The sequence below is a fragment of the Nostoc sp. FACHB-888 genome (genome assembly GCF_014696655.1).
Classification (GTDB): Bacteria; Cyanobacteriota; Cyanobacteriia; order Cyanobacteriales; family Nostocaceae; genus Nostoc.
Window position 1 is genome coordinate 115,343 of record NZ_JACJQM010000005.1, and the last position, 57,671, is coordinate 173,013.

Here is a 57,671-nt window from a genome sequence, read left to right on the forward strand (position 1 = left end):
GCTACAGCGTTTCACTGTTATGATGATCGATTTTTTCAAGTATTCCATCCTGCCTCCGAGAGAAACTGCATTCATCCGAAGGAAATATCTTATTGATTTTTTGATTAATCAATTTAGCCCAAACGCTGAAATATTCAGCAATTTCTCGGTTATTTTTTCGGGGTAAATAATTTAGAAAGATACAGTTACTATGATGATCTTTGCCAAAAATTATATTCAATATGACATCAAAAAATACAGCCCAAACTAGAACTCGTCTCCTTTTGGCTTTGTGGGATTTGGGAGGAACGCAGCAGGAAGTTAAAAAGGGTCAACTCACTAAGCGAATTGTATCCAAAAGCCAGAAGGTAGCAGATTATCAGGGTTCATTTGAAGAATTGCAGAATCAGGGTGCGATCGCAATTTCCAAAAAAGGATACTCTCTGACATCTGGCAAGGGTTTAGAGGTGTTGGGTGAGGGTTTGAGAAATTCTGATTTTAAATTTGAAGGGACGATTGTCGGTACTTGGGCGGCGAATGCGTTGGTGAAGTGGATTAGTCAGATTGATGTTGCAGTAGCTGGTGCAGATGTACCAGCTAATGGGAAGAGTGCGATCGCGGAGCTTTCCAAAGGAATCGCCTCTTACGACGAGTTTAAATCTGTGGCGTTGGAAGTCTACGACAAATTAAACCAAAACTACAACCTAGATGATTTAGTGCCAATTTATCGTATCAGGAGAGAAATAGGCGATCGGGTTAGTCGTAGAGAGTTCAGTGAGTGGTTGCTGGAAATGCAGGAGAAAGATATTTTACAACTTCAAGGTAGAAGTTTACCAGATAACGACCCAGCCAAACTTGAAGACTCAGTAACTACAGAAGTCAGTAGACTCCGTTGCTATGCCAAACTTTTAAACTAATCCACCAATTTTTGTAATTTTTGATAATTTTCTTCTAGCCCTCATACACAACGACTTCAAATTTATGTCTAATGATTTAATTAATGCTATCAGCAAAAACAACCCATTTCAGGGACGTTTAGTAGTTAGAGATCAGAATGTTTGGGGACAAGGTTTTCCTGATGTATCCTCTTTAAATTCTCATGTTTCTGATGCTGTTTATGACGCAGTTGAAAAAGTTCGTAGCGGACAAAGGAAAGTAGTTGGTATTACAATTACAGCAGAAAGAGGTTTAGGAAAAAGCCATATTATCAGCCGAATTCGCCATCGCTTACAAGTTGATGGTAGCGCTTTATTTGTTTACATGAGTCAGTGCAATAACCTAAACCGTATTAAAACAGAGTTCTTAACTACTCTAGCCACTAGCCTTAAACAAATAGGTAGTCAAGGTGTTAGTCAATGGCAGTACTTAGCAACAGTTTTAATTAATGAAGCTTTCAACAAAAACTATACGGCCCAACAGCTAATAAATCAATTTCCCGGAGCATTAGTCAAAAATCCCAAGGTAGTTGAAGTTTTACGAGATAAAGTGCTTGGTATCAAGCCTGATCTAGAAAATCCTGATATTATCACAGCGATTTTATGGACACTATCTCCTGATCCAGCCTATGAAATTTTTGCTGTTAGATGGCTTGCTGGTAAAAGCCTACCACAGACCAAAGCTGATGCAATGGGTTTAGCTAATGTTAATGCAGATGATAAAGAGGCTGAATCCTTCACTACGGCACGGCAAATCCTCAACTTAATTGGTGATTACAAACCAATAGTAGTTTGTTTTGATGAAATGGAAACTGACCACTGTAATGAAATAGGATATAGCGGTTCCCGACCTAGTGAGGTACGTTTTTAAAGCTACTAAGCTTGGTGAGCAAGATTTAGGTGTACCTCAGTTGCTTAGGAAACGCTATATACTGGACGACAAGTAACTGCTATTTTTGCTAAAGACTTATGCGACAAAATTAAACGTGGCGTTTTACTAACTTCTATCTTTCCAGATCACTGGATTAATGAAGTTAAAAAATTAGGAAATGCTGATTCAGTTGTAGATAGAATTGGAGAGCAAGTTATTGAACTAAAGTATCTCAATTCTGATGATGTTATTAATTTAGTTTCTCGATGGCTTGAAGAGTTTTATCAAGAAAATGGTTTAATACCTCCTTATGTACTTTACCCATTTGATGAACAGAAGCTAAGAGCATTAGGTAAAGAAAGACCAGTAGTTAGAAAAGTTTTGAAATGGTGTGCAGACAATTTCAAGTTTCCTGGAACAGCCGTAGATATACACCCTGTCGAATCTGCCTATAATCAACAAATATCTGCTTTAGAAACTACCATAGAAAATTACATGGAGGATAAAGCAACTCTTGCTCAAGCACTCCGATTAGGATTTAGTGCAGTCATTGGTGAAACTATAGAGAATGTACAAATTGAAAAAGTTGTCGATATTCAAGTAAGAGCTGTTGATAGAGGCTATCTTGATTTTAAAATTGTTGGCACAGAAAACGGTAAAGATGTCAAAATTGCCGTGGCTGTTCTGCAAGAGTCTGGGGGCTTATTCGTCCAAGCTACATTAAAACGGTTAGTTCGCTACAAAGACTTTGATGTAACTCGTGGTTGCTTAGTTCGCTCTAAACAAATTAATAAAGGTGCTACTAAAGCACAAGATTGTTTAAAGACGCTTTTATCAAAGGAATTAGGTGGTGAATGGGTATTATTAAAATCTGAAGACATCAAACCACTTTTAGCATTGCATTTTGTGATGAAGGGTCGTGAAGATGATGAGTTAACAGAAGATCAAATCATAGATTTTATTCGCACAAAACGGATAGCAATTGATAATTATCTTATCCGTGAAATTCTCAGCGATCCATCAGGACAAGTTCCTAAAGATGCAATTGATGAAGAAAATGAGAGTAGTAATATGACCTTAATAGAGGTTAAAGATGCAGTAAGTGTTGCTTCAGATGATTTATTCCAAGAATAATGATGAATACAGGATTACGTTTACCAGCACCAGAAATTGAGGCATTGTTGCAAGGGAGAATAATTGCAGTAATGCCTAATAAATTTATTACTCCGGGGCGAGAATTTGCTCTTTGTCCAGCAGATGCGTCAATTAATTTACTACCAGTTGAGCAGTATTATTGCTCAAGTTTCTTACCTATTGCCCAAAGTACATTTGCACAACCCAATAGTCAGGGCGTTTTAATACAACCTCAGCAAATGAGTTTACTTCCAAACGAGGAACAGTTAAAACTACCCCTTTTAGCTTATGAAACAGTCTTAATTAAAGCTTGGGGTAGGTGTGAACTGTGCCAAATTCTGAATAATACTGAATCTTTGGCTGCTTTATCACACCTAACTATTTGGACAACAGAAGCTTTAAAGGAAATACTAAGGCAAAAGCAAAATATTTTTTTAGCATATTTGCGAGTATATCAGTTGCCTAAATCAATTGAAGTCCCGATAAAATCAAATAGCCAGTTTGTTGCATTACCGCAACCTGTGAATCTTTCTGAAGCCAAACCAGTAATAAACGATCGCACCTTCACCCAACGCAAACACCAGTTAGAAAAGCTAGAACCCTCACTGCATCCTGAATTGGAAGAATTGCAGAGTGCGATCGCATCCCTAACTATTAGCCAACCAGCAGCTAAACAATTAGACGACGATATCAAAGTATTTTTAGGTTGGAGTAGTGACAAGCTAATTAAGCAACCCGATCCAGATTTAACTTGGATAAATGATATTGCAAAATTGGGCGATCGCACCATCGAACAAGATGAGGATAAAAGCAACTATCAAGCTGGTACAGATTTTGAAATCATCGCACACCGTAGCCTTGATTTTTTAGGATTCAAGGTTGAAGAAAACTACAAAGGCGGTGCAGGTGGCTTAGACTTATTTTGCTCACAACCTTATCCTCTTGTTTGCGAATGTAAAGCAGGTAAAAGCATTCCTGATCGTGCAGTAGAAGAATTAGACAGGATTGGCAAAAGGCATCTCAAAGAAAGTTATCTTCAAGCTGTAAGGTTAATTAGATAATTTGCTCTAGTTCAGCTTTAATTTGGATATTCATGATTTATACTCTACTTTATTGACAGCTTTAAGCTTATTTTAACAACATTTAAAGTTAGATTAATTAAATAGCGTAGGCGCAGCCAGCCGTAGGCATCGCTTTTAATTTATCCGCGATTTACTTGTTAACTAAAGATAGTGAAATAAGTTTATTTTTTACCTATGCTTTATCTGTTTATCTGCTGTCCATTTAAAAATAACTGCGAGCGCAGCTATCCTAAACTTAATATACCAACCTGATAATTAACGACCAACGGCAGATTTTTTAGCCACTCTGAACCTAACAAAACTTCAGTAATTTCATCCCCGGCATAAACAGGAATCTCATACTCCTGTTCATCCAATAAAACCTTACCTGAATATCTGTCAAATATAATTTCTCCCTGTGCAGTTCTTAGAGGTTCATTCCCCATATAAACCCAGTCAAGACTATCTAAATCTTGTTTATTAATTGCCATAAAGCCTGTGAAGCCAGTATCAAGCATGGCATCCACAGGCAGATTTAACCCATCAGATGTAATCAAATCAATTTGAAAAAATAGCTGTCCTTTACTACCAAATGCACCCTGAATCATATTCTGCCAGTTGCTCCAGTTTCATTTAGGCAAAAAACGCAGTGTACAGCATTTGGGTACTTCTCAAGGGCTTTTCTATGAGCTATTTCTATATCTTCATCAATGAAATAATCTCCACTATCTGGCTCTACTGCAATATACCAACCATAGTTTTTCTCGATATATTCTGGACGTACACGCTCAAATATTGCCCGACAAAGCTTATGAAATGCCTCTCGTTCAGCTTTACGTCTAGCAAGTTCTTCTGGTGATAAAGTCCGTTCTGGAAAAATTCTGCCTCGACGTGCAGGTTGTTTTGCAGTTGATTCAGTCATAGTAATTAACCCTATTTGTTAATGCTGCCTTAACTTTATTTTACAGGAAGACAAAGGCGATTGCTTTTACTTTCTTGGCGATTTACCTATTAGCTAAAAATAATACAATATATCTTTTTTCTTACCTAATCAATTAGTTCCCTCTGTCCTTCAATTACGAATTACGAATTATACAGTGAAGCATCCTAGACTGAAGATATATCTTCTATCTAGGATGCTTCACAATAAAAAATTGTTGCTGATACAACAATTAATGAAAAAAATGTGATGTTTAGACTAGAGCTATCAGCTAGCAGAAACGGTTAAACTGCCGGGTTTCTGAAGATCACCTTGCAAAACCACACCTCGCTGATTGGCATGGATATGACGCAAAATCTTGTAAATTGCCTCAACTTGCTCTGATGCGCCTGCTTTCTCTGCAAGTTCATCAAGAGAAATGGGAGCTTTTTCTTTTTGCAGCACTGCTACCACTCGTGTTTGCAAATCGAGAATGGAGGCGGCTGCTTTTTTGCCAGCTTCTACGCCTGGTTGATGGTAGGCGTTGACGTTGACTAAGCTAGCGTATAAACCAACAGCACGCTCATACAAAGCAATTAATGCCCCTATAGTTCGGGGGTTAACTTGGGGAATCGTGACTGTAATCGAATCGCGGTGATTTTCATAAAGCGCTTGTCGGGTTCCTTGAAGAAAACCAGAAAGATAATCGCCTGATGTAACTCCCGGATCTATTTCAGTGGATGGACCGTGACGATCTTCCAACACTTCGATGAAGGTAGCAAAGAAATTCGCTACACCCTCGCGCAACTGCTGGACGTAAGCGTGTTGATCTGTTGAGCCTTTGTTGCCATAAACGGCAATTCCTTGATGGACAACGTTACCGTCTAAGTCTTTTTCCTTGCCCAAGGATTCCATCACCAGCTGTTGCAAATAGCGACTGAATAAAAATAAGCTGTCCTTGTAAGGTAGGACAACCATATCTTTTTCGCCCTTTCCGTTACCAGCAAAGTACCAAGACAAAGCAAGTAAGGCTGCTGGGTTATTTTTCACATCTGAGACGCGGGTAGCGTCATCCATTTCTTTTGCGCCATCTAGCATGGCACGAACATCAATGCCCTGTAATGCGGCTGGTACTAGCCCCACAGCAGACATTTCTGAAGTGCGTCCTCCTACCCAATCATACATAGGAAATCTGGCCAGCCAACCTTCGTCTTTGGCTAGTTTATCGAGGTTGCTGTCAACGCTGGTAATTGCTACCGCATATTGAGCAAATTCCAAATTGTGTCCGGCGTAGGCTTTTTTAACTTCAATCATGCCGTTCCGAGGTTCCGGTGTTCCTCCAGATTTGGAGATTACCAATACCAAGGTGCTGGCAAGGCTATTTCGTAAATGATTGATAACGCGATCAATACCTGCTGGATCGTTGTTATCGATAAAGTGAAGTTTCAGGGGCGGGAAATCAGGAGCAAGGGCTTCAGCGACGAATTGGGGGCCGAGGGCGGAACCACCAATGCCAATGGAGATAATATCCGTGAAGCGGCTTGCTCTGGGAGGATGAATAGCACCTGTTTGGACTTTTTCCGCAAAAGCTTCGATTTGTTCTAGGGTTTGGACAATTTCTTGTGTAAGTTCTGGAGTTGGCGCTAAATCAGGATTTCGCAGCCAGTAGTGTCCAACCATGCGATTCTCGTCAGGATTTGCGATCGCACCCTTCTCCAGTTGAGCCATATCCGCAAACGCCTTGTCAAACTTCGGCTGCAACGATTCCACAAAGGCATCATCGAATCGGATTCGACTCACATCTAAGTACAGTCCCAATCCCTCGTGGAAATATAACCAGTTTTGGTATCTTTGCCAAAGTGCCCTAGCATCCATAGGGAAATCTCAAATAAAGTGTTTTCTCAAAAACCAGTTTAATGGAAGGTTATAGCGATCCCTGCCTAGCGTTATACAGTTTACAGTTTTAAGTGTTCCCTTAGCTCCTCAATTCACACATCTGGCATAGGGATGACACGCAAAAATTTCACAATTTCACCCCTGATTTCTATACCAATCAGGTAATTATCTAAGGTGAAGCGGTGAAAAATGCCCTCACCATCAAGCTGTCGCAGTTCTTTTAGATCACTCAGTTGCCACTTTTGGGCTAACTCAATAAAGACAAAATCATGCACCCGCTCGTAGGCAGCAGGTTCTAAATTTTTCAGGTCTAGCAAAAAAGACCTTGCATAGCGCATTTCCAGACTCACTAGGCGTTACCTTAACCAAAACTTGAGGGGCCACTGGCACTAGAAAAGAAAGCGCTGCTGAATTAGAAAAACATCAACAGTCGTACCGCTTCTTCATGGGTTAAAATATCCCACGGTTGCTGCGATCGCTTAACTTGTTGTATCGCTTTGAGCATATAAAAGTCACAATGTAAAGCTTCCAAAACGTCCCAAATGTCTTGCAAATCGTCATCGGCTAACTGCTCGATTAAGTGATGCATTCTCAGTCGCAGCAAATTCATAGGTCAACTATTCCCTACCAGCAAACACCAACAATAAGTAGTATTCCCATAAAATTAGTTACGCTCAAGCTACGCTAAAATTTATTCGCCCAGTGAAGAGGAAGAGGGGCAGGGAGCAGGGGGCAGGGGGAGATGAGGTGAGAACTTGAAACAAGTCTTTCCCCTTGTCCCCATGCCCAATGCCCAATGCCCAATGCCCAATGCCCCATGCCCAAATAACTATTTAATATGGTTGACTATCTCATTTTCTTAGCAATTTCTACAGCACTTTTTGCTCTATTCGCTCTAGGACTCAATTTACAGTGGGGCTTTACGGGGTTAATTAACTTTGGTCATATTGCTTTCATGACTCTGGGAGCATACACAACCGTATTATTAAGCTTAAAGGGCGTACCTCTACCGATATCGGCAATAGCTGGAGCAATTGTCGCCGCCTTATTGGGTTTGGTAATTGGTTTTGCAACTCTACGCTTACGGGAAGATTATCTAGGAATTGTCACCATTGGTACGGGCGAATTAATTCGTTTGGTAGTAAATAATCAGGAATTACCTGTGGGTGACACCTGGGTTTCTGGGGCGTTTGGTGTGCAAAGTTATCCCATCCCCCTATCCGCAGAGCCGAATTTGTTAGTCAGATTTGTGATGATTGGGCTTTTGACACTGTTAGCTGCTGTAACTTTCTTTTCGTTGTGGCGATGGATTCGTACCACCCAAATATCTCGAACTACTGATTTAGGCAAAAGGACAACTAGCAAACAAGAATTTATATCCCGCTTGGGAGTGGGAATTGTCCTAGCAGCTTTGGCAGTAGCGATTTATATTTCTGGGGTGATCGGATTGTATAATTACAACCCAAAAGCCGGTTTAATGCTGGTGTTGCTGTTGGTTTTAGCATTTGTATACTGGCGGTTAGAAATTTTGGTGCGATCGCCTTGGGGTAGAATTCTCAAAGCCATCCGTGAAGATGAAGAAATTCCCAAGGCGCTGGGAAAAAATGTCTTTTGGTATAAATTACAATCTCTCATGTTAGGGGGTGCGATCGCGGGTATTGCTGGTGCTTTCTTCGCTTGGCAACTCAGTGCAATTTATCCTGATAATTTTCAACCGCAGATTACCTTTGACACTTGGATTATGGTGATTTTAGGCGGTTCTGGTAGTAATGTTGGCACGATCTTAGGTGCAGTAATTTTCTTTGCTTACGATGCGCTGACGCGGGAAGTCTTACCCAGAATTGTCCCCCTTGATGAAGCCCGTTTGGGTGCATTTCGGATCATGGTAATCGGACTAATTTTGATGGTACTGATGATTTGGCGACCTCAAGGTATTCTAGGGAAAAAGGAGGAACTTACTCTTGGTAAATAACCAGCCATCGCCACTTCCCCTTTTGGTAGCCACTGGACTTTCTAAAAGTTTTGGTGGTATCAAAGCAGTTAATGAGGCTAAAATCGAAGTTGCTAAAGGCAGCATTACGGGCTTGATTGGCCCCAATGGCGCTGGTAAAACTACTTTATTTAACTTACTCTCAAACTTCATCCGCCCAGATAAGGGACGAGTGATTTTTGACGGTGAACCGATTCACAATTTGCAACCATATCAAATCGCTCAGCAAGGAGTAATCCGCACCTTTCAAGTTGCACGAACTCTCTCGCGGTTATCGGTGTTAGAAAATATGCTGCTGGCGGCGCAAAAACAAACGGGTGAGAACTTTTGGCAAGTGCAGTTGCAACCGCACATCGTAGCTAAGGAAGAAAAGCAACTGCAAGAGCGAGCAATGTTTCTATTAGAATCAGTGGGCTTGGCAAAAAAAGCGCACGATTACGCTGGTTGCTTGTCTGGTGGACAACGTAAGCTGCTGGAAATGGGACGGGCGTTAATGACTAATCCCAAGTTAATTTTGTTGGATGAACCAGCTGCTGGGGTGAATCCAAAATTGATTGATGATATTTGCGATCGCATTATCACTTGGAACCGTGAAGATGGGATGACCTTTTTGATTATTGAACACAATATGGATGTGGTTATGTCCTTGTGCGATCGTGTTTGGGTACTTGCCGAAGGACAGAATTTGGCTGATGGTACACCCGCAGAAATTCAAACTAATCCCAAAGTTCTAGAAGCTTATTTGGGAAAATAGAATGCGATTGGCTTTGCGTTCCATAGCTCTCCCAGACAGGGAGAGAGGCTTTTATTCTTACTCTGATTCGCTGCTAGGAAACGGTTTAAGGCTTAGGTTTGAGAGAAAGCCGCACAGCACACGGTGTCAAATTTTCGGAAATTTGGCTCTTGTTAAAATCGAGTTGTATATCTCAGTGGAAAAAGCTTTTTATGTCAATTATGACAGTTAGAGATTTAGAGCAAGTTCAAACCGCTTTTACTGAAGCAGGTTTAGATTACCAGCTGGAACTCGAAAATGGAAAAATTTCAATTATGGGCCCGTCAGATATCGTATCTAGCGAAATCAGTAGTCGTCTCATAGCCTTTCTTTTTGCTTGGATAAATCCTCGTCGCTGGGGAAGAGTATTTGATTCTGCTGGCGGTTTCATCATGCCAGATACAAACCTCAAAGCACCCGATGTTTCCTTTGTTCGTGCTTCCCGACTTCTCCAAAGTCCTCGTTACTTCGGAGAACTTGTCCCTGACTTGGTGGTAGAAATTAAATCTCAGAGTGATAAAATTAAACTTATAGCAGCCAAAATTCTGAAATTTATAGAACTAGGAGCAGTTGTCGGGATTTTGATTGATCCTGATGAAGAGACAGTTACAATTTATCGCTCTACAGCCGAACCTACAGTTTTAGAAAATGGCGAGATTTTAACTATACCAGAACTTTTTCCAGGTTGGGAATTGCCCGTTACTGAATTGTGGCCTCCTATCTTTACTGAGGAAGAAACACAAATTTAGTGAAGAATTTTGGTAGCTACTCGCTAAACAATTTCAAGCTAATTTTGTTGGATAAAGCAGTATCCGGCGTGAACCGAGGTTTATTTTTTAATCTTCGTTATTTTCTGCAAAATTTACTTGCTCATAAAGGTCGCGCAATTCAATTTGAAAATCAACCGTTTGCAGTGATAAAGTTGCAGATTCGTGTTCAAGTTCAGTAAATAACCATTGACTTTCGGCAGTTTTTACATATTGCATCACATGATACTGATATTGGTCAATTAAAATATATTCTTTAAATTCTGGAATAGAGCGATAATAAAGAAACTTATCGCCTTGGTCATAATTTTTAGTCGATTTAGATAAAACTTCAGCAATTAACATCGGGTTCATAACCGTTGTTGTGCTGGTTCCTGTATAAATAGGTTGTCCGTCAATCACCATCACATCGGGATACGTATGCTGCCGATAACGGGGTATCCACAAACGCACATCACCAATATAAACATCATAATTTTTACGCCTTAAAGCAATTTTATTATGATTTGTAGTGCCACCCGTCATCGGTACAATTTCTCCATCACGGTATTCGCTTTTGTATTCTGCCTTTTCTTCAATTTCTAAATACTCTTCAGGCGTGTAATATAATTTTTGTGTTTCTAATTGCATAAATATACGGCCTATGATTGTGCGGTTATTGCGCGGCTAAAATTTTTGATGATACAGCGCCTTTCAAGCTGGTGAGGTACATAAGCTAAGTCTCAAAGCCAGGCATAGGACTGTTTTACTTCTGTTAGCGTAGCAGGGTGTAGCCCATTCTGACCGGAGGCGCAGCGTCTCCGGCTCCGCTCCTGAATTCTGCTATATTAATTTGCCATAGATCATATTCATCTATGTTTAAATCTGTAAAAGTATTTGTTTAAGTTCTTGGCTAATTTCTGCTCCCTCGGCATCACTTACCCACTTGCCTAAACCTAGTTGATTGAGTAAATTTTTTATTCGTAGATAAATTAATAGTTTAAAATTTCCTATAGGCATAGTTGATGAACGAGGAATAATGTGAAAGTGGATGTGCTTGACTTGTTCCCCCCACGAACAAACATGAATCTTAGCGGGTTTAATTATTTGTAAAAGTGCTGAACAGGTGTTTTGGATAATTCCCCCTAATGCACTCGCTTCTTCTGGTGTAAGTTGCGCTAAATGTTCACAATGACGTTTGAGTTTGATAATTAAATATCCTGGTAACAAGACAGGATTCAAAGAATGTTCTACAACCCAGTAATCATCTTCATAAATAATCCCACCAGGTGCTTGTACTTTTCCAGCTAGTACTCTGCAAGCAAGGCATTCATCCACTAACATCCCTCATCTCCTTGTCACTGAAATTTAATAACTTTCATAATTTATGTTGTACGCCAATAAACACCATTTTCTCGCTGCATTAACTGGCAAGCAATGAACTCCCGTCGCAGGGTGGCGTAGTCGGGATGGTAGCGTTTAAGAATGTCATTTACCAAACGTTCAGGGTAGTCGACTCCTATATCAAACTGCTTTGCTAACCACTTGAGAATTACTAGACGCTTTTTATGACTAGCGGGGATTTCCTTAAGGTATCCGCCCTCGAAATAGTTTTTCAACACTTTGCTTTCCCAAGCCTCAGTATCCACATCCTCAATCAAGGATGCTATCTTCTCAGGTGTAAAAATTTCCTTACTGATGCTTTGCAAAGCCTCGCTATCCAACTGGTACAGATGGCTATTACCTTCAGGACGCATTGTCAGCAAATTTAGCTCTTTAAGTTTTGCTAAATGATGAGATACCGTCGGTTCCTTGAGTTGCAGTAGCGTCGCCAATTCTTCGACACTGCACTCCTGATTCGCCAGAATACCTACAATTTTCAATCGGCTATCATCCGCTAATGCCTTGAAAAAGCGGAGTAAGATGTTAAATTGCTCTGGTTGCATAACTAACTTCTAATTAGATAGATGTCTAATTAGAAGTATATCTAATCGAAAAGCTCAAATCCCCAACTTCTCACAGAAGCCGGGGATTTTGTTGTTAAATTTAACTAAATTGTTCCTCTGCATCCAGGTTGAACAGCATTTGCAGAGTTTGCATACAGCGCCGTCTGGCTTCAACATCTTGCTGCGATCGCAACTGTACCATCGGGTCATGTAAAATTTTATTGACAATTCCCCGTGTTAATGCTTCAATCACTTCTTGATGTTTTTCAGCGAATTCCGAACCCAATCTCGACAAAGCTTTTTCTAATTCTTGTTCACGGATGGTTTCGACTTTATTTCGCAGACAGCTAATAGTGGTAACAGTTTCAAGAGAGCGCCACCAAATATCAAAAGCTTCCACTTCCTCCTCTAAAAGTCGCTCGGCTTCCTGTGCAATCTTCCGACGGCTTTCGTAGTTTTGCGCCACTACAGCCTTCAAATCATCCACATTAAACGCCTGCACATTTTCTAGTTCATTGACATCCGCATGAACATTACGCGGCACAGAAATATCAAATAACATCAAAGAGCGCTGAACTTCTAAAACCATTTCCAACTTGGCACGGTCAAGTATTGGCTCCGTTGCCGAAGTACTTGTAAATACCAAATCACTCTCGGCAATTAAAGTCATCATTTCTGATAACGGATGAATTTGGATAGGTTGCCCAGGGAACTGTTTCGCCAATTCTTGGGCGCGTTCACAAGAGCGATTTACAATACTAATTTCCACAGCACCTTTAGAAAGTAGGTGTTGCACTAATAGCCGCGACATTTTACCAGCGCCCAGAATTACCACTCGGCAAGCAGCTAAATTTGCGACTTTTATCTGCGCCAACTCTACAGCTGCCGAACTGATAGAGACAGCGCCAGTACCAATACTAGTTTCAGTGCGAACCCGCTTACCAGCTGTTAGCGCTTGTTTAAATAATCGATTCAAAATGGTTTTTATACCGTTATATTGCTGCCCCAGTTTGTGAGTATTTTTCACCTGAGCCAGAATTTGACCTTCTCCGAGTACTAGACTATCTAAACCACCTGCTACCCGCATAATATGCATCACTGCATCATCATGTAGCAGCATAAATAAGTGTTGTCTCAGAGAAAGCACGGGCAATTTACTATATTCCGCAAGAAACTGAGTTATTTCTCGAATACCTTGGTCTGCTTCACTGGTAACAATATAAATTTCTAGGCGGTTACAAGTGCTAAGAATTGCAACTTCATCAATATGAGGATAGCTGACCAGTTGAGCGATCGCACTTTCAATTTGTGGTTCTGGAATGCTCAGTTTTTCCCGGACTTCTACTGGGGCTGTTTTATGGCTTAACCCCACCACTGCTATATTCATTTGCTAAATCGTAGTTACTAGTTGGTAGTTGATAATAGGGCATTGAGTGAGAATAGGGAATGGGGAATTTTTGTTTATTGGTTGGTAGTTATTCCCAACAACAAACAACTATTAATCACTAACTACTAACTATTAACTACATGTAAGGGTAAAGCATTTTCGTAATTATTTCCCATTTTATAGAAAGATTTATTTCCAAATGCTTCGCCCCTACTTTTAGCATTCCCCATTCCCTAAAAATTAGTTCAGTTGGAGAGTCTTGGGTTCACCAAACATGTGAATTGTATCAACAAATCGAGCCGTTTTCGACTGGTTGGAAATTACCAAGCTTTGAGTTCTTGCTCCGCCGTTAAAGAAACGTACACCATTCATCAGATTACCACTGGTAATGCCGCAAGCAGCGAACAGAACAGTTTTACCAGATGCCAATTCATGAGCATCATAGACCTTATCGGGGTCATTGATATTCATAGACTTTAAGCGATCAATGTTGGCTTCTCTGCTTTCTCCAATCAGACCTGTTTTGACTACTGCTGGATCGTAAATCAGTTGACCTTGGAAGTGTCCACCCAAAGCACGCATTGCTGCTGCTGAGATTACACCTTCAGGAGCCGCACCGATACCCATCAGCGCGTGGATATTAGTTCCAGCAAAACCGCAGCTTATAGCTGCACCCACATCACCGTCTGAAATTAGGGCGACTCTCGCTCCAGCCTCACGGATTTCTTTAATTAAATCGTTATGGCGTTCGCGCTTCATGACCACGATCACAAGTTCTTCAATAGAGCGCTCTAGACACTCAGAGAGAATCTTCAGGTTTTCTGTTGCTGACTTGTTGATGTCTACCTTGCCCTTAGCTGCGGGAGGTGCTGCTAACTTCTTCATGTAAAAGTCAGGAGCAGCAAATAATCCACCCTTTTCAGAAATTGCCAAGACAGCCATCGAACCAGGTTGTCCATAAGCTACCAAGTTTGTACCTTCACAGGGGTCAACGGCGATATCAATTTCAACTAGTTCATCAGGATTACAGAGAGCTTCGGCATTTGGTTGAGTACAAATACCAACTTCTTCCCCGATGTATAACATAGGCGCGTCATCGCGTTCGCCTTCTCCAATCACAATGCGACCACGCATATAGATTTTATTCATCCGCTCCCGCATAGCTTCCACAGCTACTTGGTCAGCGATGTTTTTTTCGCCTTTACCCATCCACTTTGCGGATGCGATCGCGGCTTGCTCTACTACTTCAATAATCTCTAACCCAAGTGTATTTTCCACAGAGTCTGCCCTCTCAACTGCTTGAATTTCCGCCGCTTTATCTGGCTATTTCAGTCTTCAAGTCTACCAAAGGGCGGATACACGTGGGAGAAAGTTAAGTTTTACTGCTAACTGGTTACAAAAGTGCCAGTTAACACATCCTCATTTTTTACTCCTAACTACTCCAGTATAAAGCGTATTTAAAAGTAACTAAGTTAAGAAGTGGCATAAATACGTAGCAGTGTATATCGAGAACCTTGCTTTTCTTCAGTGTTAATCTTTAGGTATAAAATAATAAAGAAAAAAAACTAGTGAATTCACTAAAAGCTGAAAAACAAAGCGCAGAGTAAATAGCTTGTCAAATTAAGAGGTTAATCATGTTTATCGACTACATCACACTCATGTTGATCAATATGGTAGCTGGGCTATTTCTACTGGCTGACTATGTATATCGTGGTATAGATAGTTTTAATCAAAAACAGTGGATTCCCGGTTTTGGAATTACGGGTGCGATCGCATTCACGACTGGGTTACACATGAGTTTCACCTGGCCCGTTACTGGTAGCTTCAACATTGCCTTCGGTGAGACAAGTATTCTATTTGGCATCTTGTTTATTGCGGCTGCGATCGCACTTGCTCAAGGTTGGGATTTATTGACAATAGCAATTTACGGTTTCTTTGCTGGTGCAGTTGCGATCGTAGTGGGTATCCGCATCATCAACTTGAATTTGACACGCCAACCGCTTTTGTCTGGAATCGGCTTTATTTTAACTGGCTTAGGAGGTGTTTTTGCAGCGCCAACTCTCTATTGGAAAACTAACCGCACCTGGCGGCTAATTGGTGTAGCTGTGCTGATAGTCGCCGCTCTAATTTGGGCATTCACTGGATATTTAGCTTACTGGAATCATTTAGAGGGTTTTCAAAAGTGGGTTCCAGCCCCAATGCGGTAAGCAATGCCAGCAATGATCTAGGCTAGAGACATAGTTAAAACCTTGCTTAAGAAAATATGCTGGACTTTCTTAATCCCCTATTAAATCGCCATCCAGAGCGAGTCAAAGCCAATGTTGAGCTTTACACATGGCAAACTTGTCCTTACTGCATTCGTGCCAAAATGCTGCTGTGGTGGAAAGGTGTAAATTTTACCGAATATAAAATTGACGGCGATGAAGCAGCCAGAGCTAAAATGGCAGAACGCGCTCAGGGACGTCGTACTGTACCGCAAATTTTTATCAATAACCACCACGTTGGCGGCTGTGATGATCTCTATCAACTAGACACACAAAATCAACTCGATCCTCTTTTAGCCCAAGCCGCTATTTAGAAATAAAATTAATCTCCAACGGTTGGCTTGCTAAATAAATTTAAGAATTTTGAATTGTTTAGCCCCAGGCTGAGAAGCCTGTGGGCTATATACTTTTTATTTTTTGTAGGATGCAGATCGCCCGTCCAAAGACGAGCAGAACTTTAAAATTTTTGTATTTATAAGAATATGCTAACTAAATACACAGAATATCTTATACATCAACAATGGATGAATTCTGCCTTAGAATTAGCAAAAGTAGCAGGCGATGCAGGTGAAGTCCCTGTAGGTGCTGTTATCATTGATTCAACAGGCAAATTGCTAGCACAAGGAGAAAATAGAAAAGAGCGTGACAAAGACCCTACAGCTCATGCGGAAATTCTCGCTCTCAAAAGAGCTGCAACAAATTTACAAAACTGGCATCTTAATGAATGCACCCTCTACGTAACTCTTGAACCTTGTCCGATGTGTGCAGGTGCGATCGTCCAAGCGCGATTAGGACTACTTGTGTATGGAGTAGACGATACAAAAACTGGCGCCATTCGTACAGTTATTAACATCCCCGATAGCGCTGCTTCTAATCACCACTTACAGGTAATCGGAGGCGTTCTAGAGTCAGCTTGTCGTGAACAATTACAGACTTGGTTTGCCAATAAACGGCGTAGTGTAAACTAACGGACAGAGGTAAAACTGTCCATCTAATACGCCATAAGTCACACAAGAGAATCTACGGTGTAACTAATCAGACTTTTCTTTAAATTTTACCCGTCAATCAGCTGCATCCGTCATGATGGAATTTTACTCTTCATCCGATACCTGCCAGCACACCCCAGCAAATAATCAGGTGACTGGTAATATCTCAAGGGTTTCTCCTTGGTTAAGTCCTCTGGCATATTTATTAGGGCGTCACTGCCTATTACCATTATTCTTTGGGCAAATTAGAATAACCGGACAAAAAAATATCCCTACAACTGGGCCTGTGATCCTTGCGCCTACTCATCGGGCGCGTTGGGATGCATTGCTCGTACCCTACGCTACTGCTGATTATCGAGGAGAACAAGACCTGCGGTTTATGGTAACTGTTGACGAATGCCAAGGTTTGCAAGGCTGGTTTGTCAAACGTTTGGGGGGGTTTCCTGTAAATTCTAAGCATCCGTCAATCCGCACCCTGCGGCATGGAGTTGAGCTACTTCAGCAGAAAAAAACCTTGGTGATATTTCCAGAAGGTAATATTTTTCGTGATGGCCAAGTTCACCAGTTGAAGCCGGGAATTGCTCGTCTTGCCTTGAGTGCTGAATCTAGTTATTCCGCGCTAGGGGTGAAAATTATACCCATAGGTATTAACTATAGCCAACCTTATCCAAATTGGGGTACAGATGTGAGTATTGACATTGGCTCCCCAATCAGAGTAGCGGATTACATGAGTGGCTGTATAAAACAAGATGCCAAAAGTATCACAACTGATTTAGCAAAGGCACTGCAACATTTAAGCCATCAAGAAACAAAAATTACTAATCGCGCATTTGCAGAAATTACTAATTCTTGATTTCGTAAAGCGTCAAGAGTTCTAAGACTGGCTCTTAAGCATTGACCATTAACCATGCATGATTAAGAAACTGCACCTTTTCAAGGTTTGACACTAATTGCTAACTGTTATATTCATCCTGAGTAAGTCACAAAAGATTAGTGCTGTTTTGCAACCTTTGAGGATGTATATATAGATTACCCTCTATTAACAGGATATTCAGCCAAATTGGCATTTTTTTGAGCGAATAGCTAATAATTGTCTGTAAAGTACTGAATTAGTCGATGAGAAATATTCTTACTATTTAGTCAGACAGTTAAATGAAAGTCTTTGGATTTTCCTTGATTTTGTAAACGTGACTGAATAAAAACAAAATTTTGGGAAGCGCGGACTAGGAATAGGAAGCTCGCCATGTTTAACTGATTTGATGCAATGGCGTTTCACACTGAAAGCGATCGCAAATAGTTCAAGCAGTGCTTTGGGAAGATTCTCGTGCCAAATATCCCACTTAAGCTGAGATAATTATTGGGGAAGTCGGTAGCGGGACAGATGGTGAAGCAGCCTAAAACTTTTTCTCAAATCAACTTTTCGCCAGCGCCTTGTCAAACTACTCCCAAAGTGCTTGCTGGTAAACCGATGATTAAAAAATCAGAGGAACTAACGCGATCGCTCATAGCGGCGATTTTAGTTAATTAGTATACACGGGCAATGGGAACTCTATTAAACCGATTTTCAGTCTAAATCAAAGAAACTTAGAATGCAGCTTTGCTTTGTCCAAGACCAAAACAGAGTTAAGATACCCGAAGTTTCCATAAATTTTCTGTATAGTTGTTGAACTAATTGACCCCATGAACACTGCTGTCGCTGTTACCTTGATGCGTCGTACCTTTTTATCAGTCATAGCAGTCCTCAGCCTGCTATCACCTGTGAATGCTCAGGTATCACAGTCACCAGGCACTAATAGCCCACAACCCATTGATCCTAACGCTCCCAATAACCTTCGCCCCATAACCCAAAGTAACAGCCTTTTGAGCATTGAAGGGGGCGATCGCCTCATGAAAGAGGCAGAACAATCCGTTTCTGCTCAAAACTACCCCTTAGCTGCAAAGAAACTACAAGAAGCACGTCAGGTTTATAATCAGCTATCTAATTTTTATCAAGAGTTAAATTCTAGCTTTTCGGGAATTGACAATAGAGTTTCTGATTCTCAGCGTCAAAAAGCTCTATTAACAGCCCAAAAGCGAGATGAAGCCACCTTTCAGCTAGCATTAGTACATCGGGCACAAAATCAGCCAGAATTAGCTGTGCCATTATTGATCCAAATCATTAAGAGTCAAAACCCGACACGGGATTTAGGCAAAAAAGCTTATCAACAGTTGTTGGAGTTGGGTTTTGTTGATTCTCCCTTTCCTACAGCAGGTGGTAGTTCATCTTCCTCATCCCCAAAAAAATAAATTAAATCTTTCTTGTCTGTTTTTCCCATCTCCCTCATCTCCCCCTCCCTCTGAGCAACAGCTTGAGAACGTCTCCAGTGCTAGGATAGGATTATCTGCCGTAGCTTTGAGCCAGCGTCCTCAAAAATCCACCTCAGAGGTGCGTTTATTTCTAGCCTTGCCAAAACCTGAACTTGGCACAGGCATTGCTCCATATCTGTTAATAATAGAAAAGTAAGTTTTTTCAGGAATAGCGATGATTAGTCCGCAGCAGGTTGAGGCAATGATCAAGGCGGAACTGCCAGACGCCCAGGTTCAGGTGCAAGACTTGACTGGTGGCGGTGACCACTATCAGGTAACAGTAGTTTCATCGCACTTTGCAGGTAAGGGACTAGTGCAACAGCACCAGTTAGTTTATGGTGCTTTGGGGCAAGCTATGTCAACTGAAGCAATTCATGCCTTGGCAGTGAAAACATATACTCCTGAATCTTGGCAAGCAACACCAGCTTCGTAAACATAGAGTTACGAATTAGGAGTTAGGAGTTAGGAGTTCTAAATTTTTAACTTCTCACTCGTCATCGTTGAATGTAACATAGGAAACACAAATACCATGACGCCAGAACTCAAAGAGAAAATTGATAACTTGCTGCAACAGAACAAGATTATGGTTTTCATGAAGGGAAACAAGTTAATGCCCCAATGTGGTTTCTCCAACAACGTTGTGCAGATTCTTAATACCTTGGGAGTTCCTTTCGAGACAATTGATGTTCTCTCAGACTCTGAAATTCGCCAGGGGATTAAAGAATACTCTAACTGGCCGACAATTCCCCAAGTGTATATCAATGGTGAATTCCTTGGCGGTTCTGACATCCTAATTGAAATGTATCAAAAGGGTGAATTGCAAGAAAAGGTAGAAGTAGCACTAGCTTCGTAATCTCTTTTTACGCAAACCAGAGGGTATACTGCTAAATTTGCGCTCCGCAATCAAGGCAATTTACCATTTTTAATGTCCTTGAAAAAGAGGCAAGGGAGCAGGGAGCAGGGAGCAAGAGGGATAATTCAGATGGGGATTCAGCCCCACCCACCTGTTGCTTTAGCTTCCCGCTTTCTTAGAAGAACAGAATCGCTGCGACCAGAGGTAGCAGGGGTTTAATTCCGCTACCAAAATCTCCGATTTGGTGGCTTGAAATTAGATGGGGTTGAATCCTGTTCTAAATTCCTGCCTCTTGCCTCCTTCTCTGGGTTTGTGAATAAAAATACTTGAGCTATATTGGAACTCATTTCATAGCTAGTCAACAATCCCCTCTGTCGCATTGGCAAGACCAATATAGGACTGAGGGGATAGGTTTTATCAATACAATATCTCCAAAATCTCACACCACGGCACTAGTTGACCCATACAGATAATATGCTATGATCATCTGCGGCAATTAACGATTACTATCAATTACCAGATAAATGGTACTTAGTAATAATCGCGTAGTGGCTGTGGTTGCGGCACTTCAAAATTTGATCCATCGTACAAGTAGCGGCTGGCTTCCTCTTCTAAGCGATGAATCAGAATAGGTTCAAGAATATTGCCATGTCGTAGTGCGGCTAGATATCCATCCAAATACATCCGCATATCATCAGTGCGATAGCCGCGATTCCATAACTCGACGAAGGCGTCGGTGAGTCTTTGGTAATAGCGGATGGTTTGTGTGTCTTGGAGCATAACTGCTGTATTAATCTCTTTGGAATGAGAATTGTAAATGATTCACGCTCAAATGTGAACTGTAATTTCACTTTGGCATTAACTAAAAGTCAATACATCTACTTTGGGCAGTACCCTCCTAGGAACTACAATCTACTTTAATCCTATTCCAGAAAACATCGATTCTAGTTATCTGCTAAGTTATTTTTATGATTTTCATAGTCAACACCCCGATTGTATTGGTGATAGATTCGTGGGTGGAGAAACTAATTTCTGCAAGATATAATCCACTAGCATCATATTAAAAAACTGTTGTGGTAATAGCTAGCTGCTTAGGCTATAGTTTTTTGGTAGATGATATCCATCTAAAAGCAGAATGTAAAGGTAAAAGAACTTTTCATAAGTCTAACAACACTTTCGATAAATTTAATAAAAATTTAATAATATTTCTAATCGCCCTCGGCAAGGCACAAATTAAAGATATTGCCGCTATTTCTATGAGGAAATGTAAAGCTAATAGCAATTGAGGTAACAAAGGCTACAAAACCTTAGAGATGGGCTTGTTACTTTGAGAGTCATCGACGCTAAGGGGTCTTGCCGCCGTGGGTTCGGTTTGTATAGAAATCATTGAGGGGAATCCCCATTTGAGGTCGTTGCTGGGTTGGCACTTGCAACAACTGGAATACCGTGTGCATCAAGCTGCCAGTATTTATCAAGCAAGGGAAGTATTTTTAAGTCATCAACCAACACTGGTAGTTTTGGATGCAGACCTGCCTGATGGTGATGGCATTGAGTTTTGTCGTTGGTTGCATCGTCAGCAGCAGCCTCTAATCTTAATGCTATCTGCCCGTAATACTGAAGGTGATATCGTCGCAGGTTTAAAGGCGGGTGCAGATGATTATTTAAGCAAACCTTTTGGGATGCAAGAATTTTTGGCACGGGTAGAGGCACTGATTCGTCGGAAGCGCACACCTACAGCACCAGCTTATTTGGATTATGGCACTTTGCAAATTGATTTAGTTCAGCGCCGTGTCCGCTTCCAGGGGGAGTTCATTGACTTAACGCCGCAAGAATTCAGCTTGCTGTACGTTTTGGCACAAGCTGGGGGAGTGCCTTTGAGTAGGTCAGAATTGCTGCGCCGTGCTTGGCCTGACGCTATCGATAACCCTCGTACCATTGATACTCACGTTTTATCGCTGCGGAAAAAGGTTGAACTTGATCCTCGTCAACCCAACTTGATTCAAACTATCCGCAATGTAGGATACCGTTTTAATATGGAAATTTTGAATACCAATATTTCACAATCACAAACAACAAAGTTACCTAGAGAAAGATTTAATAATCAACGTTCAACACTTAGTACTAGTCAAGTTTGATGCGGCATTGGGCATAGGGCATTGGAGTGAGGGGGAGTAAGAAGATTACTCCTGATTGCTGTCTCATCCAAAATCTAAAATCCAAAATCGTCTTGATTTTCTGCTTGAATTAAACTTTCTCGTAGTTCAACCCAGTTTATTTCAGAGACTTTTTGGTTTGCCAATAAATGACCTTGCTGTAGATGTAACAATCGAGTGCAAAACATTTGGGCTAGTTCCAGTTGGTGATTTACCATTAAAATCGTGGTTTGATGAGTTTGACTCAACTGGGTTAAGACTTGCATTAGATGAGAAGCAGTACCAGCATCAAGGGCAGAGGTTGGCTCATCTAATAATAATATTTTAGGCTGGATAACCAAGGCACGAGCGATCGCTACTAGTTGTCGTTGTCCGGCAGAAAGTTGCACCTCTGTTCGCCCCAACCATTCACTAGGAATGTGCAGTTGTTCTGTCCAGTGAGTGACTCGTTGCTGAATTGTCTGTTTGGACAAACCACGCAAGACTAAAGGATAAGCCAAGGCTTGCCCAACTGTCATCCCCAAAAGTTTTGATTCTTGCAATACAAGCGTCACTATCTGGCGTAGCTGGATGACGGGAATTTGGCGATATTCTTGGTTTTCTAAATAGATTTTGCCACTTGTGGGTTCAATTAGGCGGTTGAGGAGGCATAGTAACGAAGTTTTACCAGCGCCAACTGGCCCTACAATTGCAATGCGATCGCCCTGTAATGCCTCCAAGAAAATATCTTGCAATATGGGGTATCCTTGCTGATTGCCTGGAAGTTGGGTTTTCAGCCTTGTAAACAGATTAACTTGCTCTAGCCTGAGTGTGGCTTTTGCTGTATTCAATGGAGTAGGGAATAGGGAGTGGAGAGATGGGGAGGCAGAGGAGGTAGGGGATGCCCCATGCCCATTTTAAGTTAATTGTCTGGTAGTTAAAGCTGTAGCGATCGCCCAGCCATCGACCAATAGTAACAGCAGGGTGAATACTAGTAAAATCAGGTACATCCACGGCTGTGCTAAAGGGCGAACATCTGTGGTATCAATGCCCGTCTTTGCTTGGACAATTTGCACGAAACGGGCAAATCCAGCTACACGCATCGGTAATAAATAAGCTTTCCCATCCTGGCTAAGGAAGTAATAAACTAGCCCTCCTTGACCAGTAGTGCGGGGTTTTAACTCTTTCACCTCTGACCAAGGTAAAAACCAGCCTTTACGAAAAAAGCGAGGCACCCAGGCGGGGTAGGTAACCTGAATTCCCTGCTCATCTACTATTACTTGTTCAGTCAATACAGCATATAAGGCAACTAAGCCGATGCTAATGCCTATCCACAATAATTCTGGGGGTACGGGTGCAGCTGTTACCTGCGATAAGAAGGGTAATGGAACTGTGAGTGCTATGTATAGACTCAACAGGGTTATCCGAATCAAAGGAGACAGACGAAAAACAGAAGCGGAAATATTGGCTGAGGTTGCTGTCACGGCTCAATTACAATGCTTTTCTTCATTGTAGGGTAGGTCTATGTCTTACTTAGCTTGTCGCGCAAAAGCTATGCCACTTTAATAATTCGTAATTCGTAATTCTTTAGGGTAAATATTTTTGCACTACAATCCAACCAGTAAGGGATACCCAGGCAAATCCTACAAATAAAATAATATTTACGCCGATGTGTAAGGGTCTAGCCCAAGGTTGTCCGGTACTAATTTGCGTCGCACTGAAAGCAGATAGTAAAACTAATCCTACTACTATCAATCCAGCAACTAAATGTGATGAGTGACCCAAGGAGCCAAAATGACCGAGAGTGCCAACAATGCCGATCGCTAGCAATAGTAGCACTAAACTTACCATGCTGATGCCCATTAGATAGTGGAGCGATCGCACTCCTTGACGTCCGCCCATAAATTGGGTACTAAAAGGAAATTGCTGCGAAGTTCTCGCCCGAAACATCCAAACGCCGGTGACTGCTAACATCAGGTATGCTAGCAGGGATAACCCCATCGACCAGGCGGCTATTTTCCACAACCAAAGAAATGAAGGCAGATTCATAAGAATGATTGTAGATGAAATGGGGGAGATAAGAGAGCAGGGGAGGCAGGGGGAGCAGGGGGAGCAGGGGGACAAAGGGACAAGAGGTGAGAACTTGAAACAAGTCTTTCCCCTTGTCCCCATGCCCAATCCCCAATCCCTAATCCCCAATTTCCAATTCCCAACAAATAATAAACAAAAAGGGCTGCTGAATTAGCAGCCCTTAAATTTAGTAAAAATTTTTTTTTAATCAACCGATGCTAAACCAACGATTTGTAAGGGTTTTGTACTATCTCCGATTTTTGTATTAATTTGCTGCACTATAGACCTAGTATTAATAAGGTCTTTTTCGTCTGATGAGTCTGTATCAAACTCATAAGTGCTGGGTTCGTCAAGCATTAGGCGATCGCATGGAATTTTATCGGATAAAATTGCACTTGCCATCATCCCTGTATGAATCTCCACTTGAGCTTTTCGTGGAGCTTCAAACACTAAACGTTGTCCAGGGAAAACAACCCTTTCAAAGTACCAGTTCGGAATATCGGAGATGCGAGCTATCTGGATTTTGCTGGTGGCATTAATGTAGCAGCAGAGAATTTTTCCTGATTGCTCAGGTGGTAGAGGATCTAATATTTGAGCCATAACTGCTGAGGAGCTTTACGCCACAATTTTACATTACACCAGCCAACCCTAGCATTGCCTGATCCCCAGTTGCTGTAGCTCCGACTACCAACTGAAATCTTTGTAGATTATTTATACCTAAAGATATAGGCAGGTTGTGAAAACTTTGTAAATATTTTTGCTTTATCTGCAATTTTACACTATGTGAACATTTTTAAGTTCTTAATTTACCGCAAAAAATCTTTAACTTTCTGAAGGCGGATAATTACAGGGTAGCTATGGCGAAGATCCCCTTAGCTGGAGATAGTTCAGGAGTGTATTTTTGTGTTTTAGCGATCGCAGGATTAAAAGCCTGGGATCATCGCTTAATGAATGAACTCGATGTTATCGTAAAGCTATATGAAAAATATCTTCATAAAGCCTCTCTTGATCCCCTACATTTAGTATGCAAAGCAATTTTATTAATTCGTGCATCTATAAAAAATTTGCATATATCAATAATTGGCTTCAATGTCAAGCAAAATTGTCAGAGATTAAGAGCAGCCAAAACAAAAACACACTTTAAAACAGGAATTTATCTCGCTTTCCCCAAAGATTGGCAAGATGGAAGTCAAAATACCTATGATGGAAAATCGAATTCTTTACGTTCGCCTTCCTTGTAACCCTATCTTTCCCATTGGGGTTGTCTATCTGAGCGATCATGTTCACAAACAGTTTCCTAATATCGAACAGCGCATTTTTGATTTAGGAACAGTGCCACCTTTAGATTACAGTTCCGCCTTGGATCGTTGTATCGATGAATTTAAACCGACACTGCTAGTATTTTCTTGGCGAGATATACAAATTTATGCTCCAGTTGGTGGACGTGGCGGTAATCCATTACAAAACGCCTTTGAATTTTACTACGCTAAGAATCTTCTATTGAAACTACGCGGGGGATTAGGCGGTTTACGGATCTTCATCGCTTACTATGTAGAGTTATGGCGCAATCAGGGCTTAATAAAACGTGGTTTAAAGCGTGCCCAAAAATATAATTCTAATGCCCGTGTAGTTGTAGGTGGTGGTGCAGTCAGTGTATTTTATGAACAGTTGGGTAAAAGCTTACCTCAAGGGACAATTATTTCTGTGGGTGAAGGGGAAACCCTGTTAGAAAAACTTTTAAGTGGCAGAGATTTTCGAGATGAGCGCTGTTACGTAGCGGGAGAAACTCAACCACGGAAACGGCTAATTCACGAACAACCCACTCCACTAGAAAAAACAGCTTGTAATTACGACTATATCGAAAGCATCTGGCCGGAATTTAACTTTTACCTGCAAGAGCAAGATTTTTATATAGGTGTACAAACTAAGCGTGGTTGCCCTCACAACTGTTGTTATTGCGTCTACACTGTTGTCGAAGGTAAACAAGTACGCATCAACCCAGCAGATGAAGTAGTTGCTGAGATGCGTCAATTATATGATCGCGGCATTCGCAACTTCTGGTTTACCGATGCCCAATTCATTCCAGCGCGAAAATTTATCGACGATGCCATAGAACTCTTGCAAAAAATCGTCGATTCTGGTATGACAGATATCCACTGGGCAGCATATATCAGAGCCGACAATTTGACACCAGAGTTGTGCGACTTGATGGCAAAAACCGGGATGAACTACTTTGAAATCGGGATTACCAGTGGTTCTCAAGAACTCGTGCGGAAAATGCGGATGGGGTACAACCTGCGAACCGTCTTGCAAAACTGCCGTGACTTAAAAGCAGCTGGTTTTAACGATTTAGTTTCCGTCAACTACTCCTTTAACGTCATTGACGAACGTCCCGAAACCATCCGCCAAACCATCGCCTACCACCGCGAACTAGAACGGATTTTTGGTGCCGATAAAGTCGAACCTGCCATTTTCTTTATTGGGCTGCAACCCCATACCCATTTAGAAGAATACGCATTCAAAGAAGGCATCCTCAAACCAGGATATGATCCAATGAGCTTGATGCCGTGGACAGCTAAAAAACTTCTTTGGAATCCCGAACCCCTTGGTTCATTCTTCGGTGAAGTCTGCTTGCAAGCTTGGCAACAAAACCCCAACGATTTCGGACGCGAAGTCATGAAAATCTTGGAGGAAAAATTGGGTTGTGCCGACTTAGAAGCAGCACTTTCCGCACCAATAGAAACGAAAGAAAAACAGTTAGCGGGTATATCCTAGAAAACGCAATAATATGGGGATATTCAAAATTATGAATTTTTCCCCCTCTCTTCCTTTGTATCCTCTGCGCCTTTGCGGTTATTTTTACCAAATCCCATGTTAGAAGGTTCAATCCTACAACAGCTAGAAACAGCCCATCGCCATACCACCAGACCGATTCGATTCGGTGTTTACTACAAAAATACCCTAGTTGCCTTGTGCCATGCTCTAGAAGACCATATCTTAACCGACGACGGTACACCCTTAGTCATCACAGCCTTCCAACGGGGTAAATGGTATCTGCAAGAAGCCAGGCGATATGCAGACATCGCCCAGCGCAGCCGCGAAATTGCCATCATGGCTGCCTCTGAATCCGGCTTTGCTGAACATCCTACCAGCCAGCTACCCAATGTAGACTTAGTGGCATTAGATCCAGTCGATTCGGTAGCTCAGGAGTGGCACTTAATTATTTTATCGCCTAAGTACACAGCAATGGTAATTTGTCAAGAATTATCAGAGGCTGATTATGGCAGCACTGGAGTACCGACATCAGATTTAGAGCGCAAATTTTATGGCTTGTGGACATTTGAGCCAGAGTTAGTGCAAGAGACAGCAGAAATAGCGATCGCTCACATCAAAAAATACAACCCAGAACTGGCCCAAAAACTCACAGCCGATAAACAACAAATTGTACCGTCAATGGACAGATCAGAAAATTTAGGTGCAGTTGTTTCCCGTGTAGTAGATTACCTTCAGACTGGGCAAGATAATTTATCCATACCAACAGCGTCTCACCAAAAAACCCTAGATCGCAACTTGGTTTCCAACGAAATCCAAGCCTTTTTGCGAATGGCGCAACTGATGGATATGGCAGATGTCAACAATCCAATGGCAGCTGCGGAAGTAGTAGCTCTTGCTGAAGCGATCGCCCAGCTTTTGGATCTTCCTGCATGGCAGATTAAGAGATTGCGGCTAGCGGCTTTGTTGCATCGCATAGATCCGTTACAGAAAGCAGAAAGCGTACTCAGTGACGGTATAACCACACGCTACCACGAAGATGCTCCCAGTTGTCCCTTGACTTGTCCCTTAGTACCGGGGGCGCAAGTATTGCGAACCATGCCAAGACTACGAGCAGTTGCTCAAATTATTACTCATCAAAGCGAGTGGTGGAATGGTACAGGAGAACCAGCAGGTTTAGCTGGAAACGAAATTCCCCTAGAGTCGAGAATTTTGGCATTATTGGCAGACTTTCAGTGGCGAGTCAATGAGCGAAAATCGTCAAATCAAAGCCGGGAGCAAATATTTACTCAAGCTTTAGATGATTGCAGACAGCAACAATCTACCCGCTTTGACCCTAAACTTGTAGATACCCTAACTTTATTAGTTATGGGTTTACAACAGGGACTCGACTTACCCATCATGACACCCAAAGTTAGCGCTGGCATCTGGATACTTGATTCCCAATGGGATAGTCACAGCAAGATAAGTGAGGAGATTGGTAGTTACTTTACATGAATATTGAAGCCATTAAATTAGGAAAACTCAAACAACTTCCAGGGGCGAATTTAGAAGACGAGGAACTCTCTCGATTGGATTTAAGCCGCATTAATCTTGCTGGTGCTATCCTTGTTGGCACTAATTTCGCTGCTTCCAAACTCGAAGGCGGGCATTTGGAGGGGGCGAATTTGATGGGGGCCAACCTCCAAGAAACTGACTTGCGGGCGAATTTGATGGGAGCAAACCTGATGCAAGCAGATTTAACAGGTGCTGACTTGCGGGGTAGCAATTTGCGTGGTGCTAACTTGATGGGAGCAAGACTCAGTAATGTGTCATTAGTGGGTGCTTTCTTGAGTGGTGCCAATTTGATGAACGTGAACTTGCAAGGCGTTGATTTGCGGGGTTCTGACTTGCGCGGTGCAAACCTGACTGGGGCAAATCTCAAAGGTGCAGATTTAAGTCGCGCCGATTTGCAAGGGGCATTATTGAGTGAAGCAAACCTTGAAGAAGCTGACTTGCGGGGGGCGAATTTGGCAGGGGCAAATTTAACAGGAGCGAATTTACTCTGTGCAGAGTTAGAAGGTGCAAATTTAAGCGGCGTTAATTTTAATAAAGCGTGTTTGGTGGGTACTGTGATTGAGACAAGTTTATGAGAATCGCAAAAATTACTGTTCTATGGGGGAAAGGTGTAGCTTTTTCTCCTTCATACAACAGAGCCACAAAATGTTTTAAGATTCAGGTAGATTGACCACGCTACCGATAATATTTTAACGCAGAAACTCATGTGCTGATTTAGGAAACGCACCTTCCGCAGATGAAATCGATATAGCCCGTAGTGAAGAATAGGCTAGCTTTCCACGGGAGGATATTTGATGCTGCGTGCCGTAGCCACTTTTTCATCACCAAACCGGCTGAATATTATAAGCATCAAAAGCCGAATCACGACTAATCAAAACAAGGGAATGATTCATCGCCTGTGCCACCAGAATACGATCAAACGGATCTCGATGATGGAGTGGTAAATAACGGAATTGAACAGTATCGGTAAAGGTAATAGGGAGAATCGTTATACCCGCAGCAATTAGTTTAGGTTCAATCTCTTCAAAAGCACCCTGTAGAGATAGTTTTCCAATGTTGAGTTTAATCGCCATTTCCCAAAGACTTGCAATACTAAAGAAAACAGCCTCAGCAGATTCAATTTTTTCTCTAGTTAACACTGGCAGGGTGGCATCATTCGAGACAAATCAGATAAAAGCATGAGTATCCAATAGTAATCTATTCATTCCATATATTCTTTCATATCTTGAAGCGGCTCATCAAAGTCATTAGGCAATGGCAGAACAAACATTCCTTTCATCGTTCCAGCAACGCGACGCTTGTTTGTCTGCTTTTCTTCGGTAGAGTTTTTAGCGTGCTTCTCTATCAAAAACTCAATGTAATGAAGCACTTCTGTCTGAAGGGACTCAGGGAGTTCTTCTAATTTTTCTAAAATGACTGGCTGTATCATTGTTTTTTCTCCTTGGCAATTTTTATGAAAAACATCACAGCTATATTTGTTTAAATGTCAAATACATTTTAATACGGTTTGATAAGCACTTTAATATCATGTCCGCTTGATTACTTACTAAACCCCAAGAACCCCACCCCGCAAACGGCTATCCATTACCCGGATCTTTCTTAACGAAGTAAAAAAATTAAATGGAAAAATAAATGGAAAGTAAAGAAGACCTACACAGAAGCTAATAGCATTTGCTAACACCCACTGCATCCAAAAATCACTATTAGTCTGCTGATTTATCATAAATAAATAGCTGATACGATTAATATTTTTATTTTCATATATGACGCGATCGCTCAGTTCGCCCTCGTATCCACAAAGCTAGTACACTCATTAACAACACCCCCATCACTCCTTGCAGGGGATTATTATTCACACCAGTTACCCAATCAGGAACTTCACCAGAATATTTCACTAATTTACCTACATTAATAATGTAGTAACCCCAAACTAAACCACCATGTAAACCAATTGGAAAACCCAAGCGTCCCCTCCGCCAACGCTTTCCCCATACTTGCGTTAATCCCAGCAGTACTAAAGCTGGAAATTGTGGCAGTGTATGAATAATTGCCTCCAAGGGTTTAATAAAGTGCAATGTAGCAAAAGCAATTGCATCAGTCCACAGTGCCACACGCGGATTGTAATCTCGTTGTAACTCATCTAACAACCAGCCTCGGAATAACAATTCCTCAGCGAATCCGATGCCCAAGCCAACAAGTAAACCCTCTAAAATTACTTTCAGCAAAAAAACTTTCGGTTGTTGCCACACTAACCAACCCAATAAACTTTCTACTCCAAAAAGTATCAGAATATTAATTATCCCCATAGCCAAGCCACGCAGCAAATCTACACCGTTTTGTCGCGTGAATTCTAAGCCATAATGCCGCAGAATTTGGGGCTGCTGGTAGACATATTTGCCCCATAGTCTCAGGAGAAAAATAAATACCGCATATAACAATACCAATGTCAATATACTTTCTAAGTTTGAATCATCCACTAGAAAGCATATTGGTGCAGCCAATGGCAACCATAGCAGCAATAAAGTCAAAATAAAAGAACCCAGCCTAATAGGGGCAGGGCGTTCAGCTAAATGGATAAGGTTTTTTTTCATACAAAATAAGTCATCAATCACCAGTCAATACTCTAAATTTTGACCAATGACCAATGACCAATAACTATTCGTCAGGTTCAATTGTGCTACTTAAACCGTGACTTATCAACGTTTCGCAATAGAACTCAGCGTGTTCCAGGGCGCAAGTAATGACTAAAGCTAGCCCGTTAGTATGGGCTTCCATCATGATGCTAACAGCCTGGGGTTGAGTAAGGCTCGGCACAGTGGCTATTAGTGACTGCACAACATGCTCCATAGAGTTGTAGTCGTCGTTATGGAGCAAAACGCGATAGCGAGGCGCTAGCTTACGGGTTGTGGAAGGCTTTTGAATAGTTTCAACTGACACGGCTCTTTGCTCTTTTCTTGTTGATTCACTACTACAAAATGTCTGTGTAGCGATCGCTTAACAGTTATTCACCTATTCTATAGTATTTCTGTTCAGATACTATCCTAGAAAAACCCTTTGCTGCTAGGGATTGGTCGTATTAGTTTTTGCGTAGCCACTTGTGAAGTACATATCTTAAGACATGGTTGCTGTGAGAGTGCTACCTTAATGTTACAGAAGCTTCCTTTAAAAGTAGCGCATTCTCACTTTTAAAATTAAGGAAGTTGCAAAATAATCGTTGTCCCTGCCCAAACTGCATAATGATGGACATTAGCCTAGATTTTCTTCAACCAGGACAAATTGTGTCTTTAGAGCATGGCGACAGGAATCTGTATGCAGAAGTCATTCAATTTGTAGTTTCCCGTCAGTTGTGCTGGGTACGTCCTTTGTTAATGGTTACTTTCATTCAAGAATCGCCGCTAATTACTGATTTGCGAGATGCATCTGACTTACTTTGGCCTGCCAATTTATTTAGGCCAGCATTAGACACAGAAGTAATTAGCTTGTTGAGCCAAGTTTTAGCAAAAGAACCAAAAAGTGAACCTGACTCAGCCGCAAAGCAGCAACTTAATCAGTTTATTTACCAACTTTGGCAAGCATACCAAGATAGTACTGAGTGCTGAGTCAATAAGCTTGAGTTAAGCTTCTCAGTCTCATCCATGTACCTCATTCGACAGAGATACGCTATAAACCTCTATGCCTAAGCAATTATAAATATCCCAAGCTAGGAACTAGCTTAACTCTACCAGCATCCATCTCGGACATTAATAATTCCAGAGCTTCGTAGTCAACGTCAGAAATGTAACCTAGTTCTGTTAGTTCTGAGTTGATTTCGTTTTCTATCTCAGGAGTTAGTTTTTTAATGTCAAGAGCTTTTTCTACCAATTTCCGAATAGCGTACTGAGTTCTCATACGTAATAAACCAACTGTATATTGATATTAATTATCCCAGATAAGCCTAAGTATAAAGAGTGTTCAAATCATAACTTATTAGTGATATATATCACTGGTAAGTTACATAAATAGATAATTAGCTATGACTCTGCTGTAGGCCATCAGCAACGCTAAAGTGGGAGATTTAACTTACCGTTAAGAGTTAGCTAAATTAGCTCTAGTTATGACTAAGCAAGTTTTCTCAGCATGGTTACTGATGATTTGGCTGCTCTAAATCTGTCTATGTTGATTGTTTTTGAACTGAGATAAAAAAAAAGTATATATAAACACACTTTAATCGGGAATTATGACAATCTTTAAACAGACATACTAAAGAAATAAAGATTCAGCAAAGAGAGCTAAGACATATGGTCGATGCAACAAAATAGAGTTTATGTTCAAATAATTCTTAGTTCGACGCTTCAATAATTCTCAATAGGATGTAACTATGCAAGCAGTGCTTAACTATCCCAAGATTGCAGTCATTCGCCCTCAAGGGTATTTGAATACTACAAACGCCTTGGAATTTGAACGAGATATGACCACAGCGTTGGCACAAAATGGTATTTCCATCTTGGTAGTAGACCTCGCGGCAGTAGAATCGTTAGACAGCGCTGGGTTGATGGCATTGTTATCTATACACAAGCTCGCTCTTAGTTTAGGAAGGGGTTTTCGACTTTGCGCTGTTGCTCCGTCAATTAGAATTATTTTTGAACTAACGCAACTCGATAGGGTGTTTGAAATATTGGATGGTGAAGTTGAGTTGGCTGCAACATAACTTTATGTAAAACAAAGCGGGTAGGAAGTGGACTTTATGTAAAGGAGTTATAAGTTGCAACGATAAACTCTGTTAGAAGACCTAATTCAATGCTAAGGTTGGGTTTGATTAGCTGTAATTAAGGTAGCTAGAAGATAGCACAGTGGCTGTTGCAGTTGAAAAATTAATAACATCGGATATTTTAAAACCAGGACGTTACCTGGGTAATGAGCGTTTAGCAGTACATAAAGCTTGGGATACGGCAGCAATACGCTGGGTATTAACTTACCCAGAAGTATATGAAGTCGGTGCATCCAATTTAGGGCACATCATTCTCTATAACATCTTGAATGCCCAACCGCGTCAATTGTGCGATCGCGCCTACCTACCAGGGCAAGACCTGGCAACCAAACTACGCGAAACCAATACGCCATTGTTTGCGGTAGAGTCAAAGCGATCGCTCACAGAATTCGACATTTTAGGCTTTAGCCTCAGTTACGAACTGGGTGCAACTAATATCCTAGAAATGTTGGATCTGGCGGGAATTCCCTTGACGTGGAAAGAAAGGCAAAAAGCTGGCGTTGCAGGGGGGGAATTTCCCAATCTCCAGTCCCAGTTTCCGTTGGTTTTTGCTGGTGGGCAAACAGCAACATCGAATCCTGAACCTTATGCCGACTTCTTCGACTTCATCGCCCTTGGAGATGGAGAGGAACTGCTGCCAGAAATTGGTCTGGTATTGGAAGAAGGAAAACAAGCAGGATTGAGTCGGGAAGATATATTACTGGATTTGGCACAAATACCAGGCGTATATGTTCCCCAGTTTTACGACATGGCAGAGGATGGCTCAGTCCATCCTTGTCGGACAGACGTACCAAAACGAATTCTGCGACGGGTTGCAACTCCCATACCAGCATATTCTATTGGGCTAGTTCCCTATGTAGAAACGGTGCATGACCGTTTGACCATTGAAATTCGGCGTGGTTGCACTCGTGGCTGTCGCTTCTGCCAACCAGGAATGCTAACTCGACCAGCACGGGATGTAGAACCCGATAAGGTTGTAGAAGCAATTGAACAGGGGATGCGGGCAACTGGTTACAATGAGTTTTCCCTATTATCTCTGAGTTGTTCTGATTATTTGTCCCTACCAGCAGTAGGGATGGAAATCAAAAATCGCTTAAAAAATGAAAACATTTCTCTGACTCTACCAAGCCAACGGGTAGACAGATTTGATGAGAATATTGCCAACATCCTTGGAGGTACGCGGCAAAGTGGACTGACTTTTGCTCCAGAAGCTGGAACTCAGCGGATGCGAGACATCGTAAATAAAGGTTTGACAAATGAAGAATTGTTGCGGGGGGTAAAAACCGCTTGGGAGCAAGGCTGGGATAAAATCAAGTTGTATTTTATGATTGGCTTGCCCGGTGAGACGGATGCTGATGTTTTAGGCATTGCCGAAACAGTCAGCTGGCTACAGCGAGAATGTCGGGGCAAGGGTAGAAAACCTCTAAACTTTAACCTAACGATTTCTAACTTTACACCCAAGCCCCATACACCATTCCAATGGCACTCAGTTTCTACCACTGAATTTAAGCGTAAACAAAACCTGTTGCGGCAAGAATTCCGCCGAATAAAGGGAGTGAAGGTAAATTTTACCGATGTTCGCATTTCGGCAATGGAAGATTTTGTGGGACGAGGCGATCGCAATTTGAGCAAAGTAGTCCGCCGCGCTTGGGAATTGGGTGCAGGGATGGATTCCTGGTATGAAAATTTAGATAAAGCTTTTAGTGCTTGGGAAGATGCGATCGCCCAAGCCGATCTAGATTGGAAATACCGCCAAATAGAAAATGGCGAATGGAATTTGTTTCACGCGCAAGATCAAAATAGATCAGAAGACACGGAAAATGCCCAATTCCCAACTCCCCACTCCCTCGATACTCCCCTCCCTTGGGATCATATTGATACCGGGATTGATAAAAAGTGGCTCCAAGAAGACTTGCAACGCGCCTTAGAAGCTGCAATTGTACCCGACTGCTCTTTTGAAGGTTGTTCTCACTGTGGCGTATGTGGAACCGACTTTGGCCATAACGTCGTCATTGAACCACCTGGTATCCCGACATTCACTGGTGAGTTTGTTCCCAACACAACTAAGGCACAAAGACTGCGAGTTTGGTTTGGCAAACAGGGTAATATGGCTTTAGTAAGCCACCTAGATTTAATCCGTCTGTTTGACCGAGTTGTGCGACGAGCAGGCTTACCAATAGCTTTCACTGGCGGGTTTCATCCAATGCCGCGGATTTCTCTAGCAACTGCTTTGGCTCTAGGAGCTACTAGTAGTGGTGAAATTGCGGATTTTGAGTTAACTGTGCCAGTGTCCGTCGATATTATTCGAGAAAAGTTAGTTAGGGAAATGCCCACAGACATACCCATATATAATGTGGAGCAGATAGATTTAAAAACTCCGGCAGCTACTCAACTGCTAGAAACCGCAGAATATTTAATTACCGTAGCAGCACTTGAAGAAACAATACCTATACAACAATGGCAAGAATGGATTGATACCATCAAAGCAAAAGATGAGATTTGGTACGAGCATACAACAAAGTCAGGCAAGAGCCAGTTAATAAATCTGCGCGATCGCTTATTTGAACTGGAATTAGTAGAAACCCCCAAAAGCATTGCAGAATCTATATCTGTTATCCGTTATGTAGGTAGCTATCGCCAAGATGGTTTTCTATTGCGTCCTGAACAAATCCTGTTTATGCTAGGGATAGTGGCTAATGTAGAATTTCAACTCCTGCACATCCACCGCAATCGGCTAATTTTAGGGGTATAATCCCTGTAGGGCAGCTTGCTAGTAGCTGTCCTAAATTGGCATACGTCGGAATTGATTTTTAGCAAGGTTGCGTTAGAATGGGGTGAAGAGAAATTTTCTGACGCTGCATTGAATTAGCTGGTTCACTACCCTGGTGCTCAGGGGGCGAAAGCAAAGATAGAAGAAGTGCAAATTCTAGGATTTTATCCCAGACAAACTGAGGCAGATTAAAGAACACACTCTCTCTATAGCTACCTTGTGAATCAGTAATTAACAGCAGGCTCGGTTAGCTTCTCTAAATCCATGCTTTTTAAACAACTGCTGAATGTTCAATCCACAGGAGTGCCCAAGAGCTAGTGAGCTACTTTTCTAGAGTTGTTCGCCCTTGGCGTTCCCGTAGGGTAAACAACTGTCATCGGTTAGGCCGAATTTGCAGACGTTCACATACGCGCAAAGCGCGGCTTAAAGTAGGGTAGCAGCTGGCGTTGCTGAGTATAGCCCTAAGGATAAATCCGGGGAATGGAAAATAGAAATAGTTTCTTTTTCTTAACGACATCAGTAGGACACTCTCAAATGAAGTTTCCTGAGTTAAAAACTCACTCAGGATTCAGAACTTTCAACTCAGAACTCTCTTTATTGAGGGTATTGCATCATAAATCAACCACGGACGGTTGATTTAATTGCTTAAACATACAGATGTTCTGAAATAATCCGCCGTAAAAATGCTCTTAAGAGCACCAATAGCTATTTAATTTAGAAGCTCAGGTTTGCGATTTTTATTATCAGTAGCGCCTTTTGAGGGTTGCAGGGGCAACAAAGGTATAACAAACCTCCAAACCTATTGGTGCTGCCAATTTTGAGGAAATTGAATGCCAAAACAAATTATCATCGCGGAGCAGCACCAAATTGCTGCTGTCTTTTCTGAAGATCAAATACAGGAACTAGTTGTTGCTACAGGTCATCACCAAATAGGTGATATCTACTTAGGAGTAGTAGAAAACGTATTGCCTGGGATAGATGCGGCTTTTGTCAATATTGGCGACCCAGAGCGCAACGGTTTTATTCACGTCACCGACTTGGGACCATTGAAGCTAAAGCGTACCGCAGCAGCAATTACAGAATTACTAACACCACAACAGAAAGTTTTGGTGCAAGTAATGAAAGAGCCAACGGGGACAAAAGGGCCCAGGCTCACGGGTAATATTACTTTGCCCGGACGTTATGTAGTATTGATGCCCTATGGTAGAGGCGTAAATTTATCCCGACGAATTAAAAGTGAAAGTGAGCGCAACCGCTTGCGGGCACTGGCAATTTTGGTAAAACCGGCGGGAATGGGTTTGCTTGTGCGTACAGAAGCTGAAGGCAAACCCGAAGAAGCGATTATGGAAGATTTGGAATTGCTGCAAAAGCAATGGGAGGTCATCCAGCAGGAAGCGCATTCCAGTCGTGCTCCAGCACTACTCAACCGTGATGATGACTTCATTCAGCGCGTATTGCGGGATATGTACGGCGCGGATGTCAACCGGATTGTCGTTGATTCCAGTACTGGTTTGAAGCGCGTGAAGCAGTACTTACAGAACTGGAGTGGAGGTCAAACACCGCAAGGATTGTTGATTGACCATCATCGCGATCGCTCTCCAATTCTAGAGTACTTCCGCATCAGTGCTGCGATTCGAGAAGCCCTAAAACCAAGAGTAGACCTACCTTCTGGAGGCTACATCATCATTGAGCCGACAGAGGCATTAACCGTAATTGATGTTAACTCAGGTTCCTTCACGCGATCGGCAACAGCTAGAGAAACAGTTTTGTGGACAAACTGCGAAGCTGCAACAGAAATTGCTCGCCAGTTGCGTCTGCGGAATATTGCCGGAGTGATCGTTGTTGATTTTATTGATATGGAATCACGACGTGACCAACTACAAGTTCTCGAACACTTTAATAAAGCACTCAAAGCAGACAAAGCTCGTCCGCAGATTGCCCAATTAACCGAACTGGGTTTAGTAGAACTGACTCGCAAACGTCAGGGTCAAAACATTTACGAATTGTTTGGTGAAACTTGTCCCACCTGTGGCGGTTTAGGACATACTGTGCGTCTGCCTGGAGAAATCGAAAACCGATTACCAATACCAGCAGAAACACCAGAGCGTGAGCGTGAGCGTTTTGTATCCCTGCCTCACCGAGAACCACGTCAGCCGGCTGCCCGCATCCCAGAACCACGAGAAACCTATGATGGATTTGGGGAAACATTTGACGGCGACTCAGAATTGAGCAATTTAAATCTGATCAATCATCCTAGTTATCAAGACCTTAATGATAATAAGCGTCGTACCCGTACTCGCCGCAGTCGAATTGGCATCAATGGGTTAAACGGGAAAGATGAAGCTCGGGTTGTAGCCAATCCACTGCCTTTTGTCAATGAGCCAGACTTAGACCTTGATGTTGAACCAGAACTAGGAGTTGCACCAGAGTTCCCCTCGCCCACCCTTGGTAAACCAGGTTGGAGTGAAAGAGTAGAGCGCACTGTAGAGCGTACTAAAATTATCAAGGCAGAGCCAGTCAAACCAGTGGTAGAACCACCGGAGATTAGGACTGTAGAAATGAGCCTGCAAGAACAGGATATGTTTGCTTTGATGGGAATATCTCCCTTAGTGAAGTTAGACCAAGAGGTTAAAAACACCAAGTCTGTGATTATTAACGTGATTCAGCCTGGTCAAATGCAAACGGCTCCAACTGAATCAACCTCAGAATCAACTATTGCCCAAAAAGTAACACCAGAAGTAATTGCAACCAAAGCACCAATCCCAAAAGTTATTGAGCCAGAACAAAAATCTTTGATAGAAGAGGCAACTGAACCATCTGAGTTGACTGCTAGCCCAACGGATAGCTTGCCTACAAAAGCTTCCGCCGCCAACATGATCGCAGATGAAAATGATGCCAACAGCGCCGCCACTGCTAGCCGTCGCCGCCGCCGTCGTTCCTCAGCGATCGAGGATAATTAATTTGCCTTATGGTAGAAACGTCACCAACGCCTTTGGAACAATCCAATTGGCTGGAGTTTTCTACCTTGTCAGGGATTCCAGGATTGGTTGCAGGTGTGGATGAAGTAGGGCGAGGCGCTCTATTTGGCCCTGTGGTGGCGGCAGCAGTGATCCTACCAGATCATGCTTTGCCAATACTGATGGCAGCTAAAATTAAAGACAGTAAAAAGTTATCTAGTTCGCGTAGAACTCAGCTAGCGCAGCAAATTTGTGGGCTGGCTATAGACTGGAAAATTGGGTTTGCTTCTACTGCCGAAATTGACAAGATAAATATTTTGCAAGCGACACTATTAGCAATGAAGCGGGCTGTACTGAAGTTAAAGGTACAGCCTGCAATTTGCTTGGTTGATGGCAATCAGTCAATCAAAGACTTGTTATTGCCACAACAAACAATAGTTAAGGGGGACGAGCGATCGCTTGCTATTGCCTCTGCTAGTATTGTTGCCAAGGTTTGGCGTGACGAACTGATACTGCGTCTAGCATTAAAATACCCTATGTACAACCTGGAGCGTAACAAGGGTTATGGTAGCCAACGGCATTTGCTGGCTTTGCAACAATACGGGCCTTCGCCCTTACATCGTCAGTCTTTTCGTCCTTGCCAAATCAAAATACCGAACGCTGAGTAATTATTTAATTACTCAGCGTTCAGGATTGGCAATTCAGTACTGTCATTGTCAAATCCTCTATCTTTTGTTTGTGATATCACCCAGTAGCGATAATCCGCCAAAAGTTGATTTAATAAGCGTTGCTTGACCGACAACAGCACGCTTTTGAGCAAACCATTGCCAGTAGCTTCTAAAATCGGCTTAGGAGTGAAGGAAAATGGTGGTGGCAAATCCACCAACACTTCTAAATCAGCTTTTCCTTGCAGGCGAGTGCCAGTACTTGACTCTTTAGGAGACAAATGCCCTTTTAAATTGAGAGCAAAGCGCTGGTTAATATACTCGAAACCCAGTATTTCACAGCCGAGCGATCGCAAATTAATTATTCCATTTGATTCTGCCCAAACTCTCATGTCTACAGTAGGTTGAATACTCAATGACATAAAAGTTAACGGACGCATTTTCAAGCGAAATACTTCTTCAGAAAGCTGCTCAATGCGACTGTTGTCAGCCAAAGCCTTAACCAGACGTTGAGGCTGGCGTAAGTAGTGCTGAATGGGAATAGGCTGCTCTGGAACAGCGATTTCAACCGATTGGGAGGCAGTAAACCGGGTAGCCATGAGCGAATAAAAATATCTGTTTCTTAATTTTAATATTTTTTAATAAATTAAATCTGATTATTGGAAAGTACAAAATTTATTAGACATAGAAATGATTGTTGCTTATCAGCTATACATCGCTAGCAAAAAGTTGGTACGCTGATCACTATCTTTAGTTCAATAAATATAAATTAGAATTTAAGCCTTGACATAAAATTCAGAGTATGCATTATTGTTAAGTCAGAAACCAATATGATTACTCTTAAATTTCTTAAAGGAATTTAGCAACAAAACTGCCAGGAAATCTATTTGCTAGAAAGTTGATTTCCATAACTTGTTTTCCTCGATATATATTTCGGTTTATTGGTTTAGTGCGTAAATTTTAGAAATAACAGTGTTTAGTAAGAGTAGATGTTGGATATATAGCAATTCTAAATGAGTAATGAACATCTCCCATTCCTCTCTCTGCGCCTCTGCGGTTAATTTATTTTTACAAATAATTTAGAACTGCTATATTTGCCAAATCCAAAATATCATAATCTGTGTTTACGCATTAAACTTGCAACTCAAGGCTAAAAGGATGACTTTATTGATCGCACATTTAGGGCCTCCTGGCACTTATGCAGAACAAGCAGCTGTTTTTTATGTCAATTGGCTAACTAAAAGTACGGGAGTTGAAGCTACGTTATCTCCCTATCCCACCATCTCTCAGTCACTGCACACTGTTGCTGATGGTAAAGCTCACATAGCTGTTGTTCCAGTGGAAAATTCTATTGAAGGGAGTGTTACCACAACACTGGATACACTTTGGCAGTTAGACAGTTTGCGAATTCAGTTGGCTTTGGTATTACCCATTGCCCATACGTTAATTTCTTGCGCGTCTAGCTTAGATAAAATTAAAACTGTTTACTCTCACCCGCAAGCTTTGGCACAATGTCAGGGATGGTTAGAGCAGTTTCTTCCGACTGTACAGATTATTCCCAGCAATTCTACAACTGAAGCACTACAGCGATTGGAAGAAGAAACAACAATAGCAGCGATCGCTTCTAGTAGAGCCGCTCAACTATACAACCTGCCAATACTTGCTAACGGCATCAACGACTATCCAGAAAACTGCACTCGTTTTTGGGTAGTAAGTCAGGGTGAAACGAACGCTGGATATCAGGCATCACAAACAAATGCTAGCCACACATCGCTGGCTTTTAGTATGCCTACCAACACACCCGGAGCATTGGTCAAACCTTTACAAATATTTGCTCAACTAGGAATTAATCTAAGCAGGATTGAATCTCGTCCGACGAAGCGATCGCTAGGCGAATACTTATTTTTTATGGATTTAGAAGCGGATGCCAAGGAAACACAAATGCAATCTGCTTTAGCAGAATTAACTATCCACACAGAGATTTTAAAAATTCTTGGCGCTTACAATATTTTGCCGATCAGCGCTCTTACTTGAGGAGTTAGGAGTTAAGAATTACGAGTTAACAAGCTTAAGCAATTTCCGTTAATAAATCTACGCCGCCGTTGGTTTCGACTTTGCTCAACCAACTAAGGGATTGAGAGTTGAGCGTTCGCGTAGCATCTCACAGAGAAGTCGAAACTCGTAAACCTGAGTATATTCTTTATGAGAAATTACCTTAGTTATCAGTTAGGAATTATTAGTTATCAGTTAGAGAATATAAATTATTTTTTGTTATTTCTTCCTAACTCCTAACTTCTCAGTTCTAACTCTTCATTCATCACTTTTCATTAAATGTGTCTTTAAGAACAGCGCGAGCTGCCAAGTGATTACGAGTAGAGGTTAAAATTTCTGCTTCCCGCTCTAAACGAGTTGCAGTATCTTGCATTTCTAACAACAACTGCTGCTCTGCGGCAACACCGTAAAGATTACTGGCTACCCAATAAGATAACTCTGTTGGTAGGTCAGGCAAATCTTCTGGTAGTTCGATATTTTGCTCGGTTAATTTACTCGATAGACGCACAACATCTCGCAGTAGTTGTTCTACCTCAGAAGACAAAGGTCGCAAATCTTTTGTAGGTGGTTGATCTTCAATCCACTCAACTAAGCCAACGCGGTATGGCTTTTCACGAACATACTCTAACACACGGAATCTTTGCTGCCCTAACGTCAACATCTTGATCCGATCATCTGGCAATCGTTGATGATGAACGATTTCGGCACAGCAACCAGTGTTTGCAATTGTACCTTTGGCTGGATCGAACATCAAAACACCAAACCTGCGATCGCTCTCCAAAATCGTGTTCATCATGATTCGGTAGCGAAATTCAAAGATGTGCAAAGGCAATGGTCTAGTAGGAAACAGAACTAATTCGGGTAACGGGAACAGAGGTAGTTCACGAACTGCAATTTTAGAAGATGATGTCATTGTTACCTTGGTATAAACTTAATCTTTAAAATTTCTTTTTCTCTGCTTTGCCCGTACTTTGTCTACATTCTATCATTTGTTTCTTAGCTAAATAAAAGCCCTGAGATATATTTCTTCAGGGCTACGTAAAAATTCATACTAATGTCATTTGTCTTTTGTCTGAGTACTAATGACTAATGACTAATAACTAATTAAAGTTTAACTTCGATATCCACACCCGATGGTAGATCCAATTTCATCAGGGCATCAATAGTCTTAGAAGAAGGCTGATAAATGTCAATAATCCGGCGATGAGTACGAGTTTCAAAATGTTCCCGTGAATCTTTATCTACGTGAGGCGATCGCAGTACACAATAGATCCGGCGTTTTGTTGGTAAAGGAATTGGGCCTACGGCTGTAGCATTGGTGCGGTTAGCTGTGTCTACAATCTTCTCGCAAGATGTGTCTAATAAGCGTCGGTCAAAAGCCTGTAAGCGAATTCTAATTTTTTGCTGCTGTAGAGTTGCCATCTTTAATTGTCCAGGTTCTGCGTAATTAAGGGAGTATTTACAGGTTAAAGGTTACAGGGTAAAGGTTACAGAAAACTATTACTTGTCCCCTGTAACCTATTACCTTATTTATAGAGGGAAGAGAAAGGAGCAGAGAGGCATTATACCATCTCTGCTCCTTTGTTATGAGCGAAAAGGTGCTACTTGATAATTTTGGAGACGACACCAGCACCGATGGTGCGGCCACCTTCGCGGATAGCGAAGCGCATTCCTTGTTCAATAGCGATCGCGTTGATCAATTCTACTGTCATCTTGATGCGATCGCCTGGCATCACCATTTCTACTTCTTTGCCTTCATCGGAGGTGTAAGCTTTGATGGTACCAGTTACATCAGTTGTCCGCACGTAGAACTGGGGACGGTAGCCAGCGAAAAATGGAGTCTTACGACCACCTTCTTTTTCTGTTAAGACATACACCTCACCTTCAAATTCATTGTGAGGTTTAATCGAACCAGGTTTGGCGATGACCATACCCCGTTCAATATCAGCCTTCTGGATACCCCGAAGTAGTACGCCAGCGTTATCTCCAGCCATACCTTGGTCAAGACTCTTCTTGAACATCTCAATACCAGTTACGGTAGTAGCGCGAGTATCTCTGATACCCACTAGTTCAACGTTATCGCCAACTTTGACTACACCCCGCTCAATCCGACCGGTGGCGACAGTACCACGACCTGTAATTGAGAAAACGTCTTCTACAGCCATCAGGAAGGGTTTATCAACATCCCGCTCAGGAGTGGGGATGTAAGAATCTACAGCATCCATCAATTCGTAGATTTTGTCTACCCACGGATTTTCACCGCGTTGGGTCTTAGGATTCTTGGTCATTGCTTCCAGAGCTTGCAGACCAGAGCCTTTGATAATGGGGATATCATCGCCAGGGAAATCGTAGCTGGAAAGCAGTTCTCTAAGTTCTAGTTCTACTAGTTCCAAGAGTTCTGGGTCATCCATCAAGTCTTCTTTGTTCAAGAAGACAACCAGACTGGGAACGCCTACCTGTTTTGCCAACAAGATGTGTTCACGGGTTTGGGGCATAGGGCCATCGGTAGCAGCAACTACGAGGATACCTCCGTCCATCTGGGCAGCACCGGTGATCATGTTCTTGACATAGTCAGCGTGTCCTGGACAGTCTACGTGAGCATAGTGCCGATTTGCAGTTTCATACTCTACGTGAGCGGTATTGATGGTAATACCCCGTGCTTTTTCTTCTGGGGCATTATCAATTTGGTCGTAGCCCTTAGCTACAGCCTGACCCATAGCTGCCAAGGTCATGGTGATGGCTGCTGTCAAGGTAGTTTTACCGTGGTCAACGTGGCCAACTGTACCGATATTAATGTGGGGTTTATTCCTTTCAAACTTTGCGCGTGCCATGAATGCTCATTTCCTTATTTTAACTAAGCGTTCCCTTTGCTTTTTGCAATGATAGTTTCAGCTACGCTGCGAGGCACCTCTTCGTAGTGGCTGAACTCCATCGTGAAGGTACCCCGACCTTGCGTTTTTGACCGGATATCAGTGGCGTAGCCAAACATGCTCGCCAGTGGAACTTTGGATGTTACCTTAGCGAGTCCCTTTTCGGTGCTTTGGCTTTCAATCTGCCCTCGGCGGGTGTTGAGGTCGCCAATGACGTTCCCCATATAGTCTTCAGGAACTTCAACTTCAACTTTCATCATAGGCTCTAAGATGACAGGTGAAGCTTTCAGCACAGCCTCTTTCATCGCCATTGAGCCAGCAATTTTGAAAGCCATTTCTGAAGAGTCTACATCGTGGTATGACCCATCAATTAGGGTCGCTTTAACGTCAATCAATGGATATCCAGCTAGAACACCGGATTCGCAGCTTTCTTTCATCCCTTGTTCTGCGGGGCCAACGTACTCTTTAGGTACTGTACCGCCAGCAATTTTGGAAACGAATTCAAAGCCAGTACCGGGTTCTCCAGGCTCCAAATTGATCACAACGTGACCGTATTGACCTTTACCACCACTTTGGCGGATGAATTTCCCCTCAACTTTGTTCACAGCTTTCCGAATTGTTTCTCGGTAAGCTACTTGTGGGGCACCTACATTCGCTTCCACCTTGAATTCTCGTAACATCCGGTCTACTAGAATTTCTAGGTGTAGCTCTCCCATTCCCGCGATCACGGTCTGGTTTGTTTCCGGATCGACGCGGACACGGAAGGTGGGGTCTTCTTCTGAGAGAGATTGCAGAGCCTTGGACAGTTTGTCCATGTCGTTCTTGGTTTTGGGTTCAACCGCCACCGAGATCACAGGCTCAGGAATGAATAGGGATTCCAGAATTACTGGCGATCCATCATCACAGAGGGTATCACCTGTCAAGGTGTCTTTCAATCCCAGAGCTGCTCCTAAATCACCTGCTCGCAGTTCATCGACATCTTGCCGATCGTCTGCCTTCATTAGAACTAAGCGGGAAATCCGTTCTTTTTTATTCTTACTAGCGTTGAGAACGTAGCTGCCCTTTTTCAGGACACCAGAATAAACGCGAACAAATGTCAGGCGACCGTAAGGGTCAGCCATAATCTTGAATGCCAGAGCTGCTAGGGGTTCGTTGTCATCAGCCCGCCGCTCAACAGTATCGCCATTGGGCAGTAAGCCTTGAATTGGCGGTACTTCACTTGGCGCTGGCAGGTAATCTACAACGGCATCCAGCATCAACTGCACGCCTTTGTTTTTGAATGCTGAACCACAAAGTACTGGTACAATCGTTCCCGCAATTGTGCCTTTACGCAAGGCAGTCCGAACCTCCTCTTCTGTCAGTTCTTCGCCCTCGAAGTACTTAGTCATCAGAGCATCATCGGTTTCTGCTGCCGCTTCTATAAGCTTGGTGCGGAATTCTTCTACCTGCGCTTGCAATTCTTCCGGGATATCGGTTTCCTGGATATCAGTACCTTGGTCATTGGCGTAAATATACGCACGTTGCCCTACTAGGTCAACGATACCTTGGAAGTCGTTTTCACTACCAATTGGTAGTTGAATAGCGATCGCATTGGCCCGCAGGCGATCGCGGATTTGATCGTGAACTTTATAAAAGTTCGCTCCGGTGCGATCCATCTTGTTGATAAAGGCTATCCGAGGAACTTTGTAGCGTTCTGCTTGCCGCCACACTGTCTCAGACTGCGGTTGCACGCCGCCCACAGAACAAAATACTGCGATTACACCATCCAACACGCGCATGGAACGCTCAACTTCAATTGTGAAGTCTACGTGACCCGGAGTATCGATAATGTTTATTTGATGATCTTTCCAACTGGTACTGATAGCAGCAGCAGTGATGGTAATTCCCCGCTCCCGCTCCTGCTCCATCCAGTCTGTGACGGCAGTTCCTTCATGAACTTCGCCAATTTTATGAATTATCCCAGAGTAAAATAATATTCTCTCTGTTGTTGTTGTTTTGCCCGCATCTATATGCGCCGCAATACCAATGTTGCGTACTTTCTCTAGCGGGATCGTGCGTGCCACAGCTACCTCCTATAGTTTTTGCCTCATGATATCTTGTATATTACTCTTTGTTAAGATTCTATACTTTTAGGGAAAACCGTCTTCTTTTTGTAAATCATACGATATACCGCTTATGGAAGGCGATATATCGCTTTTCTACTTAGTAACGATAGTGTGCGAATGCTTTGTTAGCTTCCGCCATCCGGTGCGTTTCTTCACGTTTCCGAATAGCATTGCCTGTTTCGTTGGCAGCATCCATTAATTCATTTGCCAGTTTGCTTGCCATTGTCCGGCCTGGTCTGGAGCGGGAATATTGCACTAACCAACGCAGTGCTAGGGTAGTACCCCGTTCTGTACGCACTTCCATTGGTACTTGGTAGGTTGCTCCGCCTACTCGCCGAGCTTTTACTTCTACTAAAGGCGTGGCATTTCGCACTGCTCTTTCAAAGGTTTCTAAGGCACCAGCACCAGTGCGTTCTTCGATAGTTTTTAATGCATCATAAACAATCCGTGCGGCAAGTGATTTCTTACCATGACGCATGATCCGCCTGATAATCATGCTCACAAGGCGACTGTTATATACAGAGTCAGACGGAACTGGGCGCCTTTGAATAACACCACGACGAGACATACTTCACCTTTAATTCGGAATTGGCAACGAAATTATATGCTATCAGACACCGGAAAGTAAAAGCTGTGGAACCCAACCCTCAGGCTTTTTCAATTTTGTTTTTGACTGTTGCAGCGAGGCTGACTTATTTGACTGCCAGTTTTGGATTAGAGTTTTTGGTAGATGTTCCGACCACAAGGATTGGAAAAAATCAAAAGTCTGTAAGCCTCGTCCCCTTGTGGGTTCGACTAATCCAAAATTGCAAATCGCTCGACTGAGCGTAGTCGTTCGCGCAGCGTTCCGCAGGAAAGTCTAAAATCTAAAATTCATTGACTTGCTACCTGCAACTAAATACTTAAGGGGATAATATTCTAAACCTCAATGTCCAGATTAGAATTCTGCTGTGGGTTACAGCCTTCTCCTCAGAACTTCTACACTTGCTCGCTTAGTGTAGTTTGCTTGATTTTTTTAAACAGACTTGAGCAGTTTTCATCACTGCTCTTAGAACACAGACCCTGATAGCTTTTTGTCCTTAGACACTTCTCAGGTAGACGATTAATCGTGTTGGGTTCGATTAATCGTCTAATCCTATTTTTTCGCTTCTTTAGGACGCTTGGTTCCATATTTGGAACGTCCTTGTTTGCGGTCTTTGACTCCGGCTGTATCTAGGGTGCCACGGATAATGTGGTATCTCACACCTGGTAGATCCTTTACCCGACCGCCACGAATCATTACAACTGAGTGTTCTTGTAAGTTGTGACCAATACCTGGAATATAAGCTGTGACTTCAAATCCAGAAGTAAGTCTGACTCTTGCTACTTTACGTAGAGCTGAGTTAGGCTTTTTTGGTGTGGTCGTGTATACTCTGGTACAAACTCCCCGACGTTGGGGGCATTGTTTCAGAGCCGGGGACTTGGTTTTCTGACGCGCTTGTTCGCGCTCGTTACGTATTAGCTGCTGTATTGTTGGCATGAGTTACAGCGCGTAAAGCTGCTTATATGTCTAAGTTTTAACAAATCCTAATTATATCTTTTTTTATGGTTTTATGTCAATTGTTATTTTTCGCTAATCATTGGTCATTTTTCCTTTATTATTTATCGGCAAACGATCGCTAATTAAGGACTATTAACTAGTTGTGGAGAATGAATTACCACAGCCACAGCTTGTAATCGCTTGTGGGTTGTCGAACCGAAAACCACCACCCATTAAGTCTTCTGAATAATCCACCCTCAAACCGTTGAGGTAATTTAAGCTGTCAACATCTATAACTACTTTAATTTCATCCAAGTCGAAAACTTGGTCGCCAATTTTTATTGCTTCATCGAAGGACATATCATAAAATAACCCGGAACAACCACCTGGTTTGACTGCCAATCGAAACAAGACATTTGGCTGCTGCTTGGACTTTATTCGCCCAATTTCACTTGCGGCTGCTTGACTCAGATGAATCATGGAACTCGTTATTTTGCAATTAAATACCCCATCTTCTATTTTATAGACAGATGGGTTAACTCTTGCTTCTCAAATATTCTAGATTATCTAAGCCATGAGCGCGATCGCTATTACTACATTTATAGCACAATGCGCTTCAGTCCCTACCTTAAATAGGTGGGGACTTCTGGGGCGCGGTGTTCACCAAAAACGGTTTGCACAAAAATGTATTAAGTTTTTAAATTAGAGCTTTAATCCTTAGTACGGGCATAGTCATCTTGGTACCGGATAATGTCATCCTCTCCCAAGTATTCGCCATTTTGCACTTCAATTAACACCAAGGGGATCACACCAGGGTTCTCTAAACGATGAGATGTACATTGGGGTACATAGGTTGATTCGTTATTGCTCAGTAGTATCTCTTTCTCGCCACAAGTTACCCTAGCTGTACCAGATACGACAATCCAATGTTCACTGCGGTGGTGGTGCATTTGTAAACTGAGGCGATGTCCGGGCTTAACTTCGATGCGCTTGATTTTGTATCCGCGCCCTTCTTCTAAAACTGTAAAAGCACCCCAAGGACGTAATTCAGTTGCAGCAACGCCTCTAGAAGTGATGCTTGGGGGTATGTGTAGAGTTTCAGTCTGTGTAGTTTCTTGATATCGAGCCATCGTTACCTCATTTGGAGACATAACAAACCGTTAATACTCTTAAACTATTGATCAAAAATCTGGCGCTATCTTGCAACGTTAGAAATCAGCAATTTTGTCGCACCTTGATAAACATAGCAAAATCAAATGCGACGGTGTAAATCATCACTACTAAAACTCTTGATCTACACTAAGTCTTTATCAAGCAAAATGACAGCTTATTCTAAGCTTTAAAAAAGATGGGGCATTGGGAATTGCTGATTAAGAGACTTTTCCATTTCCCAATACTTCGGCTGCGCTCAGTATAAGTTCCCCATTCCTTACTTCCTACTACCTGATTATCGTGGTTTCAGGAAAATACCAATTCCATTATGAATACGAGCAGCAGTATTAGGCGATCGGTCGAGTAGCTGTCCTCCTAAATAAAGGCTAGTAGAACTACCACCGTCCAAATTTAGGGCATCTACACAGCCCATCTGTTGCATCAATTGGGCGTGTTCTGCCAAATTAGGCCCATAACCGCCTGCACGATTATGCACAGCAGTAATCATCAATGTGCCTGTTGCTGTTGTGCAAATACCGCTACGAATAGCCTTTTCGGCAATAAAAGCATTGCTGAATTTTTCGCCTTTGGCATCAAGGACAATTTGACGATTTTGGATTAATAGTGGGCCAGCTCCAATAATGTGCGGATAACGACTAAAATCAGTGGGAGCAGTGGCGCTAGAAATGCTTACTGCGGTTCCGATAGATAGCTGTGATGCCGCACTAGCAGCGTTGGCGCGTAAAGTTAATAGGTAGCCATCCTGGGGGATAGGAACCGCCGTTTCACCAACTTTACCGCCTGGTAACTGTTGAGTAACTTGGTCTTTCTGTATTACTAAAATAATTTCGTTATCTGTCAAAGGCGTATAAGTTGCTCCCCAAGCTAGGGTGTAACGGGCAATCCCACTCTGGACATAACCACTATTGAGGAACAGAATTGGTAGGCGCTGGCCATTTGCCGTAATTAAAGTTTCTTCCAAAGTGAGACGACCGAAGTAAAATTGGCCTGAATCATTCCAAGCGATCGCACCTCGATTAAGAATAGGGCCTGATAACCACTGACCATCCCGACGAATTGCACCCAAGGGCAATTTGTTATTGCGGTTAAAATAACCACCGTTAATTCCACCTACTGCTAAGTAACGTTGTGCTGTTTGAATTAAGGGAGCAATACCCGCAAGCCCATCAGGACTAGCCCACATGGGTTTCAACGTTAACCCAAATTTGCGGGGATTAACTTCTAACCAGACCACCGGAAAGCGTTCTGTGCCTAAGTTGACATAATTCTGTCGCCAGCGCAATCCTGGGGCCCAAGTAATATCTCGTTCTTCTAGGGGATCGGGTCGAATATTGATAATCAGGCGATTGGGGTTAGCTACAGTACTAACTTGAGGCGATAGACCGAAGGGAACGCTCAGACTAATAATGGTTCGGTTTTTCACCACCTGCACTTGTTGAATTAGTGGTTCAGGCGCTGGGGCTGGTGCTGGTTCTGTTGGTGTAACTGGTAATAGTTGTTTGAGCAGGTTTGGCAGCAATGTTGGTGGTGGTGCTGGTGGCTGGGGGGTATAGCGTTCTATCAAAACGGGATCGGCTATTCCATCCAGGGTAATTGTCCACTCTCGATTTGGCGGTGTAGTGGGTTTGGGAATTGGCGTGTCTAGATCAGAAGATGGAGTTTGAATTTTTTTAATAACTGACCCTTGTGCAACTTGCCAGGGAGTTGAACGATCTAAATCGATAAGAATCCGAGCGTGTTGAAAAGGGGCACTCGCATATAGAGGTTCCTGGCTCTGAACAATATTTGTGACTTGGGTTTTTGGGGTAGCAATCACCAAAATGTTGCCATTGGTTCGGATTTCCCATCCAGATGTTTGAGCAAAATTGCTAATATCCAGATAGCGATATGCTCCTAGTAGCCTGGTGGTTAAAACCAGTGGCTTTGTAACCGATGAAAACCACTGTATTGGTTGCCTGGCTGAGTTACTACTATTTAAGAAATTTACTCCAATTAATTGCCTAAATACACCATCACTGAGATGAGTTGTCATCTGACCACCTTTTCCAGGTCGCTGCAACCAAGTTCCTGGTAAAGTACGACCATTGAGAGAAATTTGATTACCAGAGGACACTGCGCCTGTTAAAGGAGGCGCAGGTGACTGGGAGATCAGCCTTGGTATTGATTGGGCGTTTTTTGGAGACTCCTGGGCGTTGGTAGCACAGGTAGTGCTTAAGCACAGTAATGTTAAAAGTATTGGTGAGACAGTAGCCCGGAAAAATCTGCGATCGCCCTTGGCGTTGGCAGAGCCATTGCCAATCCCTGATTGGCAAGAATTCGGTATTTTTACCATAACTTAATAGGTACTTTTGAAAACTATTACTCAAGGTATAAACTAACTAATTATTTGGAAATATAAAAAACATGACTTCCTTTATTAAAAAATATGTTATTCTATATATTGGCTAGTTATCTCTTTTAGATATAAAAAAAATTTAGACGCTAAAGCCATAGCAATCAAGTGTTTTAACTGGCACTCATTTTAGCTAGACCATACACGGTAGTTTTGGTTATCAAAACTGGATTAAGATATTCAATCCCGACTGAAGGTTGCTACCGTTGTTGCTTCAGTGAGGTTTAGTTAATAGTAATACATATTGCTACTGATAAGTAGCACAACTTTAGACAACAACGATATTTGGGAATTGTCAAATGGGTATATATTGTAATACGCTGATTTTATTGCTGGATCAGGATGGCTTTAGCTTTAGAAGATAATACAGCGTTCAGTTTTAGTTTTGGTTTCAGGTGAGCCGAAATAGGCTCTATGAGTAGCTAGCGTGCATCTGGAAAAGGGAATTGAGAAAATACTTAGCTTCAAAATATAAAAGAGAAACTGTCAGGGCAAAAATGATGTCTTGGCGGAGGTAACTTGTCTAACACCGCATAAATACATAAAAAATACGCAAATATTTTAACACGGGTTAACTAACAAAGTAAAACCGAAGTTAAAATTTTTTTTCCCTAAATTTCGGTGCTTATATATTTCTCCATCACTGAATTTAGAAAATTTTTCCCATAACGTAGTGGCAAAATTGGTAACTCAATACTTCAGGAACAGGGTATGAATAATAAACCGATGAATCAAGATCAGACAATCACAGCGGATATAAACTCAAGAGATACCTATCAGGGGCAAAAGTGGTTAGTAGAGGAGCGAGATGCCTGTGGTGTCGGTTTTATTGCTCATCGCCAGAATCATACTAGCCACGAAATTGTAGAAAAAGCTTTAGGTGCTTTAAGCTGCTTAGAACACCGGGGAGGTTGTAGCGCTGATCAAGACTCTGGTGATGGTGCTGGAGTATTGACAGCTATCCCTTGGGAGTTATTTCAACAAGACTTTGCCCAAAGAGGGAAAGAATTTTCATCCACTAATAATATAGCTGTGGGGATGATATTTCTACCACAAGACCAAGAAGCAGCACGAAAAGCTAGGACGACAGTTGAGCAAGTAGCTGCCGAAGAAAAATTGACTGTACTGGGTTGGCGAGTAGTGCCAGTGCAACCTGATTTACTGGGGGTACAAGCCAGAGAAAATCAACCCCAGATTGAACAAGTTTTGCTAGCTTCTGTTGACAAAAGTGGCGATGAATTAGAACGACAGTTGTATATTACCCGCAGCCGAATTAGTAAAGTTGCAACCAACATCTCAGAAGAATTTTATATCTGCTCGTTATCAAGCCGCACAATTGTCTACAAAGGCATGGTGCGTTCCACCGTATTGGGTAGCTTTTATCAGGATTTAAAAAATCCAGCTTATAAAAGTGCTTTTGCTGTCTATCACCGCCGCTTTAGTACTAACACAATGCCCAAGTGGCCCCTAGCTCAACCAATGCGGCTTTTGGGTCACAATGGCGAAATCAATACCTTGTTGGGTAACATCAACTGGATGATGGCACGAGAAGCTACCCTGAATCATCCTGTATGGGGCGTTGGCGCAGCCTCTCCGCAGGAGACTCGCATCAAGGAACTCAAGCCATTAGTTCATATTGATAACAGCGACTCAGCTACCCTAGACAACGTACTGGAATTGTTGGTTTGTTCTGGACGCAGCCCCTTGGAAGCTTTAATGATTATGGTTCCAGAGGCTTACCAAAATCAGCCTTCTTTGCGTGACTTTCCAGAAATTGTCGATTTCTACGAATATTACAGTGGTCTGCAAGAAGCGTGGGACGGGCCAGCACTTTTAGTATTCAGCGATGGCAAAAAAGTTGGTGCAACACTAGACCGTAATGGCTTAAGACCAGCTCGGTACGTGATCACAAAAGATGACTACATTGTTGTAGCTTCCGAAGCTGGTGTAGTGGACTTCCCAGAAACCGATATTGTCGAGAAAGGTAGACTCGGCCCAGGGCAAATGATTGCCGTGGATTTAGTAAACCATGAAGTGCTGAAGAATTGGGAGATTAAGCAGCGCATCGCCAAGCAACACCCTTATGGAGAATGGCTGCAACAGTACCGTCAAGAACTCAAACAAATTGTCAGTAGTCAGTCGTCAGATGTGAATGGAAATGGAAATGGACATCTGGCTGTTGAAAATGGTAACGGGCATAGTACAACTGACACAATTGACAAGCAAACCTTACTTCAGCGTCAAACTGCCTTTGGCTACACCACAGAAGATGTAGAAATGGTGATTCATCCAATGGCGATCGCAGGTTCAGAACCGACTTTCTGCATGGGGGATGATATTCCTTTAGCAGTGTTGTCAACAAAACCCCACCTGCTTTATGACTATTTCAAACAGCGCTTTGCTCAGGTGACAAACCCGGCGATTGATCCCCTACGGGAAAAGCTAGTGATGTCTTTGAAAGTCGAACTGGGTGAACGGGGTAACTTACTAGAACCTAAAGCCGAATATGCTCGAAGACTGAAACTCGAATCGCCAGTGTTAACAGATGCTGAATTAGAGGCAATTAAGCTGTCGGGATTTGCCACGGCTGAGTTGTCAACCTTATTTGCGATCGCTACCGGCCCTGGAGGATTAAAGGCCGCAGTCCAATCCTTACAAGCACAAGCAGCCCAATCAGTCCGGGCAGGTGCAAAGATTTTAATCTTAAGCGATAGGGCAAATGACGGTATTAGCCCAGAAGATACATACATTCCTCCCCTCTTAGCGGTGGGTGCTGTACATCATCACCTGATTCGGGAAGGGTTGCGAATGAAAACATCCCTAATTGTCAATACTGCCCAATGCTGGAGTACCCATCATTTTGCCTGTCTGATTGGCTACGGTGCTGGTGCAGTTTGCCCGTATATGGCTTTAGAGACGGTGCGTGATTGGTGCATTGATCCTAAAACCCAAAAGTTGATGGCTATGGAGAAAATTCCAGCTCTCACCGTAGAACAAGCTTTAGGAAACTATCGCAAAGCGGTAGAGTCAGGTTTGCTAAAAATTCTCTCCAAAATGGGAATTTCTCTGCTCTCCAGCTATCAAGCAGCCCAAATCTTTGAAGCTATTGGCATCGGTGGGGATTTAATCGAATTAGGATTCCGTGGTACGACTTCCCGCATTGGTGGTTTGAGTATTAGCGAACTCGCTGATGAAGTACTTTCCTTCCATGTCAAGGCTTTTCCAGAACTGACGACCAAGAAGTTAGAAAACCTGGGTTTTGTGCAGTATCGTCCTGGTGGCGAATACCACATGAATAGTCCAGAAATGGTTAAGGCGCTGCATAAGGCTTTAGATGGTAAAAACTACGATCACTACGAAGTTTATAAAAAGCACCTTCAAGGTAGGCCAGTAACGGCATTGCGGGACTTGCTGGATTTCCAAGGCGATCGCACTCCGGTTCCTATAGAAGAAGTGGAGTCGGTAGCTGAAATTGTCAAGCGCTTCTGCACTGGTGGTATGTCTTTAGGCGCTTTGTCAAGAGAAGCCCATGAAACTTTAGCGATCGCTATGAACCGCATTGGCGGTAAATCTAACTCTGGAGAGGGCGGCGAAGACCCGGTGCGCTATACAGTTCTAGATGATGTAGACGAATCTGGCCACTCGCAAACCTTACCTCATTTAAAAGGATTGCAAAATGGTGATAAAGCCTATAGTGCCATCAAGCAAGTTGCATCGGGACGCTTTGGTGTCACACCAGAGTACCTAGTCAACGCCAAACAAATTGAAATCAAAATTGCCCAAGGTGCCAAGCCTGGGGAAGGTGGACAGCTACCAGGGCCTAAGGTGAGCCAATACATTGCCATGTTAAGGCGCTCGAAGCCAGGTGTTACATTGATTTCGCCACCACCACATCACGATATCTATTCCATTGAAGACTTAGCGCAACTGATTTTTGATCTGCACCAAATTAATCCCAAAGCCAAGGTGTCGGTGAAGCTAGTTGCAGAAGTTGGCATTGGCACGATCGCGGCTGGTGTAGCTAAGGCAAACGCTGATATTATTCAGGTTTCTGGCCATGATGGTGGTACAGGTGCATCACCACTTAGTTCGATTAAACACGCGGGATCGCCGTGGGAATTAGGTTTAAGTGAAGTACATCGCGTCTTGATGGAAAATAGCCTGCGCGATCGCGTGATTTTACGCGTAGATGGCGGACTCAAGAGTGGCTGGGATGTGGTAATAGGTGCATTGATGGGTGGTGAAGAATTCGGTTTCGGCTCCATTGCCATGATTGCCGAAGGCTGTATCATGGCGCGAGTTTGCCACATGAACACCTGCCCTGTGGGTGTTGCTACTCAAAAAGAAGAACTTCGCAAGCGGTTTACGGGAATCCCGGAACAGGTTGTCAACTTCTTCTACTTCATCGCCGAAGAAGTGCGTAGTCTGCTAGCACGGCTAGGTTACCGTTCTTTGTCAGAAATCATTGGACGTGCAGATTTGTTGAAACTGCGCCCAGAGGCAAAACTCACCAAAACGCAATCACTGAACCTGGATTGTTTACTGAAGCTACCAGATACCAGAGAAAATCGTAGCTGGTTGCTGCATGAAGAAGTCCACAGCAACGGTGTAGTTTTGGATGACAAGATGCTTGCCGATCGCGACATTCAGGCTGCTATTAGGGATCAGTCTAGTGTTACCAAGACTTACCCTATTGTGAATACTGACAGAACAGTAGGCACAAGATTAGCGGGCGCGATCGCTTCTCAATACGGTGACAGCGACTTTGAAGGACAAATTAATCTCAACTTCACAGGTAGTATTGGGCAAAGCTTTGGTGCGTTCAACCTCCCCGGCATAATTCTGACCCTGGCAGGAGAGGCAAACGACTACGTAGGTAAAGGAATGCATGGTGGTGAAATCATCATCAAACCTCCAACTGATGCTACCTATAAAGCATCACAAAACGTCATAGTTGGCAATACGTGCCTCTATGGTGCTACTGGTGGTATGTTATTTGCCAACGGTCTAGCAGGAGAGCGCTTTGCTGTAAGAAATTCCAAAGGCATAGCAGTGATTGAAGGCGCTGGGGATCACTGCTGTGAATATATGACTGGTGGTGTAATTGTCGTCCTCGGCAAAGTAGGACGTAACGTAGCAGCTGGAATGACTGGTGGACTGGCATACTTTTTGGATGAAGACGACTCATTTCGTGAGTTAGTCAACCCGGAAATTGTCAAAATCCAACGGGTGATTACAGAAGCAGGTGCAAAACAATTGCAAGAGTTAATCAAAACTCATGCGGAACGCACTGGTTCACTAAAGGCGAAGAAAATTCTCCAAGACTGGCAAGAATTTTTGCCGAAATTCTGGCAGTTGGTTCCACCTTCTGAAGCTGATAGTCCAGAAGCTGATCCTGAAAAAACAACTGAGTTCAGTTTAGTAAGCAGTCATTAGTAACTGTAACCGTTCTCATACTCAGCCTTAAGCTATTCTCTCATTGGAGAACCTGTACAAACAGGTTCTCTGTGAAAACACCTTGCGATGCCTAAAGTAGCCGCCTGAATTTACCCCTTAAAAAGAGCGTATCGAGAAAAAAATTTTCCCCCTAAAAAAGGGGGAAATATTTACTAACTGATTCACGACTGGACTTTAGGCAAAGGGTACAAAAGTGACTGAGCAATCAGATCCTGTAAAAGTCTAAGCAATAAAGTCGGGATCAGCACTGTCCTGAAATCTACCTAATTGGGTATAGAAGGCATTACCTCAATGCTGGTAAACTTTCATATAAATGTTTACTAACAAGTAGGATTTGTCTATAAAAAT

At 42.5% G+C, this 57,671-nt stretch carries 58 protein-coding genes (1 of these 58 cut by a window edge); 28 read left to right on the plus strand and 30 right to left on the minus strand.

Annotated elements, in window-relative coordinates; genetic code table 11:
* Positions 1-221: 221 nt before the first annotated feature.
* From H6G26_RS05310 to H6G26_RS05320, 4 genes are all read left to right on the plus strand, one after another.
* Entirely contained in the window at positions 222-896 is a 675-nt protein-coding gene (locus H6G26_RS05310; RefSeq protein WP_190728258.1) for a hypothetical protein, read from the plus strand.
* Positions 897-960: 64 nt separating this feature from the next.
* Positions 961-1,785 carry a hypothetical protein gene (locus tag H6G26_RS42355; protein WP_242053590.1) on the plus strand — a complete coding sequence of 275 codons (825 nt, stop codon included), beginning with the start codon at positions 961-963 and terminating at the stop codon, positions 1,783-1,785.
* Between the two features lie 381 nt (positions 1,786-2,166).
* Positions 2,167-2,919: a hypothetical protein gene (locus tag H6G26_RS42360; RefSeq protein ID WP_242053591.1), complete on the plus strand. Its 753-nt coding sequence runs from the start codon at positions 2,167-2,169 to the stop codon at positions 2,917-2,919.
* Positions 2,919-3,980: a DUF1802 family protein gene (locus H6G26_RS05320; RefSeq protein ID WP_190728259.1), complete on the plus strand. Its 1,062-nt coding sequence runs from the start codon at positions 2,919-2,921 to the stop codon at positions 3,978-3,980. Before H6G26_RS42360 ends, H6G26_RS05320 begins: the two co-directional genes overlap by 1 nt.
* 245 nt (positions 3,981-4,225) lie before the next feature.
* Here H6G26_RS05320 and H6G26_RS05325 read toward each other — a convergent pair whose 3' ends face one another.
* From H6G26_RS05325 to H6G26_RS05345, 5 genes are all read right to left on the minus strand, one after another.
* Entirely contained in the window at positions 4,226-4,588 is a 363-nt protein-coding gene (locus H6G26_RS05325) for an aspartyl protease (RefSeq protein ID WP_190728260.1), read from the minus strand.
* The gene (locus H6G26_RS05330; protein WP_109011276.1) at positions 4,585-4,902 is read right to left on the minus strand and encodes a hypothetical protein; all 318 of its coding nucleotides are present in this window, start codon (positions 4,900-4,902) and stop codon (positions 4,585-4,587) included. The genes H6G26_RS05325 and H6G26_RS05330 overlap by 4 nt, the downstream gene beginning before the upstream one ends.
* Before the next feature lie 285 nt (positions 4,903-5,187).
* Complete coding sequence (locus tag H6G26_RS05335; protein ID WP_190728261.1) at positions 5,188-6,774, minus strand: glucose-6-phosphate isomerase; 1,587 nt, start codon at positions 6,772-6,774, stop codon at positions 5,188-5,190.
* A gap of 113 nt (positions 6,775-6,887) precedes the next feature.
* Positions 6,888-7,145: a cytotoxic translational repressor of toxin-antitoxin stability system gene (locus H6G26_RS05340; protein WP_334996173.1), complete on the minus strand. Its 258-nt coding sequence runs from the start codon at positions 7,143-7,145 to the stop codon at positions 6,888-6,890.
* Between the two features lie 62 nt (positions 7,146-7,207).
* Positions 7,208-7,405 carry a hypothetical protein gene (locus tag H6G26_RS05345; RefSeq protein ID WP_069073153.1) on the minus strand — a complete coding sequence of 66 codons (198 nt, stop codon included), beginning with the start codon at positions 7,403-7,405 and terminating at the stop codon, positions 7,208-7,210.
* Between the two features lie 228 nt (positions 7,406-7,633).
* Between H6G26_RS05345 and H6G26_RS05350 the strand changes: the two genes are divergently transcribed.
* The 3 genes from H6G26_RS05350 (at position 7,634) to H6G26_RS05360 (ending at position 10,306) form a co-directional block, all read left to right on the plus strand.
* Complete coding sequence (locus tag H6G26_RS05350; RefSeq protein ID WP_190728262.1) at positions 7,634-8,767, plus strand: branched-chain amino acid ABC transporter permease; 1,134 nt, start codon at positions 7,634-7,636, stop codon at positions 8,765-8,767.
* Positions 8,757-9,539, plus strand: a complete 783-nt coding sequence (locus tag H6G26_RS05355; RefSeq protein WP_190728263.1) for an ABC transporter ATP-binding protein — start codon at positions 8,757-8,759, stop codon at positions 9,537-9,539. The genes H6G26_RS05350 and H6G26_RS05355 overlap by 11 nt, the downstream gene beginning before the upstream one ends.
* A 191-nt stretch (positions 9,540-9,730) precedes the next feature.
* A complete protein-coding gene (locus H6G26_RS05360) occupies positions 9,731-10,306 on the plus strand; it encodes a Uma2 family endonuclease (protein ID WP_190728264.1) in 576 nt (191 codons plus the stop codon).
* A gap of 87 nt (positions 10,307-10,393) precedes the next feature.
* Here H6G26_RS05360 and H6G26_RS05365 read toward each other — a convergent pair whose 3' ends face one another.
* From H6G26_RS05365 to glpX, 5 genes are all read right to left on the minus strand, one after another.
* Entirely contained in the window at positions 10,394-10,954 is a 561-nt protein-coding gene (locus tag H6G26_RS05365; RefSeq protein WP_190728265.1) for a Uma2 family endonuclease, read from the minus strand.
* Between the two features lie 228 nt (positions 10,955-11,182).
* Positions 11,183-11,647 (minus strand): HIT family protein, encoded by a 465-nt coding sequence (locus tag H6G26_RS05370; protein ID WP_190728266.1) that lies wholly within the window; start codon positions 11,645-11,647, stop codon positions 11,183-11,185.
* Between the two features lie 41 nt (positions 11,648-11,688).
* Positions 11,689-12,249: a metalloregulator ArsR/SmtB family transcription factor gene (locus H6G26_RS05375; protein WP_190728267.1), complete on the minus strand. Its 561-nt coding sequence runs from the start codon at positions 12,247-12,249 to the stop codon at positions 11,689-11,691.
* Positions 12,250-12,349: 100 nt separating this feature from the next.
* Positions 12,350-13,636, minus strand: coding sequence for a glutamyl-tRNA reductase (locus tag H6G26_RS05380; protein WP_190728268.1), 1,287 nt, complete (start codon positions 13,634-13,636; stop codon positions 12,350-12,352).
* Between the two features lie 240 nt (positions 13,637-13,876).
* The gene (gene glpX, locus H6G26_RS05385; RefSeq protein WP_190728269.1) at positions 13,877-14,914 is read right to left on the minus strand and encodes a class II fructose-bisphosphatase; all 1,038 of its coding nucleotides are present in this window, start codon (positions 14,912-14,914) and stop codon (positions 13,877-13,879) included.
* Positions 14,915-15,270: 356 nt separating this feature from the next.
* On the opposite strand from glpX, the gene H6G26_RS05390 reads away from it, so the two are divergent.
* The 8 genes from H6G26_RS05390 to grxD all read left to right on the plus strand — a co-directional run bounded on the left by H6G26_RS05390 (position 15,271) and on the right by grxD (position 20,085).
* Complete coding sequence (locus H6G26_RS05390; protein WP_190728270.1) at positions 15,271-15,843, plus strand: DUF981 domain-containing protein; 573 nt, start codon at positions 15,271-15,273, stop codon at positions 15,841-15,843.
* Between the two features lie 56 nt (positions 15,844-15,899).
* A complete protein-coding gene (gene grxC, locus H6G26_RS05395) occupies positions 15,900-16,214 on the plus strand; it encodes a glutaredoxin 3 (RefSeq protein WP_190728271.1) in 315 nt (104 codons plus the stop codon).
* A 168-nt stretch (positions 16,215-16,382) separates the two neighbouring features.
* Positions 16,383-16,868: a tRNA adenosine(34) deaminase TadA gene (tadA, locus tag H6G26_RS05400; RefSeq protein WP_190728272.1), complete on the plus strand. Its 486-nt coding sequence runs from the start codon at positions 16,383-16,385 to the stop codon at positions 16,866-16,868.
* 112 nt (positions 16,869-16,980) lie between these two features.
* The gene (locus H6G26_RS05405) at positions 16,981-17,739 is read left to right on the plus strand and encodes a 1-acyl-sn-glycerol-3-phosphate acyltransferase (protein WP_190728273.1); all 759 of its coding nucleotides are present in this window, start codon (positions 16,981-16,983) and stop codon (positions 17,737-17,739) included.
* A 528-nt stretch (positions 17,740-18,267) separates the two neighbouring features.
* Positions 18,268-18,414 carry a hypothetical protein gene (locus H6G26_RS05410; protein WP_190728274.1) on the plus strand — a complete coding sequence of 49 codons (147 nt, stop codon included), beginning with the start codon at positions 18,268-18,270 and terminating at the stop codon, positions 18,412-18,414.
* 152 nt (positions 18,415-18,566) lie between these two features.
* A complete protein-coding gene (locus H6G26_RS05415) occupies positions 18,567-19,172 on the plus strand; it encodes a hypothetical protein (protein WP_190728275.1) in 606 nt (201 codons plus the stop codon).
* A 235-nt stretch (positions 19,173-19,407) separates the two neighbouring features.
* Entirely contained in the window at positions 19,408-19,665 is a 258-nt protein-coding gene (locus tag H6G26_RS05420) for a BolA family transcriptional regulator (protein ID WP_100899811.1), read from the plus strand.
* A gap of 96 nt (positions 19,666-19,761) precedes the next feature.
* Entirely contained in the window at positions 19,762-20,085 is a 324-nt protein-coding gene (gene grxD, locus H6G26_RS05425) for a Grx4 family monothiol glutaredoxin (protein ID WP_190728276.1), read from the plus strand.
* 531 nt (positions 20,086-20,616) lie between these two features.
* Here the strand turns inward: grxD and H6G26_RS05430 are convergent.
* Positions 20,617-20,865, minus strand: a complete 249-nt coding sequence (locus tag H6G26_RS05430; protein ID WP_190728277.1) for a DUF6761 family protein — start codon at positions 20,863-20,865, stop codon at positions 20,617-20,619.
* A 581-nt stretch (positions 20,866-21,446) separates the two neighbouring features.
* Here H6G26_RS05430 and H6G26_RS05435 point away from each other — a divergent pair.
* Positions 21,447-22,220: a response regulator transcription factor gene (locus H6G26_RS05435; RefSeq protein ID WP_190728278.1), complete on the plus strand. Its 774-nt coding sequence runs from the start codon at positions 21,447-21,449 to the stop codon at positions 22,218-22,220.
* A gap of 74 nt (positions 22,221-22,294) precedes the next feature.
* On the opposite strand, the gene H6G26_RS05440 is transcribed toward H6G26_RS05435, so the two are convergent.
* The 4 genes from H6G26_RS05440 to H6G26_RS05455 form a co-directional block, all read right to left on the minus strand.
* Complete coding sequence (locus H6G26_RS05440; RefSeq protein WP_190728279.1) at positions 22,295-23,068, minus strand: ATP-binding cassette domain-containing protein; 774 nt, start codon at positions 23,066-23,068, stop codon at positions 22,295-22,297.
* Positions 23,069-23,134: 66 nt separating this feature from the next.
* Complete coding sequence (locus H6G26_RS05445; RefSeq protein ID WP_190728280.1) at positions 23,135-23,701, minus strand: hypothetical protein; 567 nt, start codon at positions 23,699-23,701, stop codon at positions 23,135-23,137.
* 103 nt (positions 23,702-23,804) lie between these two features.
* On the minus strand, positions 23,805-24,266 hold the full coding sequence (locus H6G26_RS05450; RefSeq protein WP_190728281.1) for a DUF4079 domain-containing protein: 462 nt from the start codon (positions 24,264-24,266) through the stop codon (positions 23,805-23,807).
* Positions 24,267-24,491: 225 nt separating this feature from the next.
* Positions 24,492-24,887: a DUF1830 domain-containing protein gene (locus H6G26_RS05455; RefSeq protein WP_190728282.1), complete on the minus strand. Its 396-nt coding sequence runs from the start codon at positions 24,885-24,887 to the stop codon at positions 24,492-24,494.
* Positions 24,888-25,144: 257 nt separating this feature from the next.
* On the opposite strand from H6G26_RS05455, the gene H6G26_RS05460 reads away from it, so the two are divergent.
* From H6G26_RS05460 to H6G26_RS05475, 4 genes are all read left to right on the plus strand, one after another.
* Complete coding sequence (locus H6G26_RS05460) at positions 25,145-25,528, plus strand: hypothetical protein (RefSeq protein WP_190728283.1); 384 nt, start codon at positions 25,145-25,147, stop codon at positions 25,526-25,528.
* Positions 25,470-27,062 (plus strand): photosystem II high light acclimation radical SAM protein, encoded by a 1,593-nt coding sequence (locus H6G26_RS05465; protein WP_190728284.1) that lies wholly within the window; start codon positions 25,470-25,472, stop codon positions 27,060-27,062. Before H6G26_RS05460 ends, H6G26_RS05465 begins: the two co-directional genes overlap by 59 nt.
* Positions 27,063-27,158: 96 nt before the next feature.
* On the plus strand, positions 27,159-28,556 hold the full coding sequence (locus tag H6G26_RS05470) for a DICT sensory domain-containing protein (protein WP_190728285.1): 1,398 nt from the start codon (positions 27,159-27,161) through the stop codon (positions 28,554-28,556).
* Entirely contained in the window at positions 28,553-29,191 is a 639-nt protein-coding gene (locus tag H6G26_RS05475) for a pentapeptide repeat-containing protein (RefSeq protein WP_190728286.1), read from the plus strand. The genes H6G26_RS05470 and H6G26_RS05475 overlap by 4 nt, the downstream gene beginning before the upstream one ends.
* Before the next feature lie 246 nt (positions 29,192-29,437).
* Here the strand turns inward: H6G26_RS05475 and H6G26_RS05480 are convergent, their stop codons facing one another.
* The 4 genes from H6G26_RS05480 to clpS all read right to left on the minus strand — a co-directional run bounded on the left by H6G26_RS05480 (position 29,438) and on the right by clpS (position 31,553).
* Positions 29,438-29,755, minus strand: a complete 318-nt coding sequence (locus H6G26_RS05480; RefSeq protein WP_347242434.1) for a type II toxin-antitoxin system VapC family toxin — start codon at positions 29,753-29,755, stop codon at positions 29,438-29,440.
* 62 nt (positions 29,756-29,817) lie between these two features.
* Complete coding sequence (locus tag H6G26_RS05485; protein WP_094331172.1) at positions 29,818-30,045, minus strand: DUF2281 domain-containing protein; 228 nt, start codon at positions 30,043-30,045, stop codon at positions 29,818-29,820.
* Between the two features lie 328 nt (positions 30,046-30,373).
* Positions 30,374-31,207, minus strand: coding sequence for a type II CAAX endopeptidase family protein (locus H6G26_RS05490; RefSeq protein WP_190728287.1), 834 nt, complete (start codon positions 31,205-31,207; stop codon positions 30,374-30,376).
* A 64-nt stretch (positions 31,208-31,271) separates the two neighbouring features.
* Positions 31,272-31,553 (minus strand): ATP-dependent Clp protease adapter ClpS, encoded by a 282-nt coding sequence (gene clpS / locus H6G26_RS05495; protein WP_012410249.1) that lies wholly within the window; start codon positions 31,551-31,553, stop codon positions 31,272-31,274.
* A 302-nt stretch (positions 31,554-31,855) separates the two neighbouring features.
* Between clpS and H6G26_RS05500 the strand changes: the two genes are divergently transcribed.
* Complete coding sequence (locus tag H6G26_RS05500; RefSeq protein WP_190728308.1) at positions 31,856-32,215, plus strand: hypothetical protein; 360 nt, start codon at positions 31,856-31,858, stop codon at positions 32,213-32,215.
* 85 nt (positions 32,216-32,300) lie between these two features.
* On the opposite strand, the gene H6G26_RS05505 is transcribed toward H6G26_RS05500, so the two are convergent.
* Positions 32,301-32,504 carry a hypothetical protein gene (locus tag H6G26_RS05505; RefSeq protein ID WP_190728288.1) on the minus strand — a complete coding sequence of 68 codons (204 nt, stop codon included), beginning with the start codon at positions 32,502-32,504 and terminating at the stop codon, positions 32,301-32,303.
* Positions 32,505-32,973: 469 nt separating this feature from the next.
* Here H6G26_RS05505 and H6G26_RS05510 point away from each other — a divergent pair, with 469 nt between their 5' ends.
* The 4 genes from H6G26_RS05510 (at position 32,974) to H6G26_RS05525 (ending at position 39,758) form a co-directional block, all read left to right on the plus strand.
* Positions 32,974-33,303: an STAS domain-containing protein gene (locus H6G26_RS05510; protein WP_190728289.1), complete on the plus strand. Its 330-nt coding sequence runs from the start codon at positions 32,974-32,976 to the stop codon at positions 33,301-33,303.
* Positions 33,304-33,445: 142 nt separating this feature from the next.
* Positions 33,446-36,115 (plus strand): TIGR03960 family B12-binding radical SAM protein, encoded by a 2,670-nt coding sequence (locus tag H6G26_RS05515; protein WP_190728290.1) that lies wholly within the window; start codon positions 33,446-33,448, stop codon positions 36,113-36,115.
* A gap of 848 nt (positions 36,116-36,963) precedes the next feature.
* Entirely contained in the window at positions 36,964-39,093 is a 2,130-nt protein-coding gene (locus tag H6G26_RS05520) for an Rne/Rng family ribonuclease (RefSeq protein ID WP_190728291.1), read from the plus strand.
* 8 nt (positions 39,094-39,101) lie between these two features.
* Positions 39,102-39,758 carry a ribonuclease HII gene (locus H6G26_RS05525; protein WP_190728292.1) on the plus strand — a complete coding sequence of 219 codons (657 nt, stop codon included), beginning with the start codon at positions 39,102-39,104 and terminating at the stop codon, positions 39,756-39,758.
* 8 nt (positions 39,759-39,766) lie between these two features.
* Here H6G26_RS05525 and H6G26_RS05530 read toward each other — a convergent pair whose 3' ends face one another.
* Positions 39,767-40,354: a DUF1997 domain-containing protein gene (locus H6G26_RS05530; RefSeq protein ID WP_190728293.1), complete on the minus strand. Its 588-nt coding sequence runs from the start codon at positions 40,352-40,354 to the stop codon at positions 39,767-39,769.
* 559 nt (positions 40,355-40,913) lie between these two features.
* Between H6G26_RS05530 and pheA the strand changes: the two genes are divergently transcribed.
* Positions 40,914-41,789, plus strand: a complete 876-nt coding sequence (gene pheA, locus H6G26_RS05535) for a prephenate dehydratase (RefSeq protein ID WP_190728294.1) — start codon at positions 40,914-40,916, stop codon at positions 41,787-41,789.
* Positions 41,790-42,072: 283 nt separating this feature from the next.
* On the opposite strand, the gene H6G26_RS05540 is transcribed toward pheA, so the two are convergent.
* From H6G26_RS05540 to H6G26_RS05580, 9 genes are all read right to left on the minus strand, one after another.
* On the minus strand, positions 42,073-42,720 hold the full coding sequence (locus tag H6G26_RS05540; RefSeq protein WP_190728295.1) for an LON peptidase substrate-binding domain-containing protein: 648 nt from the start codon (positions 42,718-42,720) through the stop codon (positions 42,073-42,075).
* A 191-nt stretch (positions 42,721-42,911) separates the two neighbouring features.
* A complete protein-coding gene (gene rpsJ / locus H6G26_RS05545) occupies positions 42,912-43,229 on the minus strand; it encodes a 30S ribosomal protein S10 (protein WP_017320518.1) in 318 nt (105 codons plus the stop codon).
* A gap of 179 nt (positions 43,230-43,408) precedes the next feature.
* Positions 43,409-44,638, minus strand: coding sequence for an elongation factor Tu (gene tuf / locus H6G26_RS05550; protein ID WP_109011175.1), 1,230 nt, complete (start codon positions 44,636-44,638; stop codon positions 43,409-43,411).
* Positions 44,639-44,661: 23 nt separating this feature from the next.
* Complete coding sequence (gene fusA / locus H6G26_RS05555) at positions 44,662-46,740, minus strand: elongation factor G (protein ID WP_190728296.1); 2,079 nt, start codon at positions 46,738-46,740, stop codon at positions 44,662-44,664.
* A gap of 139 nt (positions 46,741-46,879) precedes the next feature.
* The gene (rpsG, locus tag H6G26_RS05560) at positions 46,880-47,350 is read right to left on the minus strand and encodes a 30S ribosomal protein S7 (RefSeq protein ID WP_069070112.1); all 471 of its coding nucleotides are present in this window, start codon (positions 47,348-47,350) and stop codon (positions 46,880-46,882) included.
* 567 nt (positions 47,351-47,917) lie between these two features.
* Positions 47,918-48,301 carry a 30S ribosomal protein S12 gene (gene rpsL, locus H6G26_RS05565; RefSeq protein WP_012410236.1) on the minus strand — a complete coding sequence of 128 codons (384 nt, stop codon included), beginning with the start codon at positions 48,299-48,301 and terminating at the stop codon, positions 47,918-47,920.
* Positions 48,302-48,454: 153 nt separating this feature from the next.
* Positions 48,455-48,781, minus strand: coding sequence for an iron-sulfur cluster assembly accessory protein (locus H6G26_RS05570; RefSeq protein ID WP_190728297.1), 327 nt, complete (start codon positions 48,779-48,781; stop codon positions 48,455-48,457).
* Positions 48,782-49,011: 230 nt separating this feature from the next.
* Positions 49,012-49,431 carry a cupin domain-containing protein gene (locus H6G26_RS05575; RefSeq protein ID WP_190728309.1) on the minus strand — a complete coding sequence of 140 codons (420 nt, stop codon included), beginning with the start codon at positions 49,429-49,431 and terminating at the stop codon, positions 49,012-49,014.
* A 317-nt stretch (positions 49,432-49,748) separates the two neighbouring features.
* Entirely contained in the window at positions 49,749-51,806 is a 2,058-nt protein-coding gene (locus H6G26_RS05580; protein ID WP_190728298.1) for a phosphodiester glycosidase family protein, read from the minus strand.
* A 771-nt stretch (positions 51,807-52,577) separates the two neighbouring features.
* Between H6G26_RS05580 and gltB the strand changes: the two genes are divergently transcribed.
* Both gltB and H6G26_RS05590 read left to right on the plus strand, forming a co-directional pair.
* Positions 52,578-57,302 (plus strand): glutamate synthase large subunit, encoded by a 4,725-nt coding sequence (gltB, locus tag H6G26_RS05585; protein ID WP_190728299.1) that lies wholly within the window; start codon positions 52,578-52,580, stop codon positions 57,300-57,302.
* Positions 57,303-57,669: 367 nt separating this feature from the next.
* Positions 57,670-57,671, plus strand: a 2-nt sliver of a protein-coding gene (locus tag H6G26_RS05590) for a class I SAM-dependent methyltransferase (RefSeq protein ID WP_199326644.1). The gene runs 742 nt beyond the window's last position; just 2 of its 744 coding nucleotides fall inside the window; only part of the start codon is in view: it crosses the right edge, with 2 bases visible at positions 57,670-57,671; its stop codon lies off the right edge, out of view.

What these genes read in the sequence shown, in the direction of transcription:
- H6G26_RS05310 (WP_190728258.1), top strand. Translation starts at nt 222, where the DNA reads ATGACATCAAAAAATACAGCCCAAACTAGAACTCGTCTCCTTTTGGCT.
- H6G26_RS42355 (WP_242053590.1), top strand. Translation starts at nt 961, where the DNA reads ATGTCTAATGATTTAATTAATGCTATCAGCAAAAACAACCCATTTCAG.
- H6G26_RS05320 (WP_190728259.1), top strand. Translation starts at nt 2,919, where the DNA reads ATGATGAATACAGGATTACGTTTACCAGCACCAGAAATTGAGGCATTG.
- H6G26_RS05325 (WP_190728260.1), bottom strand. Translation starts at nt 4,588, where the DNA reads ATGATTCAGGGTGCATTTGGTAGTAAAGGACAGCTATTTTTTCAAATT.
- H6G26_RS05330 (WP_109011276.1), bottom strand. Translation starts at nt 4,902, where the DNA reads ATGACTGAATCAACTGCAAAACAACCTGCACGTCGAGGCAGAATTTTT.
- H6G26_RS05335 (WP_190728261.1), bottom strand. Translation starts at nt 6,774, where the DNA reads ATGGATGCTAGGGCACTTTGGCAAAGATACCAAAACTGGTTATATTTC.
- H6G26_RS05345 (WP_069073153.1), bottom strand. Translation starts at nt 7,405, where the DNA reads ATGAATTTGCTGCGACTGAGAATGCATCACTTAATCGAGCAGTTAGCC.
- H6G26_RS05350 (WP_190728262.1), top strand. Translation starts at nt 7,634, where the DNA reads ATGGTTGACTATCTCATTTTCTTAGCAATTTCTACAGCACTTTTTGCT.
- H6G26_RS05360 (WP_190728264.1), top strand. Translation starts at nt 9,731, where the DNA reads ATGTCAATTATGACAGTTAGAGATTTAGAGCAAGTTCAAACCGCTTTT.
- H6G26_RS05365 (WP_190728265.1), bottom strand. Translation starts at nt 10,954, where the DNA reads ATGCAATTAGAAACACAAAAATTATATTACACGCCTGAAGAGTATTTA.
- H6G26_RS05370 (WP_190728266.1), bottom strand. Translation starts at nt 11,647, where the DNA reads ATGTTAGTGGATGAATGCCTTGCTTGCAGAGTACTAGCTGGAAAAGTA.
- H6G26_RS05375 (WP_190728267.1), bottom strand. Translation starts at nt 12,249, where the DNA reads ATGCAACCAGAGCAATTTAACATCTTACTCCGCTTTTTCAAGGCATTA.
- H6G26_RS05380 (WP_190728268.1), bottom strand. Translation starts at nt 13,636, where the DNA reads ATGAATATAGCAGTGGTGGGGTTAAGCCATAAAACAGCCCCAGTAGAA.
- H6G26_RS05390 (WP_190728270.1), top strand. Translation starts at nt 15,271, where the DNA reads ATGTTTATCGACTACATCACACTCATGTTGATCAATATGGTAGCTGGG.
- grxC (WP_190728271.1), top strand. Translation starts at nt 15,900, where the DNA reads ATGCTGGACTTTCTTAATCCCCTATTAAATCGCCATCCAGAGCGAGTC.
- tadA (WP_190728272.1), top strand. Translation starts at nt 16,383, where the DNA reads ATGCTAACTAAATACACAGAATATCTTATACATCAACAATGGATGAAT.
- H6G26_RS05405 (WP_190728273.1), top strand. Translation starts at nt 16,981, where the DNA reads ATGATGGAATTTTACTCTTCATCCGATACCTGCCAGCACACCCCAGCA.
- H6G26_RS05410 (WP_190728274.1), top strand. Translation starts at nt 18,268, where the DNA reads ATGGTGAAGCAGCCTAAAACTTTTTCTCAAATCAACTTTTCGCCAGCG.
- H6G26_RS05415 (WP_190728275.1), top strand. Translation starts at nt 18,567, where the DNA reads ATGAACACTGCTGTCGCTGTTACCTTGATGCGTCGTACCTTTTTATCA.
- H6G26_RS05420 (WP_100899811.1), top strand. Translation starts at nt 19,408, where the DNA reads ATGATTAGTCCGCAGCAGGTTGAGGCAATGATCAAGGCGGAACTGCCA.
- grxD (WP_190728276.1), top strand. Translation starts at nt 19,762, where the DNA reads ATGACGCCAGAACTCAAAGAGAAAATTGATAACTTGCTGCAACAGAAC.
- H6G26_RS05430 (WP_190728277.1), bottom strand. Translation starts at nt 20,865, where the DNA reads ATGCTCCAAGACACACAAACCATCCGCTATTACCAAAGACTCACCGAC.
- H6G26_RS05450 (WP_190728281.1), bottom strand. Translation starts at nt 24,266, where the DNA reads ATGAATCTGCCTTCATTTCTTTGGTTGTGGAAAATAGCCGCCTGGTCG.
- H6G26_RS05455 (WP_190728282.1), bottom strand. Translation starts at nt 24,887, where the DNA reads ATGGCTCAAATATTAGATCCTCTACCACCTGAGCAATCAGGAAAAATT.
- H6G26_RS05460 (WP_190728283.1), top strand. Translation starts at nt 25,145, where the DNA reads ATGGCGAAGATCCCCTTAGCTGGAGATAGTTCAGGAGTGTATTTTTGT.
- H6G26_RS05465 (WP_190728284.1), top strand. Translation starts at nt 25,470, where the DNA reads ATGGAAGTCAAAATACCTATGATGGAAAATCGAATTCTTTACGTTCGC.
- H6G26_RS05470 (WP_190728285.1), top strand. Translation starts at nt 27,159, where the DNA reads ATGTTAGAAGGTTCAATCCTACAACAGCTAGAAACAGCCCATCGCCAT.
- H6G26_RS05475 (WP_190728286.1), top strand. Translation starts at nt 28,553, where the DNA reads ATGAATATTGAAGCCATTAAATTAGGAAAACTCAAACAACTTCCAGGG.
- H6G26_RS05485 (WP_094331172.1), bottom strand. Translation starts at nt 30,045, where the DNA reads ATGATACAGCCAGTCATTTTAGAAAAATTAGAAGAACTCCCTGAGTCC.
- H6G26_RS05490 (WP_190728287.1), bottom strand. Translation starts at nt 31,207, where the DNA reads ATGAAAAAAAACCTTATCCATTTAGCTGAACGCCCTGCCCCTATTAGG.
- H6G26_RS05500 (WP_190728308.1), top strand. Translation starts at nt 31,856, where the DNA reads ATGGACATTAGCCTAGATTTTCTTCAACCAGGACAAATTGTGTCTTTA.
- H6G26_RS05505 (WP_190728288.1), bottom strand. Translation starts at nt 32,504, where the DNA reads ATGAGAACTCAGTACGCTATTCGGAAATTGGTAGAAAAAGCTCTTGAC.
- H6G26_RS05510 (WP_190728289.1), top strand. Translation starts at nt 32,974, where the DNA reads ATGCAAGCAGTGCTTAACTATCCCAAGATTGCAGTCATTCGCCCTCAA.
- H6G26_RS05520 (WP_190728291.1), top strand. Translation starts at nt 36,964, where the DNA reads ATGCCAAAACAAATTATCATCGCGGAGCAGCACCAAATTGCTGCTGTC.
- H6G26_RS05525 (WP_190728292.1), top strand. Translation starts at nt 39,102, where the DNA reads ATGGTAGAAACGTCACCAACGCCTTTGGAACAATCCAATTGGCTGGAG.
- H6G26_RS05530 (WP_190728293.1), bottom strand. Translation starts at nt 40,354, where the DNA reads ATGGCTACCCGGTTTACTGCCTCCCAATCGGTTGAAATCGCTGTTCCA.
- pheA (WP_190728294.1), top strand. Translation starts at nt 40,914, where the DNA reads ATGACTTTATTGATCGCACATTTAGGGCCTCCTGGCACTTATGCAGAA.
- H6G26_RS05540 (WP_190728295.1), bottom strand. Translation starts at nt 42,720, where the DNA reads ATGACATCATCTTCTAAAATTGCAGTTCGTGAACTACCTCTGTTCCCG.
- rpsJ (WP_017320518.1), bottom strand. Translation starts at nt 43,229, where the DNA reads ATGGCAACTCTACAGCAGCAAAAAATTAGAATTCGCTTACAGGCTTTT.
- tuf (WP_109011175.1), bottom strand. Translation starts at nt 44,638, where the DNA reads ATGGCACGCGCAAAGTTTGAAAGGAATAAACCCCACATTAATATCGGT.
- rpsG (WP_069070112.1), bottom strand. Translation starts at nt 47,350, where the DNA reads ATGTCTCGTCGTGGTGTTATTCAAAGGCGCCCAGTTCCGTCTGACTCT.
- rpsL (WP_012410236.1), bottom strand. Translation starts at nt 48,301, where the DNA reads ATGCCAACAATACAGCAGCTAATACGTAACGAGCGCGAACAAGCGCGT.
- H6G26_RS05570 (WP_190728297.1), bottom strand. Translation starts at nt 48,781, where the DNA reads ATGATTCATCTGAGTCAAGCAGCCGCAAGTGAAATTGGGCGAATAAAG.
- H6G26_RS05575 (WP_190728309.1), bottom strand. Translation starts at nt 49,431, where the DNA reads ATGGCTCGATATCAAGAAACTACACAGACTGAAACTCTACACATACCC.
- H6G26_RS05580 (WP_190728298.1), bottom strand. Translation starts at nt 51,806, where the DNA reads ATGGTAAAAATACCGAATTCTTGCCAATCAGGGATTGGCAATGGCTCT.
- gltB (WP_190728299.1), top strand. Translation starts at nt 52,578, where the DNA reads ATGAATAATAAACCGATGAATCAAGATCAGACAATCACAGCGGATATA.